General features: G+C 73.5%; 51 protein-coding genes and 1 rRNA gene (1 of these 52 cut by a window edge). 22 read left to right on the top strand and 30 right to left on the bottom strand.

Going from position 1 to position 55,981, the window contains the following annotated elements:
• A protein-coding gene (locus tag ACH34S_RS39625) for a 2-keto-4-pentenoate hydratase (protein ID WP_395958075.1) crosses the window boundary here: on the bottom strand, positions 1-455 show its 5' portion. The gene continues 331 nt to the left of window position 1, outside the view; only the first 455 of its 786 coding nucleotides appear in the window; its start codon is at positions 453-455; the stop codon falls past the left edge of the window.
• Between the two features lie 11 nt (positions 456-466).
• A complete protein-coding gene (locus ACH34S_RS39620) occupies positions 467-1,903 on the bottom strand; it encodes a 2-hydroxymuconic semialdehyde dehydrogenase (RefSeq protein ID WP_395958074.1) in 1,437 nt (478 codons plus the stop codon).
• A gap of 114 nt (positions 1,904-2,017) precedes the next feature.
• Between ACH34S_RS39620 and ACH34S_RS39615 the strand changes: the two genes are divergently transcribed.
• Entirely contained in the window at positions 2,018-2,953 is a 936-nt protein-coding gene (locus ACH34S_RS39615) for a LysR substrate-binding domain-containing protein (protein WP_395958073.1), read from the top strand.
• Here ACH34S_RS39615 and ACH34S_RS39610 read toward each other — a convergent pair whose 3' ends face one another.
• Both ACH34S_RS39610 and ACH34S_RS39605 read right to left on the bottom strand, forming a co-directional pair.
• Complete coding sequence (locus tag ACH34S_RS39610; RefSeq protein WP_395958072.1) at positions 2,954-3,817, bottom strand: alpha/beta hydrolase; 864 nt, start codon at positions 3,815-3,817, stop codon at positions 2,954-2,956.
• 83 nt (positions 3,818-3,900) lie between these two features.
• On the bottom strand, positions 3,901-5,496 hold the full coding sequence (locus tag ACH34S_RS39605) for an ABC-F family ATP-binding cassette domain-containing protein (protein ID WP_395958071.1): 1,596 nt from the start codon (positions 5,494-5,496) through the stop codon (positions 3,901-3,903).
• Between the two features lie 76 nt (positions 5,497-5,572).
• Here ACH34S_RS39605 and ACH34S_RS39600 point away from each other — a divergent pair, with 76 nt between their 5' ends.
• A complete protein-coding gene (locus tag ACH34S_RS39600; protein WP_395958070.1) occupies positions 5,573-6,232 on the top strand; it encodes a TetR/AcrR family transcriptional regulator in 660 nt (219 codons plus the stop codon).
• A 3-nt stretch (positions 6,233-6,235) separates the two neighbouring features.
• On the opposite strand, the gene ACH34S_RS39595 is transcribed toward ACH34S_RS39600, so the two are convergent.
• The 3 genes from ACH34S_RS39595 to ACH34S_RS39585 are packed head-to-tail and all read right to left on the bottom strand — an operon-like array spanning position 6,236 to position 8,579.
• Positions 6,236-6,721: an NUDIX domain-containing protein gene (locus ACH34S_RS39595; protein ID WP_395958069.1), complete on the bottom strand. Its 486-nt coding sequence runs from the start codon at positions 6,719-6,721 to the stop codon at positions 6,236-6,238.
• Positions 6,718-7,356, bottom strand: a complete 639-nt coding sequence (locus tag ACH34S_RS39590; protein ID WP_395958068.1) for a response regulator — start codon at positions 7,354-7,356, stop codon at positions 6,718-6,720. The genes ACH34S_RS39595 and ACH34S_RS39590 overlap by 4 nt, the downstream gene beginning before the upstream one ends.
• On the bottom strand, positions 7,344-8,579 hold the full coding sequence (locus ACH34S_RS39585) for a sensor histidine kinase (protein ID WP_395958067.1): 1,236 nt from the start codon (positions 8,577-8,579) through the stop codon (positions 7,344-7,346). Before ACH34S_RS39585 ends, ACH34S_RS39590 begins: the two co-directional genes overlap by 13 nt.
• A gap of 150 nt (positions 8,580-8,729) precedes the next feature.
• Here ACH34S_RS39585 and ACH34S_RS39580 point away from each other — a divergent pair, with 150 nt between their 5' ends.
• The 11 genes from ACH34S_RS39580 to ACH34S_RS39530 all read left to right on the top strand — a co-directional run bounded on the left by ACH34S_RS39580 (position 8,730) and on the right by ACH34S_RS39530 (position 20,549).
• On the top strand, positions 8,730-9,476 hold the full coding sequence (locus ACH34S_RS39580) for an ABC transporter ATP-binding protein (protein ID WP_395958066.1): 747 nt from the start codon (positions 8,730-8,732) through the stop codon (positions 9,474-9,476).
• Positions 9,473-11,902 (top strand): FtsX-like permease family protein, encoded by a 2,430-nt coding sequence (locus ACH34S_RS39575; RefSeq protein WP_395958065.1) that lies wholly within the window; start codon positions 9,473-9,475, stop codon positions 11,900-11,902. Before ACH34S_RS39580 ends, ACH34S_RS39575 begins: the two co-directional genes overlap by 4 nt.
• A 30-nt stretch (positions 11,903-11,932) precedes the next feature.
• Entirely contained in the window at positions 11,933-12,103 is a 171-nt protein-coding gene (locus tag ACH34S_RS39570; RefSeq protein ID WP_395958064.1) for a hypothetical protein, read from the top strand.
• A gap of 107 nt (positions 12,104-12,210) precedes the next feature.
• Complete coding sequence (locus tag ACH34S_RS39565; protein ID WP_395958063.1) at positions 12,211-13,047, top strand: DUF4253 domain-containing protein; 837 nt, start codon at positions 12,211-12,213, stop codon at positions 13,045-13,047.
• 186 nt (positions 13,048-13,233) lie between these two features.
• Positions 13,234-14,079 (top strand): STAS domain-containing protein, encoded by an 846-nt coding sequence (locus tag ACH34S_RS39560; RefSeq protein ID WP_395958062.1) that lies wholly within the window; start codon positions 13,234-13,236, stop codon positions 14,077-14,079.
• On the top strand, positions 14,079-14,456 hold the full coding sequence (locus ACH34S_RS39555; protein ID WP_395958061.1) for an STAS domain-containing protein: 378 nt from the start codon (positions 14,079-14,081) through the stop codon (positions 14,454-14,456). Before ACH34S_RS39560 ends, ACH34S_RS39555 begins: the two co-directional genes overlap by 1 nt.
• A complete protein-coding gene (locus tag ACH34S_RS39550) occupies positions 14,453-14,893 on the top strand; it encodes an anti-sigma regulatory factor (RefSeq protein WP_395958060.1) in 441 nt (146 codons plus the stop codon). The genes ACH34S_RS39555 and ACH34S_RS39550 overlap by 4 nt, the downstream gene beginning before the upstream one ends.
• Positions 14,881-15,945, top strand: a complete 1,065-nt coding sequence (locus tag ACH34S_RS39545) for an ATP-binding protein (protein WP_395958059.1) — start codon at positions 14,881-14,883, stop codon at positions 15,943-15,945. Before ACH34S_RS39550 ends, ACH34S_RS39545 begins: the two co-directional genes overlap by 13 nt.
• Complete coding sequence (locus ACH34S_RS39540; protein ID WP_395958058.1) at positions 15,942-17,705, top strand: ATP-binding protein; 1,764 nt, start codon at positions 15,942-15,944, stop codon at positions 17,703-17,705. Before ACH34S_RS39545 ends, ACH34S_RS39540 begins: the two co-directional genes overlap by 4 nt.
• A 5-nt stretch (positions 17,706-17,710) precedes the next feature.
• Positions 17,711-19,300 carry a SpoIIE family protein phosphatase gene (locus ACH34S_RS39535; RefSeq protein WP_395958057.1) on the top strand — a complete coding sequence of 530 codons (1,590 nt, stop codon included), beginning with the start codon at positions 17,711-17,713 and terminating at the stop codon, positions 19,298-19,300.
• Positions 19,301-19,340: 40 nt separating this feature from the next.
• On the top strand, positions 19,341-20,549 hold the full coding sequence (locus ACH34S_RS39530) for a hypothetical protein (protein WP_395958055.1): 1,209 nt from the start codon (positions 19,341-19,343) through the stop codon (positions 20,547-20,549).
• A gap of 37 nt (positions 20,550-20,586) precedes the next feature.
• Here the strand turns inward: ACH34S_RS39530 and ACH34S_RS39525 are convergent, their stop codons facing one another.
• From ACH34S_RS39525 to ACH34S_RS39490, 8 genes are all read right to left on the bottom strand, one after another.
• Entirely contained in the window at positions 20,587-22,605 is a 2,019-nt protein-coding gene (locus ACH34S_RS39525) for a SpoIIE family protein phosphatase (RefSeq protein ID WP_395958054.1), read from the bottom strand.
• A gap of 117 nt (positions 22,606-22,722) precedes the next feature.
• On the bottom strand, positions 22,723-23,496 hold the full coding sequence (locus ACH34S_RS39520) for an SDR family oxidoreductase (RefSeq protein WP_395958053.1): 774 nt from the start codon (positions 23,494-23,496) through the stop codon (positions 22,723-22,725).
• Between the two features lie 38 nt (positions 23,497-23,534).
• Positions 23,535-24,395, bottom strand: a complete 861-nt coding sequence (locus ACH34S_RS39515; RefSeq protein ID WP_395958052.1) for a spermidine synthase — start codon at positions 24,393-24,395, stop codon at positions 23,535-23,537.
• 42 nt (positions 24,396-24,437) lie between these two features.
• Positions 24,438-25,472 (bottom strand): ABC transporter ATP-binding protein, encoded by a 1,035-nt coding sequence (locus tag ACH34S_RS39510; RefSeq protein ID WP_395958051.1) that lies wholly within the window; start codon positions 25,470-25,472, stop codon positions 24,438-24,440.
• Positions 25,456-26,493: an ABC transporter ATP-binding protein gene (locus ACH34S_RS39505; protein ID WP_395958050.1), complete on the bottom strand. Its 1,038-nt coding sequence runs from the start codon at positions 26,491-26,493 to the stop codon at positions 25,456-25,458. The genes ACH34S_RS39510 and ACH34S_RS39505 overlap by 17 nt, the downstream gene beginning before the upstream one ends.
• Before the next feature lie 5 nt (positions 26,494-26,498).
• The gene (locus tag ACH34S_RS39500; protein WP_395958049.1) at positions 26,499-27,389 is read right to left on the bottom strand and encodes an ABC transporter permease; all 891 of its coding nucleotides are present in this window, start codon (positions 27,387-27,389) and stop codon (positions 26,499-26,501) included.
• Complete coding sequence (locus ACH34S_RS39495) at positions 27,382-28,308, bottom strand: ABC transporter permease (RefSeq protein WP_395958048.1); 927 nt, start codon at positions 28,306-28,308, stop codon at positions 27,382-27,384. The genes ACH34S_RS39500 and ACH34S_RS39495 overlap by 8 nt, the downstream gene beginning before the upstream one ends.
• Positions 28,309-28,314: 6 nt before the next feature.
• Positions 28,315-29,919, bottom strand: coding sequence for an ABC transporter substrate-binding protein (locus ACH34S_RS39490; RefSeq protein WP_395958047.1), 1,605 nt, complete (start codon positions 29,917-29,919; stop codon positions 28,315-28,317).
• Between the two features lie 195 nt (positions 29,920-30,114).
• On the opposite strand from ACH34S_RS39490, the gene ACH34S_RS39485 reads away from it, so the two are divergent.
• Complete coding sequence (locus ACH34S_RS39485; protein WP_395958046.1) at positions 30,115-31,479, top strand: M20/M25/M40 family metallo-hydrolase; 1,365 nt, start codon at positions 30,115-30,117, stop codon at positions 31,477-31,479.
• 13 nt (positions 31,480-31,492) lie between these two features.
• Here the strand turns inward: ACH34S_RS39485 and ACH34S_RS39480 are convergent, their stop codons facing one another.
• The 3 genes from ACH34S_RS39480 to ACH34S_RS39470 form a co-directional block, all read right to left on the bottom strand.
• A complete protein-coding gene (locus ACH34S_RS39480; protein WP_395958045.1) occupies positions 31,493-32,269 on the bottom strand; it encodes an ABC transporter permease in 777 nt (258 codons plus the stop codon).
• Positions 32,266-33,267, bottom strand: a complete 1,002-nt coding sequence (locus ACH34S_RS39475) for an ATP-binding cassette domain-containing protein (protein WP_395958044.1) — start codon at positions 33,265-33,267, stop codon at positions 32,266-32,268. Before ACH34S_RS39475 ends, ACH34S_RS39480 begins: the two co-directional genes overlap by 4 nt.
• A gap of 156 nt (positions 33,268-33,423) precedes the next feature.
• Entirely contained in the window at positions 33,424-34,068 is a 645-nt protein-coding gene (locus ACH34S_RS39470) for a PadR family transcriptional regulator (RefSeq protein WP_395958043.1), read from the bottom strand.
• Positions 34,069-34,139: 71 nt separating this feature from the next.
• Between ACH34S_RS39470 and ACH34S_RS39465 the strand changes: the two genes are divergently transcribed.
• Positions 34,140-35,048, top strand: coding sequence for a hypothetical protein (locus tag ACH34S_RS39465; protein WP_395958041.1), 909 nt, complete (start codon positions 34,140-34,142; stop codon positions 35,046-35,048).
• A 183-nt stretch (positions 35,049-35,231) separates the two neighbouring features.
• Here the strand turns inward: ACH34S_RS39465 and ACH34S_RS39460 are convergent, their stop codons facing one another.
• The gene (locus tag ACH34S_RS39460; RefSeq protein ID WP_395958040.1) at positions 35,232-36,821 is read right to left on the bottom strand and encodes a substrate-binding domain-containing protein; all 1,590 of its coding nucleotides are present in this window, start codon (positions 36,819-36,821) and stop codon (positions 35,232-35,234) included.
• A gap of 272 nt (positions 36,822-37,093) precedes the next feature.
• Here ACH34S_RS39460 and ACH34S_RS39455 point away from each other — a divergent pair, with 272 nt between their 5' ends.
• Positions 37,094-37,732, top strand: a complete 639-nt coding sequence (locus ACH34S_RS39455) for a pyridoxamine 5'-phosphate oxidase family protein (RefSeq protein ID WP_395958039.1) — start codon at positions 37,094-37,096, stop codon at positions 37,730-37,732.
• A 91-nt stretch (positions 37,733-37,823) separates the two neighbouring features.
• Here ACH34S_RS39455 and ACH34S_RS39450 read toward each other — a convergent pair whose 3' ends face one another.
• Positions 37,824-38,012: a DUF5302 domain-containing protein gene (locus ACH34S_RS39450; protein ID WP_395958038.1), complete on the bottom strand. Its 189-nt coding sequence runs from the start codon at positions 38,010-38,012 to the stop codon at positions 37,824-37,826.
• 142 nt (positions 38,013-38,154) lie between these two features.
• Here ACH34S_RS39450 and ACH34S_RS39445 point away from each other — a divergent pair, with 142 nt between their 5' ends.
• Both ACH34S_RS39445 and ACH34S_RS39440 read left to right on the top strand, forming a co-directional pair.
• Positions 38,155-39,549: a cytochrome P450 gene (locus ACH34S_RS39445; protein WP_395958037.1), complete on the top strand. Its 1,395-nt coding sequence runs from the start codon at positions 38,155-38,157 to the stop codon at positions 39,547-39,549.
• 71 nt (positions 39,550-39,620) lie between these two features.
• On the top strand, positions 39,621-40,028 hold the full coding sequence (locus ACH34S_RS39440) for a DUF2795 domain-containing protein (protein WP_395958036.1): 408 nt from the start codon (positions 39,621-39,623) through the stop codon (positions 40,026-40,028).
• A gap of 10 nt (positions 40,029-40,038) precedes the next feature.
• Here the strand turns inward: ACH34S_RS39440 and ACH34S_RS39435 are convergent, their stop codons facing one another.
• From ACH34S_RS39435 to ACH34S_RS39410, 6 genes are all read right to left on the bottom strand, one after another.
• Complete coding sequence (locus ACH34S_RS39435; RefSeq protein WP_395958035.1) at positions 40,039-42,036, bottom strand: aconitate hydratase; 1,998 nt, start codon at positions 42,034-42,036, stop codon at positions 40,039-40,041.
• A 2-nt stretch (positions 42,037-42,038) separates the two neighbouring features.
• Positions 42,039-43,604, bottom strand: a complete 1,566-nt coding sequence (locus ACH34S_RS39430; protein ID WP_395958034.1) for an FAD-dependent monooxygenase — start codon at positions 43,602-43,604, stop codon at positions 42,039-42,041.
• 70 nt (positions 43,605-43,674) lie between these two features.
• On the bottom strand, positions 43,675-45,273 hold the full coding sequence (locus ACH34S_RS39425) for a long-chain-fatty-acid--CoA ligase (protein WP_395958032.1): 1,599 nt from the start codon (positions 45,271-45,273) through the stop codon (positions 43,675-43,677).
• Between the two features lie 103 nt (positions 45,274-45,376).
• The gene (locus tag ACH34S_RS39420; protein ID WP_395958031.1) at positions 45,377-46,114 is read right to left on the bottom strand and encodes a GntR family transcriptional regulator; all 738 of its coding nucleotides are present in this window, start codon (positions 46,112-46,114) and stop codon (positions 45,377-45,379) included.
• Positions 46,115-46,181: 67 nt separating this feature from the next.
• Positions 46,182-47,045 (bottom strand): hypothetical protein, encoded by an 864-nt coding sequence (locus ACH34S_RS39415; RefSeq protein WP_395958030.1) that lies wholly within the window; start codon positions 47,043-47,045, stop codon positions 46,182-46,184.
• A gap of 49 nt (positions 47,046-47,094) precedes the next feature.
• The gene (locus ACH34S_RS39410; RefSeq protein WP_395958029.1) at positions 47,095-48,255 is read right to left on the bottom strand and encodes a cytochrome P450; all 1,161 of its coding nucleotides are present in this window, start codon (positions 48,253-48,255) and stop codon (positions 47,095-47,097) included.
• Positions 48,256-48,349: 94 nt separating this feature from the next.
• Between ACH34S_RS39410 and ACH34S_RS39405 the strand changes: the two genes are divergently transcribed.
• Positions 48,350-48,898: a hypothetical protein gene (locus tag ACH34S_RS39405; protein ID WP_395958028.1), complete on the top strand. Its 549-nt coding sequence runs from the start codon at positions 48,350-48,352 to the stop codon at positions 48,896-48,898.
• Here ACH34S_RS39405 and murA read toward each other — a convergent pair.
• Positions 48,895-50,196 (bottom strand): UDP-N-acetylglucosamine 1-carboxyvinyltransferase, encoded by a 1,302-nt coding sequence (gene murA / locus ACH34S_RS39400; RefSeq protein WP_395958027.1) that lies wholly within the window; start codon positions 50,194-50,196, stop codon positions 48,895-48,897. The two genes, ACH34S_RS39405 and murA, sit on opposite strands and share 4 nt — an antisense overlap.
• Positions 50,197-50,260: 64 nt before the next feature.
• Entirely contained in the window at positions 50,261-51,718 is a 1,458-nt protein-coding gene (locus tag ACH34S_RS39395) for a sulfatase (RefSeq protein ID WP_395958025.1), read from the bottom strand.
• A gap of 148 nt (positions 51,719-51,866) precedes the next feature.
• Between ACH34S_RS39395 and ACH34S_RS39390 the strand changes: the two genes are divergently transcribed.
• Positions 51,867-52,757 carry a phosphotransferase family protein gene (locus tag ACH34S_RS39390; protein WP_395958024.1) on the top strand — a complete coding sequence of 297 codons (891 nt, stop codon included), beginning with the start codon at positions 51,867-51,869 and terminating at the stop codon, positions 52,755-52,757.
• Positions 52,758-52,860: 103 nt separating this feature from the next.
• Here the strand turns inward: ACH34S_RS39390 and ACH34S_RS39385 are convergent, their stop codons facing one another.
• Complete coding sequence (locus tag ACH34S_RS39385; RefSeq protein ID WP_395958023.1) at positions 52,861-53,454, bottom strand: TetR/AcrR family transcriptional regulator; 594 nt, start codon at positions 53,452-53,454, stop codon at positions 52,861-52,863.
• A 63-nt stretch (positions 53,455-53,517) separates the two neighbouring features.
• Here ACH34S_RS39385 and ACH34S_RS39380 point away from each other — a divergent pair, with 63 nt between their 5' ends.
• Together ACH34S_RS39380 and ACH34S_RS39375 are read left to right on the top strand one after the other, a co-directional pair.
• Positions 53,518-54,741: an MFS transporter gene (locus tag ACH34S_RS39380; protein ID WP_395958022.1), complete on the top strand. Its 1,224-nt coding sequence runs from the start codon at positions 53,518-53,520 to the stop codon at positions 54,739-54,741.
• 603 nt (positions 54,742-55,344) lie between these two features.
• Positions 55,345-55,839: a tetratricopeptide repeat protein gene (locus ACH34S_RS39375; protein WP_395958021.1), complete on the top strand. Its 495-nt coding sequence runs from the start codon at positions 55,345-55,347 to the stop codon at positions 55,837-55,839.
• A 58-nt stretch (positions 55,840-55,897) separates the two neighbouring features.
• Here ACH34S_RS39375 and rrf read toward each other — a convergent pair.
• Positions 55,898-55,981 (bottom strand): 5S ribosomal RNA (gene rrf / locus ACH34S_RS39370); the annotation flags it as partial.

Genomic DNA, 55,981 nt, shown 5'->3' with positions numbered 1-55,981 from the left:
ACCGTGTCGGTGAGGGTGATGTCCCAGTCGCGGACGCGGCTGCCGACCACCTCGATGGCGGGCAGCGCGAACGCGGTCGCGCGGATCACGTCGGCGACGGTGTGCCGCTCGTGGGTCAGGTCGTGCTCCAGCACGAGCGCGACCTCCGCCTCCGCGCGCGGCTGCAGCACCGCGCCCGCGGGGATCTCCGCGCCGTCCGGGACGGCCATGTCGGCGAACAGCATCCCGAAGTCGGGGCTGTCCACGCCGAGCTGGTCCTGGACGGCCCGCGACGTCAGGCCGATCTTGCGGCCGGCGAGCCGGCGGCCCTCGCCGAGCCAGCGCTCGGTCAGCCGGTCCTGGACGGCGTAGGCGTCGTCGGCCGTCGTGATCAGGTCGCGGACGGGCTCGCAGGGCACGCCGGACGCGTGGGCGCCGAGGATGCGCTCGGCGGCGGTGTCGATGTCGGTTGTCACGGGGTTCGCCTTCAGATCTGGATGCACACGTTCACGGGCTCGGAGAAGAAGTCCAGGGAGTACTCTCCCCCTTCGCGCCCGATCCCGGACGCCTTGACCCCGCCGAACGGGGTGCGCAGGTCGCGGAGATTCCAGCAGTTCACCCAGACGATCCCGGTCTCGACGCGCGGCGCGACGCGGTGCGCCCGGGACAGGTCGCGGGTCCACAGCGTGGACGCGAGGCCGTAGGGGCTGTCGTTGGCGAGCGCGAGCGCCTCGTCCTCGGTGTCGAACGGCGCGACATGGCAGACCGGGCCGAAGATCTCCTCGCGGACGGCGCGGGCCGTCTCGGGCAGGCCGGTCAGGACGGTCGGCTCGACGTGGAAGCCGGTGTCGCGCTCGTCGCCGAAGGCCGGGACGCCGCCGCCCGCGACGACCGTCGCGCCCTCCTCACGGGCGATGCGGTAGTAGGACAGGACCTTGTCGCGGTGGGCGGCGGAGATCATCGGGCCGTAGCCGTCCAGGGCCGACGCCCGCTCGCCGAGCCGGACGACGAACTCGTCGAAGATCGGCCGCTCGACGTAGACGCGCTCGGTGCAGAGGCAGATCTGGCCGGAGTGGGTGAAGGAGGAGCGGACGGTGCCGTCCACGGCGGCGTCGAGGTCGGCGTCGGCGAACACGAGCGCCGGGTTCTTGCCGCCCAGCTCGAACGAGACCGGCGTGACGTGGTCGGCGGCGTTGCGCATGATCGCGGCGCCGGTGGCCGACTCGCCGGTGAACGCGATCGCGTCGACGCCGGGATGGCCGGTGAGGAACTCGCCCGCCGCGGCCGGGCCGTGCCCGTGGACCAGGTTGAACGCGCCGTCGGGAAGCCCGGCGCCGGCGATCACGCGGGCGAGCAGCGTCGCGGTGGACGGCGTCTCCTCCGACGGCTTCAGCACGACCGCGTTCCCGCACGCGAGCGCGGGCGCGATCTTCCACGTGGACAGCAGCAGCGGGAGGTTCCACGGGGAGATGATCGCCACGACGCCGAGCGGGCGGCGGACCGTGTAGTTGAGCGCCTGCCCGGCTCCCGCGCTCCAGCCGGGGACCTGCGTCGTGTAGGCGCGTTCGGGGCGCCCGTACAGCAGGTCGGCGTAGGCGCGGAAGTTGCCGATGGCGCGGGGGACGTCGACGGTCCGGGCGAACTCGCGGGGCCTGCCGGTGTCGGCGACCTCCGCGTCCACGAACTCGTCGAACCGCGCCTGGATCCCGTCGGCGACGGCCCGCAGCGCGGCGGCCCGCTCCTCGGTGCCCGACGTCCCCCAGGAGCCGCGGAGAGCCCGCTGAGCCGCGGTGACGGCGTCGTCCACGACCTCGCGCGTGGCCTCGGGGACGGTGCCCAGCTCCGAGCCGTCCGCGGGCGCGATGAGCGGGAAGGACGGCCCGTCCGATCGGAACACGCCACCGACGTAATGCTCAGCCTTCATCGCTCGCTCTCCTCCCGGGGCCCTTCGTCCGCCTTGATCCTCCGCCCGCGAAGCTATGCCTGGCAAATACCAATCGACCATGGAGATATGACGAGCTTGTGATAGTAAGTGGGCATGCGCGCGATCGACCTGCTGAACGGGCGGCTGAAGCTCCGCCACCTGGTCCTCGTCGTCGCCATCGCCGACCAGGGCAGCGTCCTGCGGGCCGCCGAGCATCTCCATCTCGCGCAGCCCGCCGTGACGCGCAGCCTCCGCGAGGTGGAGAACATCCTCGGCGTGGAGCTGTTCACCCGCGGCCCGCGCGGCGTGACGCCGACGCTGTTCGGGGACGCCTTCGTCGAGCACGCGCGGGCCGTCCTCGCCGAGCTGCGCCGCGCGGGCGAGCGCATCACCGGCCTGGCCGACGGCGAGGTCGGCACCGTCACGATCGGAACGCTCCTCGCCGGGTCCAACGTGCTCCTCCCCCGCGCGATCGCCGCGCTGAAGCGGGACCGTCCCGGGATCACGGTGATCGTCCAGGAGGCGACGTTCGACGCCCAGGTCCCGCGCCTGCTCGACGGGGAGATCGACCTGATCCTCGGCCGGCTCAACCCGATCGGCGACCTGCGCGGCATCCGCCAGATCACCCTCTACGGCGAGCCGGTCCGGCTCGTCGCCCGCCGCGACCACCCGGCCCGCGCAAACCCGGACCTGCGCCTCGCCGACCTGCTCGGCTACCCGTGGGTGCTGCCGCTGGAGCAGACCGCCCTGCGCACCGAGCTGGAGCAGGTGTTCCGCGCGGAGGGGCTCGTCCCGCCGGCGAACCTGGTCGAGTGCACGTCGGTGCTGACCGTGCGGACCCTCGTCCGCGACACCGACATGATCGCCGCGCTGCCCGAGCTGGTCGCCCGGACCGACGCCGACATCGCGCCGCTGCCGGTGCCGCTGGAGACCGTCCGGCGCCAGGTGGGCGTCACGCTCCCGGCGCACCGGCCCCCGACGCCGTCCGCGCGGCTGATGCTCGACCACCTCCGGCAGGAGGCCGCCGAGATCACCGGCGCGGTGACCTGATCACACGGAGCGGACGAGGTCGACGAGCGCCCTGCCGAGCGCCGACTCCGCGTCCGCCAGGTCGAGGACGACGTCGAAATGGTCGCGGTCCTTGACGACGATCAGGTCGCCCGCGTCCCACTGCGGGTGGAACCGCCGGGACTGGTCCAGGAAGCCGTCGCCGTCGTCCTCCGCCACGGCGAACACGGCGGGGCACCGCCGGTCCGCGGGGAGGAGCGCGGGGCTAAGCGCCGCCGCGCGCTCCTCGTCGAGGCGCAGGTACTCGTTGACGTAGATGCGGGTGATCGGGCGGATGTCGAACAGGCCGCTGATCGGCATCGCCGCCTTGACCACGTCCTCGGGGAGGCCGAGCGGCTCCTGCCAGCGGCCGGCCATCGTCATCCCGGCCAGATGCCCGCCCGCCGAGCTCCCGCCGACCACGATCCGGTCCGGGTCGAGCCCGTGCTCGCGCCCGTGCCGGTACACCCACGCGACCGCCGCCCGCGCCTGCCGGACGATCTCCTCCAGCGTCGCCTTCGGAGCGAGCGTGTAGTCGGGGACGACGGTCGCGATGCCCTGCTCGTGGAGCATCCGCGCCATGAAGGAGGACTCCTCCCGCGATAGCGCGAACCAGTATCCGCCGTGGAAGAAGATGAACGCCGGCCTGAGGCCGCTGGGGTCCGTGCCCCAGACGTCGAGGCGTTCGCCGCTCGCATCGTCGTAGACGACACCGGGATGCCCGGGAAGGCCCGCGACGGCCCGCTCGGATTCGGCCCGGTAGCGGGCCAGATGCCGGTCGAGCAGTTCCGGCCCGGCCTTCCGCCGCACGTTGTACGCGACGTCGAGTTCCTCGTCGCTCGATTCGCTGCCCGGCCAGTCGCCCATGTCGTCCGTCCCTCCGCCTCGCGGTCAGGCCCAGCCTCTCCCTCCGCGGCGGGACGAACAAATACCGTTCCGTGCGCCCGCTATCACAACCCGGCCATGTCGGCGCGCCAGACCGCCTTGTCCGACTCGCGGACTTCGCCGCCGGAGCCGAAGAGGAGGTAGCGGTCGAAGTCGGCGGCGAACCAGCGGTCATGGGTCACCGCCAGGACGGTGCCCGAATAGGACGCCAGGCCCTCCTGCAACGCCTCGGCGCTGGCAAGGTCGAGGTTGTCGGTCGGCTCGTCCAGCAGGAGCAGGGTCGCGCCCGACAATTCCAGCAGGAGGATCTGGAGCCGGGCCTGTTGGCCTCCTGAAAGTGTCTCGAACGGGCGGGAGCCCGCGGGAGCGAGTTCGTAGCGGGCGAGCGCCGCCATGGCGTCGTTGCGGGTCAGCGCGTTCTCCGCCATGAGGATCTGCGCGGGCGTGCGGCCCTGCAGATCGGGGCGCGCATGAGTCTGGACGAAGAAGCCCGGCACGACCCGCGCCCCCAGCCGGTGGACGCCTTGATGCGGAATGGCCTCACCGGCGAGGAGGCGCAGGAACGTCGACTTTCCAGAGCCGTTCGAACCGAGAACGGCGACGCGCTCGCCGTACCAGACCTCGACGTCGAAGGGACGCGTCAGCCCGGTCAGTTCGAGCGACTCGCAGATGAGGGCGCGCTTTCCGGTACGGCCGCCCCGCAGCCGCATCCGCACGTTCTGTTCCCTTGGTGCGCTCTGCGGCGGCCCCGCCTCCTCGAAGCGCTGCAACCGGGTGCGGGCCGCCTGATAGGACGAGGCGACCGCGTCATTGTTGGCGGCCCGCTGGCGGAGCGTGTGGACGAGCCGTTTGAGGCGCGCGTGCTCGTCGTCCCAGCGGCGCCGCAGTTCGTGAAGGCGTTCGGTACGGTCGCGGCGGGCCTGGGCGTAGCCCGCGAAGCCGCCGCCGTGCACCCAGACGTCGCGCGACTCGACCGTGACGATGCGGTCGGCCGCGTCCGCGAGCAGTTGCCGGTCGTGGGAGACGAGCAGGACGGTCTTGTTCGCGCCGCGGATCTTCTCCGCCAGCCATTCCTTGCCGGGCACGTCCAGGTAGTTGTCGGGCTCGTCCAGGAGGAGGACCTCGTCCGGGCCGCGCAGCAGAGCCTCCAGGACGAGGCGTTTCTGCTCACCGCCCGACAGCGTGGTCACCGGGCGTGCCTTCGCCTCGTCGAAGCGCAGGCCCAGCGCGGCGGTCGTGCAGGTGTCCCAGACGACCTCGATGTCGTACCCGCCTGCGTCCGTATAGGTGGTGATGGCCTGGGCGTAGGCGAGCTGGCTCTCCTCGCTCTCGCCCAGCGCGGACTCCGCCTCGGCCAGTTCGTCCGCGGCGGATCGCACGCGCTCGGGCGCGACCGACAGCAGCAGGTCGTGGACGGTGCGGTCGTCGCGGATGTCGCCGATGAACTGCCGCATGACGCCGAGGCCACCAGAACTGGTCACGACGCCGTCCGATGGTCGGATGTCGCCCGCGATCAGGCGCAGCAGCGTGGTCTTCCCGGCGCCGTTCGGGCCGACGAGCGCCGCCTTGGCGCCGGCTCCGACGCGGAACGAGACGTCGTCCAGCAGGACCTTGCCGCCGGGCGGCGCGTAGGTCAGGCGGCTCACCTCGATATGCCCCACAGCACTCCTACTCGTACGCTGTTCGAGATACTGGATCGTTGATCCGGTTCTCGTCCAATGTACTAGCCTGGCGGGCATGACCGAGAGCGTGTGGCTGCGGAAGGACCGTCCTCGCCGGGAGGCGCCGCCCCTGACCCGCGAGCGGATCGTCGCCGAGGCCGTCGCGCTGCTGGACGAGGAGGGCACGGCGCGGCTGACGATGCGGCGGCTCGCCGAGCGCCTGGACACCGGGTCCACGACCCTGTACTGGCACGTCGAGACGAAGGACGACGTGCTGGAACTGGCGCTCGACGCCATCTTCGGCGACGTCCCGCTCCCGGTCGCGGGGCCGGACTGGCGCGGCGACGTGGTCGCGCTCATGACCGGCTGGCGGCGCGCGATGCTCGACCATCCCTGGTCGGCGTCGATCCTCGGCGGGCGCCCGCTCCTCGGCCCCAACGTCCTGGCCCGCACCGACTTCCTGTACGCGGCGCTGGCCACCACGGGCCTGACCGGCCGGCACCTCGCCGCCGCGGCGTACGCCGTCGCCAACTACGTCATAGGTTCGGCCCTGATGGAGCTCGGCGGCCGGGACGGCGAAGAACCCGCCGCGCGGAAGACGGCGGAGCATCTCGCCCTCAACGGCGACCGGTATCCCGCGCTCGCCGCGCACGGCCACCTGCAAGGCGACGACTGGGACGCAGCCTTCGCGCAGGGCCTGGGCTACATCCTGGACGGTCTTGCCCGCCGTCCCTGACCGCTAGGGGACGAGCCCGGGCAGGTCGGCGGCGTGGTCGTTGAGGTAGGCGACGAGCTTCTCGGGGATGAGGTGGATGGACGCCAGGCCGGCGGGCGTGCAGGGGATGCGGTCGGGGTCGTAGCGGCCCTTGGCGGGGTTGTCGAACTCGGGGCCGTGCCTGCGGGACAGGTCCATCGTGACCAGGCGGCACACGTAGAAGGTGCTGTGGCGGTACAGGCCGGGTGCCTGCTCGCCGCACGCGAAGACCTGGCGGACGGGCCCGGCGGTCGCGCCGAGTTCCTCGTCCAGTTCGCGGCGCAGCGCCGCCTCGGGGGTCGCGTCCGTGGGCTCGATCTTGCCGCCGGGGGTCGTGTGGTAGACGGGGCGGTCCGGGCGCGTGCGGCGCAGCAGGACCAGCGCGTCGCCGTCCAGCAGCAGCGCCCGCACCGCCCGCCGGACCTGCGGCGCCCAGCCCGCGAGTTGAGGGCCCGCGAGTTCAGCGCTCACGAGTTCAGGTACGCGAGGACGGCCAGCACGCGGCGGTGACCGCTGTCGCTCGGCGGGAGGCCGAGCTTGGCGAACACGGCGCCGATGTGCTTGCTGACGGACCGCTCGGTGATGACCAGGGTGGTGGCGATGGTGGCGTTGTCGAGGCCCTGCGCCATCAGGCCGAGGACCTCGCGCTCGCGGGGCGTGAGGGCCTGGAGCGGGTCGTGCCGGGACGTCATCAGCTGCGAGACGACCTCGGGGTCGAGGGCGGTGCCCCCGGCGGCGACGCGGGCCAGCGCGTCGAGGAACTCGCCGACGCGGCTCACCCGGTCCTTGAGCAGGTAGCCGACGCCTTCGGCGCCGCCCGCGAGCAGCTCGGCGGCGTAGGTCTCCTCGACGTACTGGGACAGCACGAGGACGGGGAGCCCGGGCAGCCGCTTGCGGGCCTCGACGGCGGCGCGCAGGCCCTCGTCCCGGAACCCGGGCGGCAGCCGGACGTCGAGGACGGCGGCGTCCGGCCGGTGCGCCAGCAGCGCGGGCAGCACGTCCGGGCCGCTGTCCGCGACGGCGACGACCTCGTGGCCGTCCGAGGTGAGCAGCAGGACGAGGCCCTCGCGCAGCAGCACGTTGTCTTCGGCGATCACGATCCGCACGGCAGGTGCACCTCGAGCGTCGTCCCTCCCCCGTCGGGGCTGTCGATGCGGGTGGCGCCGTCGAGCGCCGCGACCCGGCGGCGGATGCCGGCGAGACCGCTGCCGCGGCCGGGGTCGGCGCCGCCCTTGCCATCATCCCGCACGATGATCGTGAGCCGGGCGGGTTCGCGGCGGACCGTGACCAGCCCGTGGCGGGCGCCGCTGTGCTTGGCGATGTTGGTGAGGGCCTCGGCGACGACGAAGTAGGCGGCGGCCTCGACGGCGGCGGGCGCGCGGTGGTCGATGTCGATGCCCAGGTCGATGGGGATCGGCGCGGCGGCGGCGAGCGCAGCGAGCGCGCCGGCGAGGCCCCGGTCGGACAGGATCGGCGGGTAGATGCCGCGGATCACCGTCCGCAGCTGGGCGAGGGCCTCCTCGACACCGTCCCTGGCCTGCAGGAACAGCGCGCGGGCCGCGTCCGGGTCGGCGTCGAAGCGGCGGTCGGCGAGCCCGAGGCGGAGCGCGGCGGCGACGAGCTGGGCCTGCGTCCCGTCGTGCAGGTCGCGCTCGATGCGGCGCAGCTCGGCGCCGTGCGCCTCCAGGGCCTCGGCGCGGGTCTCGGTGAGTTCCTCGACCCGTTCGGCGAGGCTCGTGCGGCGCGTGGGGCCGAGCAGCGCCTCGGCGAGGCGGGCCTGCCAGCGGGCGAGCCGCGGCACCAGCCACAGCAGGAGGGCCAGGTTGAAGGCGGTCTGGACGAACGGCATCGTCAGGGCCTTCGGCCAGCCGTCCAGTGTGATGAACGCCGACGTGGACCCTTCGGGCGCCGCCCACCACCACAGCGGCAGCGACAGCGTGTACGGGATCGCGGGCCAGATCAGCACCGCGAGCACCGCGGCCTGGAGGCCGGTGAGCCCGTGCGCGACCATCCAGGCGACGTCACGCCAGGTGTCCGGAGACCGGACGAGGCGGCGCGCCTCGCTCGCGCCCTCCCCGCGCATCGGCGCGTAGGGCTCGGGGATCTCGCGGCCGAGGATGCGACCGGCCCGGCGGCGTTCGGTGTTCGCGAGCGCCCGCAGTGGCTGCACGGCCGCCGGCAGCCACGGCAGCACGAGGACGATCAGCACGAGGAACGCCACCAGCGGGGCGAGCCCGAACAATGCGGGCACGGCGGTGCGCAGCCCGCCCGCCAGGTCTCTGGTCGCGTGCGCGCTGCGCCTGAACGCCCCGCCGATGTCTCCGGTCATGTCCCTCGCGGCCACGGTATGGGACGCCGCGTGCCCGCGCACCCGGGCGTGCACCCAGACCGGTGGTGTAGCCCGCTACACCACCGATTCGGGAGTCCGCGCCCATGTGCCCTGCCCCCTCCGAAACCTAGGTTCGACCAGGTGAGAACCATGACGACGATGTCGGCCGAGACCGCCACCGCCATCGGCTCCGAGGAGGCGGTGGCGCTGGAGTCGGTCACCAAGACCTACGGGCCGGTGCGGGCGCTGGACGGCGTCACCCGGACGTTCCGGCGCGGCACGTTCACGGCGGTGATGGGGCCGTCCGGATCGGGCAAGAGCACGTTCCTGCACTGCGCGTCGGGGCTGGACCGGCCGAGCGGCGGCGCCGTCCGGGTCGGCGGGGTCGACATCGGCCGGCTGAGCGAGGCGAGGCGGACGAGGCTGCGCCGCGAGCGGATCGGGTTCGTCTTCCAGGCGTTCAACCTGATCCCGTCCATGGACGTCGAGCAGAACATCACGCTGCCGCTCAGGCTCGGCGGCGCGGCGGCCGAGCCCGCGTGGCTCGACGACGTCGTCCGGCGCGTGGGGCTGGCCGACCGGCTGCGGCACCGCCCGTCGGAGCTGTCGGGCGGGCAGCAGCAGCGCGCGGCCCTCGCCCGTGCGCTGATCACCCGTCCGGAGGTCGTGTTCGCGGACGAGCCGACCGGCGCGCTCGACCCGCGCACGGCCCGCGACGTGCTGCGCATGCTGCGCGAGACGGCCGACCTGACCGGCCAGACGATCGTGCTCGTCACCCATGATCCGGTGGCCGCCGCGTGGGCCGACTCCGTCGTGTTCCTCAGCCGCGGCCGCATCGTCGACGAGCTGGAGGCCCCGACGGCCGCCGCCGTCCTGGACCGCTGGGAGACGCTGTGAGCAGGGGCCTGTTCGCCGGGATCTTCACGACACTGCTGTTCGCGGCCATGCTGGTCGGCGCGTGCGGGGTGCTGCTGGAGTCGGCGCTGCGGGCGCACGCGCCGGTCGAGCGGTTCGGCGGCGCGGCGGCGGTGGTGACGGGGCCGCAGAGCGTCGAGCGGCGGATGAAGCGGCTCGGGTCCGAGCCCGAGGCGGAGAGCCGCCCGCTGACCGAACGCGCCCGGGTCCCGGTCGCGGCGGCGGCGAGGCTGCGAGCCGTGCCGGGCGTGCGGGACGTCGTCGCGGACGTGTCGTTCCCGGTCGTGCTCCCCTCGGGGCGGGCGGTGACGGGCCACGGCTGGGAGTCGGCCGCGCTGCGCCCGTACCGGCTGAGCGCGGGCCGCGCCCCGCGGGCACCGGACGAGGTCGTGCTCGGCCGCGCCGCCGGAGCCCGGCCGGGCGAAACGCTCCGGTTGCAGACGAGCGGGGCGTCTCGCCCGTACCGGGTCGTGGGCGTCGCCGGGGACGGCCCGGACGCGGCGTTCTTCACCACGCCGACCGCGACCGCGCTCTACGGGCATCCCGGCCGGGCCGACGCGCTGGCGCTGATCGGCGGCGGTCTCGACGCGAGCGCGCTCCGCGCTGCCGCGCCGGGCCTGACCGTGGCGACCGGTGCCGCGCGCGGCGACGCCGAAGACCTCGCCGTCGCCTCCGCACGGCCCGGCATGGTGGAGATCTCCCTCTCGCTCGGCGGTGTCGCGATCATTGCGGCGCTGGTGGTGGCCGGTGGGCTGATCGTGCTGTCGGTACGGTCGCGGATGCGCGAGTTCGCGCTGCTCCGGACGGTCGGCGCGACGCCCGGGCAGGTCCGGGGGCGGCTCGTCCGCGAGACGGCGCGGATCGGCGCGCCGGCGGCGCTCGCCGGGGGCGTCCTGTCCCTGGGGCTCGGCGCGGTGATGCACGGGGCGATGGTGCGCGAGGGCGTCCTGCCGGACGGGTTCGGCCTGGCGCTCGGCCCGCTTCCGGTGCTGGCCGCGTTCGCCGGGACGCTGCTCGCCGCCGTCGCCACCGCGTTCCTCGCCTCGCTGCGGGTGTCGCGGATCCGTCCGGTGCGGGCGCTCGGCGAGGCGGCCGTCGAGCCCGCCCGGCTGCCCCGGTGGCGCGTCATCGCCGGTGTGGTCTTCCTGGTCATCGGGCTGAACGCGCTGGGGTTCTCGACCACGGCGACCGGGCCCGACGCCGCCGCGTCGGTGGGCGGCCTGGTCATGGCGCTGATCGTCGCGACGGCGCTGCTCGGCCCGCTGATCGCCCGGTTCGGCAACCGGGTGCTGGGCCGCGCCGCCCGCACGCTCTCACCGGTGGCCGGAGGGATGGCGCAGCACTCCGCAGGAGCCGCCGCGCTGCGCGCGGGGTCGCTGATCACGCCGGTGGCGCTGGCGGTGGCGTTCGCGAGCGTCCAGCTGTTCGCGCACTCGACGGTCGCGCACGCGACGCGCGGGCAGGCGGAGGCCGGGAACCGCGCCGACCGGATCATCGTGGCGGCCGGGCCGGGGCTGCCGCAGGGCGTCGCCGAGGCGGCGCGCCGCGCACCCGGGGTGACGGCCGCGACCCCGGTCAAGCGGACCACCGTGATCATGCCGGTCACGGCGCTGGGCGAGCAGACCCTCCAGTCGCTCAACGCCCGCGGCGTCGGCGCGGACGCCGCCGCGACCATGGACCCGAAGGTCACGTCCGGCGGCCTCGCCGGGCTGCGGGGCGACGCCGTCGCGCTCAGCCGCGACGTCGCGGGCGGACACGACGTCGGCGCCACGGTGTCGCTGACGCTCGGCGACGGGACCGCGATCAGGCCCAGGGTCGTCGCCGTCTACAACCGGGGCCTCGGGTTCGGCGACGTGCTCCTCCCCCGCGACCTGGTGGCCGCGCACTCCTCCTCGCCACTGGACGATCACGTCCTCGTCCGCGGGAAGGACGCCGACCTGCGGGCGGTCGCCGCCGCCCACCCCGGCGCCCGCGTGGTCTCGCCCGGCGCGTTCGGCGCGGATCTTTCGCGGGAGATCCGGCTCCAGGGCTTCGTCAACCAGGTCGTCGTCGCCGCGATCACGGGATTCATCCTCATCGGCCTCGTCACCACGCTGGCGCTGGCGACGGCGGCGCGGCGGCGCGAGTTCGCGCTGCTGCGGCTGGTCGGCGCGACCCGCGGGCAGGTGCTGCGGATGCTGCGGCTGGAGGCGGCGATCGTCCTCGGCACCGGTGTCGCGGCCGGGGCGCTCATCGCCGCGGTGACGCTGCCCGCGTTCGCCGCGGCGGTCACCGGCGTCCCGCTGCCGTGGGTTCCGCCGCTGCCGGCCGCGGCGATCGTCGCCTGCGTGGCCGGTTCCGGGGCCGCCGCGCTCCTCCTCCCGGCCCGGGCCGTCCTGCGCCGCCGCACCTCCCCCGCCCTCCCCTAGACACGCCCTTTTCCAGAAAGGCACGAGACCATGAGCAACTCCACCCGCTGGACGATCGCCGGCATCCTCATCGCCGTCAACGTCCTCTCGAACGTGGCCTTGCGAGACACCTGGCTCGAAATCGTCGTCAGCACGGCCACCGGGCTCGGCGTCGTCGCCCTGGTGATCGACTACCTGGTCCGGGGCCGCCGCGAACGCTGAGTCGGCGAACGAACCGCACGGGTCGGCCACCCGGGCGGGCCCGACGCCGTTACCATCGGTCATTGCCAAGATCCCGTTGGCGATGCTCTGTACCGGAACGGCGTGAAATGGATGATGTCGAGGTCCGGCGCCTGCCGGGCGACCTGCCGCAGCTGTTCGACCCGTCGCGGGACGGCGACGTGGAGCGGACGCTGTCGGTGCCGCTGCCAGAAGGCGACCTGGTCTGGCCCGACCCCGGCTACCCGCAGCGGCGCCCGCTCCTGCGCCCGGCGTTCTGGCTGAGCGACGAGCCCGTCCGCGGCGAGCTGTGGGGCAGGCTCCGCGCCGAGCACGCCCGGTCGGGGCTCTGGCCGCTGCTGATGGACGAGTCCGACCAGCCCTGGGCGTCCGGCCAGATCGCGCCCGAGCCGGTGGAGGAGATCGGGAACTACGTCCCGCAGGCCTTCATGTCCGAGGTCTGGTCCGACTGGGCGGAGCTGGCCGCCGACGAAGACCTCGACGACCTGGCCCCCTTCGGGCGGCACTGCCCTGGCCCGGCGCCGCCGGGCGTCCCGGTCGACGATCCGGACGCCATGGCCGACCGGTACGCCCGCGTCCTCGCCGGCCGCGGCCTCACGCTGGGGCTGGCCGCTGTCGACCGGGGCGCCGACACGCTCACCGCCGTCGGCTGGCAGGGCGCCCTCAACCACAACGAGTGGACGGCGCCGCTGTCCGCCGTCCTGCGCGGCTGGGAGGACCGATTCGGCGCCCGCGTCGTCGCGCTCGGGTTCAACACGCTGGAGCTCAGCGTCGCCGCGCCGCCGATGACGACGCGGCACGCCGTCCAGGTCGCGGCCGAGCACTGGACGTTCTGCCCCGACATCCTCTTCCAGGGCCCCGGCAGCCTCGCCGGGTACGCCGAGGAGATCCGCGCCAAGACGAACTGGTCTTTTTGGTGGGATTGACCCGGGCAAGGCAAAGCCAAAAAAGCGGTCATCCCGCGTAAACGTCCAGGTCATCCCCGGTGGGGCGCGCCCATCCGCCGGTTACGGTTGGGCGGGTGAGCACCGGGCGGCGCGACCGGGACGGACGCCTGAGCGACCCGCGCGGACGAATCCGCGCCGCCGTGCGGACGGATGGGAGCGCGGCACATGACCGACGTCTCGGGCGGCATGGGAATCACGCGGCTGCTGGACGCCTGGCGGGAGCCGGTGCTGAACCGGTGGATCGAGCTCGTCGGCGAGGGCGTCCGCGGCCGGCTCACCGAGCGTGAGCTCCGCGCCGAGCTGACCGAGCTCTACGAGCTGGTCGAACGCGCCCTCGGCGGCGACGAGACCGCCGCCGGCGAGCTGCGCGCGGCGCTCGCGGAGATCTCCCGGGGGCGGGCCCGGCAGGGGTTCAGCCCGACCGAGACCGCGATCGGCGTGTTCGCGCTGAAGCAGTCGCTGTACGAGGAGATCAGGAAGACCCGCGACCAGCGCGCCTACGGCGACCTCATCGACTTCTCGACCTATGTCGACGAGCTCGGGCTGGCGACGTTCGAGACCTACGCCTCGGCCCGCGAGCAGGTCATCGCCGACCAGGCCGAGCAGCTCCTCGAACTGTCGACACCCGTGGTGAAGATCTGGGACGGCGTCCTCGGCGTCCCGCTGGTCGGCACCCTGGACTCGGCCCGCACGCAGGTCGTCATGGAGACGCTGCTGCAGACGCTGGTGGAGACCCGCTCCCGGTTCGCGGTGATCGACATCACCGGCGTGGCCGCCGTGGACACCGAGGTCGCCCAGCATCTGATGAAGACGGTGATGGCGGCCCGGCTGATGGGCACGCACTGCGTGATCTCGGGGATCCGGCCGCAGATCGCGCAGACGATCGTGGCGCTCGGCATCGAGTTCGGCGACATCGTCACCAAGTCGAGCCTGGCGGACGCGCTCGCCTACGTCCTCGAACGCAGCGGTCTGTGCGTGGTCGCCCGGTCGGCGGCCCGGGTGGAGGCCTGATGGACCACGTGCCGATTCTCAAGATCGGGGACGTCCTGCTGGTGTCGATCCAGACCGATCTGCAGGACCAGACCGTCCTGGCGCTGCAGGAGGACCTCGCCGACCGGATCGTCACCAGCGGCGCGAACGGGGTGATCATCGACATCACGGCGGTGGACATCGTCGACTCCTTCATCGGCCGCATGTTCGCCACGATCGCCGCCATGTCGCGGCTGATGGACGCCGAGACGGTCGTCGTCGGGATGCGCCCGGCGGTGGCGATCACGCTGGTCGAGCTGGGGCTGTCGCTCGGCGGCGTGCGCACCGCCCTCGACCTGGAGGAGGGCATGCGGCTGCTCGGCGCCCGCCCGCCGGCCGCCGCGACGGACGTCTCATGACGTCCCCTCCCGGCGGCCGGGCGCCCGGGGAGGAGCCGCCCGGGGAGGAGGTGCCCATCGCCTCCAACGACGACGTGGTCCGCGTCCGGCAGCTCGTGCGGGCCGCCGCGGCGGCGGCCGGGCTGTCCCTGGTCGACCAGACCAAGATCGTCACCGCGGCCAGCGAGCTGGCGCGCAACACCTACGCGCACGGCGGGGGCGGCACGATGCGGGTGGAGCGGGCCACGGGCGCGCGGGGCGGCCGGGGCGTGCGCGTCGTGTTCACCGACGAGGGCCCGGGCATCGCGGACGTGGAGCAGGCGCTCGGCGAGGGCTGGACGAGCGGTTCCGGGCTCGGCCTCGGCCTGTCCGGGGCGCGCAGGCTCACCGACGAGTTCGACCTGCGGAGCGAGCCGGGAAAGGGCACCACGGTAACGGTGGCCAAATGGAGCCGCTGAGCGCCGGATGGACGACGAGCCCGCCCCCGGGCGAATCGCTGCGGGTGCGGGTGGAGGAGCAGAGCGCCCCGGCGGGCGTGCGGCGGCGGATCACCGCGCTCGCCGAGCGGCTCGGGTTCGGCGGGGACCGGCTCGGCCGGGTGCAGCTCGCCGCGACCGAGGCGGCCACGAACCTCGTCAAGCACGCGCGGCGGGGCGAGATGCTGCTGCGCATCGTCCGGGACGGCGGCGCCGCCGCGCTGGAGTTCGTCTGCCTCGACCACGGGCCCGGCATCGCCGACGTGCCCGTATCCCGCACCGACGGCTACTCCACCAGCGGCACGCTCGGGCTCGGGCTCGGCTCGATCGAGCGGCTGGCCGACCACAGCGGCCTGTATTCCCGTCCCCAGGTCGGCACCGTCCTGTATGCGCGGTTCCGGCCGCCCGGCGACACGACGCCCGGCGCCGGGACGATGCCGCCGCTCGCGGGGCTGACCGTGACGCTCGACGGCGAGGAGGAATGCGGCGACGCCTACACGGCCCGGCTGGTCGACGGCACCGTCTACGCGATGCTCTGCGACGGCCTCGGGCACGGCCCGCTGGCCGCACGGGCCGCCTGGGCGGCGGTGCGGGCGACGCACGAGGTCGCGTCGCCGTCGCGTCCCGCGGACGTGCTCCGGTGCGCGCACCGGCGGATGGCCGCCACCCGCGGCGGGGCCGTCGCGGTCGCGGCGATCGAGCCGGCGGCTGGGCGGGTGCGGTTCGCGGGGGTCGGGAACGTCGCCGCGTGGATCGTCGGGCCGGAGCGCCGGCACGGCATGGTCTCCGTCCCCGGGATCGTGGGGTCGCACGCCGAGCGGATCAGGGAGCACGCCTACCCGCTGCCGCCGGGCGCGGTGGTGGTGCTGCACTCGGACGGCCTCACCGGCCGCTGGCGGCTCGCCGACCAGCCGGGGCTGCTCGCCCGCGACCCGCTGCTGGTCGCGGCGGCCGTCCTGCGCGACGCGGGGTCGCGGCACGACGACCGCTCGGTGCTCGCCGTCACGACGTCCGGGTGGGGGGTGCCCGGGTGACGGCGGCCGGCGTGTCCGGCGAGCTGCTCCGGATCGAGATCACCGACGCGGAGGGCGTGTTCGCCGTCCGGCAGCTCGGCCGCCGCGTCGCCGCCGAGGTGGGCCTGCCGAACCAGGACCAGGTCCGCGTCGCCACCGCGCTCAGCGAGGCCGGGCGGGCGCTGTACGCGTGCTCGGACCGGGTGTCGGTCGCGTTCGCCCTCGACCGCGGGCGCCCGCCCGGGCTGGTGATCGAGCTGACCCTCGTGCCCCGGACCAGCATGGACGGGGCGGCCGAGTGCGAGGCCGCGATCTCGCGGCTGCTGAGCCGGGTCGATCACGAGACGACCGGGGACGGCGTCCGCGTCCGGCTCCGCAAGAACCTGCCCGCGGGCGCGGAGCCGCCCGGCCAGGCCGACCTGCGCGACCGGCTCGGCCGCCTCACGCCCGTCTCCGCGCTGGAGGGGCTCCGGACCCAGAACGCCGATCTGATGGCGGCGCTGGCGGACGTCCAGCGGCAGCGGGAGGAGCTGCGGTCCCTCAACACCGAGCTGGAGGCGACGAACGAGGGCGTCATGGCGCTCTACAACGAGATCTCCGAGGAGCTGGAGGAGACCAACCGCGGCGTCGTGGCGCTGTACGCGGAGCTGGAGGAGAAGTCCGACCAGCTGGAGAAGCTGGCCGAGGCCAAGAACCGGTTCTGGGCGACGGTCAGCCACGAGCTGCGCACCCCGATGAACAGCGTCATCGGGCTCGTCCGGCTGCTGCTGGACCCCGCCGCCGAACCGCTCACCGCCGAGCAGCGCCACCAGATCACCCTGATCGGCGACACCGGCGAGTCCATGCTGGCGCTGGTGAACGAGCTGCTGGACATCGCCAAGGCCGAGCGCGGCGGGCTGGAGCCGCGGCGCACGCCGGTGCGGGTCCCGGCGCTGCTGGAGGAGCTGTCCGAGCAGCTGCGCCCGATGGCCGAGCAGGCCGGGCTGACGCTCACCATGGACGCCGCCGCCGCGCCGCCGATCATCGTCACCGACGCGGAGATGCTCACCCGCATCCTGCGGAACCTGGTGAGCAACGGCCTGAAGTTCACCGCGGAGGGCGGCGTGCGGGTGGCGGCGCGGGCGGTGCCGGAGCACGCCGAGTTCGTCGTGTCCGACACCGGCCCGGGCATCGCGCCCGCCGACCAGGCGCGGCTGTTCGAGGAGTTCTTCCGGGTGGCCGGCAGCGACGCGGGCGGGACGGGCCTCGGCCTCCCCTACGCGCGCCGCCTCGCCCGGGCGCTCGGCGGCGACCTGTCGGTGGACAGCGCCGTCGGCGAGGGCACGGCGGTGACGCTGCGGCTGCCGCCCTACGAGAGCCTGGAGGAGCTCGGCCTCGGGCACGTGCTGATCGCGGACGACGACGTCCCGGCCCGCCGCGTCCTGCGGGCCCTGGTGGAGGGCGCCGCCGCCCGGGTCACCGAATGCACCGGCGGCCGCGCCGCGCTGGAGTCCGCCGCCGCCGACCCGCCCGACGTCGTCCTGCTGGACCTGCGGATGCCGGACGTGGACGGGTACGAGGTCCTCGCCCGGCTGCCGCGTGAGGTGCCGGTGGTGCTGGTCACGTCGACGGACGTGACCGTCCAGGGGCCCGGCGGGGGCGGTGATCCGCGGCTGGAGCGCGCGGGCGCGGTGCTGAGCAAGGACCGGCTGGGCCCCGAGACGCTCGCCGACGCGGTCCGCACGGCACGCCAGGCCGTACTCGCTGGGGACGGGTCTCGCGACACCGGGGACGGGGGGTGACGGCCGTGGCCACGACGCTGGTGGTCGACGACAACGACACCAAGCGGTACATCATCGGCAGCTGGCTGCGCCGCGCCGGCCACACCGTGGTGGAGGCCGCGTCGGCGGCGGAGACCTGGGACCGGCTCGTCGAGCATGCCGTCGACCTGGTGGTGCTGGACGTCCGGCTGCCGGACATGAGCGGCATCGAGGTGTGCGAGCAGATCAAGGCCGCGCCCGACACCAGGTCGCTGCCGGTCATCCACATCTCGGCGCAGGCCGTGGCGGCCGCCGACCGCACCGCGGGCCTGCGCCGCGGCGCCGACGCCTACATGACCGACCCGATCGACCCCGGCGAGTTCCTCGCCACGGTCGAGGCGATGCTGCGCTACTACCAGGCCCGCCGCCGCGCCGAGCGGATGGCCGCCCGGATGGCCGAGCTCACCCGCACGTCCCTGGAGATCAACTCGGCCGCGTCCTTCGACGACCTCGCGGCGGTCGCCGCCCGCGGCGCCTTCACGATCTTCGGGACACCGGCCACGGCGTTCGTGCTGCCGCCGGACGGCCGCGTCCGGCGGACCGTCGAGCTCGGCATCGGGCCGTGGCGCCGCGACTGCCCGCCGGACGCGCCCGCGCGGATGGCCGAGCTGGCGCGGCTCGGCGGCGACACCGGCACCGAGGTCACCCGGGTGCCGCTGGCGGAGTGGCTCGACCTGCTGCCCGACAGCGTCGCGGAGAGCGACGTCACGCTGGTGGTGTCGCGGTTCAGGCACGGCCGCCCGCCGATCGGCATCGCGCTCGCGGGCCGCGCCGTCCGGTCCGACGACGACATCAACCTGCTGCGGCAGCTCGGGCAGGCGGTGGCGCTCGCGATGGAGGCGCTGCGGTCCTACACCGAGGAGCACACGACCTCGCTCACCCTCCAGCGCAGCCTGCTGCCCGCCTCGCTGCCGCCCGTGCCGGGCTGGTCGCTGGCCGTGCGCTACGAGCCCGCCAGCGACCAGGCCGAGGTCGGCGGCGACTTCTACGAGGTCCTCGACCGCGGCGACCGGGTGCTGGTGGCCATCGGGGACGTGCAGGGCCACTCGCTGCACGCCGCGACCGTCATGGCGGAGATCCGGCACGCGCTGCGGGCGTTCGCGATCGAGGGGCACGACTCCGTCACGATCCTGCGGCTGCTGAACGACGTGCTGGAGCGCTACCACAACGACCAGACCGCCACCATGTGCCTGCTGACGCTCGATCCGCTGAGCGGCGCCGCGCACATCGCCAGCGCCGGGCACCTCCCGCCGCTGCACGTCTCCGGCGGGAGCGCCCGCTACGGCGCGGGCGGCGGCGTGCTCCTCGGCTTCCCGCGGGAGCCGCCCGGCACCAGCGGGGTCGCGGTCGAGAAGGCGCGGGTGCCGCCCGGCGGCACCGTCGTGCTCCTCACCGACGGGCTGATCGAGGACCGCGGCATCCCGCTGGCCGACAACCTGGAGCGGCTGCGGCTCCTCGCGGCCGGCGCGGACGGCGTCGACGACGAGGTCGAGCGGTTCGGCGACCGCGTCATCGCCGAGTTCGGCCACCGGGAGGACGACGTCGCCCTCGTCGTCCTCCGCCGCGACGCCCGCTGACGTCTCCCGTGCCGCGCCGGCACCGCCGCGACGCGGGCTGATGCCGGGACCCGCCGCGCTCGCCTACGATGCGGCGAGGACCACAGACGGGATCGAGGGCGGGATGCGACGGGGCGGCCGGGCGCTTGCCGTGGGCATCGCGGCGGGCATCGTGTGCACGCTCGCCGCCGACATCGTGCTGGTCGTGTCCGGCCGGCCGGGCGAGGAACCGGCCCGCGCCGACGACCTGGTGTCGGTGGAGCGCGGCGCCGCGCCGCAGGCCCCGGCGGTCGCGCCGCTGACCCGCCGGTACACGCCGCACCTGCTGGCCGCCGGGACGGCGTCGCTGCCGCCCGAGGCCGTCGAGCGCGCGAAGGGCCTCAGGGGCGTCGCCGGGATCACGGTCGTGGACGCGGCCCGCGCCAACGTCGGGGGCCGCCGGCTGGGGCTGCTCGGCGTGGATCCGTCGCGGTTCCGGGCGTTCGCGCCGGGGCCGACGGCCGAGTCCGACCAGCTGTGGGAGACGATCGCGTCCGGCGGCCTGGCCGTCTCGTTCGAGGAGGGCCGCGGCGGCGGGTTCCAGCTCGGCTCGGTCGTCGAGGCGGGCCGCAGCGGCAGCCCGGGCCGGGTGCGGGTCGGCGCGTACGCGTCGATGGGCCTCGGCGACATCGACGCGGTCGTGTCCCGCGACCAGGCGCGGGCGCTCGGCATGCCGGACGGCAACGCCCTGATCATCAGCGCGCCGAAGGCCGACACCGCCAAGCTCGCGGCGCGGCTGAAGAAGATCCTGCCGCGCGGCACGAGGGTCGCGACGCTGCCCGCCGGGCGGGCGCGCCCGAACGCGAAGGTGAAGGACGGCCCGCGGCTCACCGGCCGCCCGGACGGCGTGACCGGCTCCGCGTCCCCGATCACCGGCAACATGATGACGCCCACGATGCGGACGGCGCTGCTGGAGATCGCCGGGATGTTCGGCCCGTTCCCGACGATCGGCTGCCACCGCTCGACCGGCGACCCGCAGGACCACGCCGCCGGGCGGGCCTGCGACTTCATGGAGAGCACCGGCGGCCGGATGCCGAGCGCGGGCGCCCGGCGGCACGGCGACCAGGTCGCCGCGTACGCCGTCGCGCACGCGCGGCGGCTCGGGATCTCCTACGTGATCTGGCGGCAGCGGATCTGGAACGTGCGCGGCGGCGGGTGGCGCCCGATGGAGGACCGCGGCAGCATCACGCAGAACCACTACGACCACGTGCACATCTCGGTGCTGCGCTAGCCGTCCCCGGCGCCGCCGAGGCCGCCGCGGCCGCCGGTCAGGGGCGCGGCAGTTCCTGCTCGCACCAGACGACCTTGCCCTCGGCGGTGCGGCGCACGCCCCAGCGCTGCGCGAGCCGCCCGACGACGTGCAGGCCCCGGCCCGACTCGCTCATGTCGCCGTCGTCGTCGCGGTGCCGGACCCGGGGCCGCCCGTCGGAGGAGTCGAAGACCTCGCAGACCAGGCCGCCCTCCCGCACGAGCCGCAGCCCGATCCGCCCGCTCGCGTGCCGGATCGCGTTCGTGACCAGCTCGGACGCCAGCAGCATCGTGGTGTGGGCGAGCTCGTCCAGGTCCCAGCGGGCGAGCCGGTCGCGGATGAGGCCGCGGGCCCGGCGGACGGCGGCGGGCTCGGCGGGCAGCTCCCAGGTGGCGTGCCGGTCGGCCGGGATGCGCGCCAGCCGCGCGATGAGCATGGCGATGTCGTCGCGGTGCTGGTCGTCGTAGATGCCGTCGAGGGCCGCCTGGCACAGGTCTTCGAGCGGGCGCGCGGCGGCGCCGCCGGAGAACGTGCCGCGCAGGCGGGCGAGGCCGTCGTCGATGTCGCGGGCGCGGTTCTCCACGAGGCCGTCGGTGTAGAGGAACAGGAGCGTGCCGTCCTCGACGGCGAACTCGCGGCTGACGATCGGGCCGTCGCCGCCGACGCCGAGCGGCGGCGCGGGCGGCACCGGCAGGTATTCGGGTTCGGCGCCGGGCGGGACGAGCAGCGGCGGCAGGTGCCCGGCGCTGGCGATCTCGCAGCGCCCGCTGACCGCGTCGTAGACGACGTAGGCGCAGGTGGCGAAGTGCGGTTCGCGTTCGCCGAGCGTCCGCATCAGCGAGTCGAGGCGTTCCAGGGCCTCGGCGGGCGGCAGTTCGAGCCCGGCGAGGGTGTGGATGGCGGTGCGGAGCCGGCCCATCGTGACGGCGGCCTTCACACCGTGCCCGGCCACGTCCCCGACGACCAGCGCGACCCGCGCGCCGGGCAGCGCGATCGACTCGTACCAGTCGCCGCCGACCTCGATGAGGCGGCTGCCGGGCAGGTACCGGTGGTGGACCTCGACCGGCGACGGCGCCGAAAGCCCGGTCGGCAGCAGGCTGCGCTGCAGGGTGAGCGCGGTGGCGCGTTCCCGCGAGTACTGGCGGGCGCTCTCGATGAAGATGGACGCCCGGTTGGCGAACTCCATCCCGATCTCGACGTCGTAGGCGTCGAAGGGGCGGTGCGCGACCGTCCGGGTGCAGGAGAAGAACCCGAGCAGGCCCGCCGACGACGTGATCGGCAGCAGCAGCATCGACGCGCCCTTGAGCAGCTCCCCGACCGGCGGGCGGCGCCATGCCGCGGCGATCTCGGCCGCGCCCTCGCCGCCGAGGGAGCGCAGCACGGGCTCGCCCGTCGCGAGGCACTGCGCGTAGGGGGTGCCGGGCGGGTAGACGAGGGATTCGCCGGTGGGGAACGTCGCGTCCCAGGCGGGATCGTCGTCGTCGAAGCCGATCGCCATCCGGCGCATCTGCGGGCCGTCCGGGCCGTCGGAATGCTCGTCGGCGTCCAGGTGGCTCTCCAGCAGAAGCAGGCCGCCGGAATTGCAGAAATGCGGGACGAGCACGTCCATCAGGCCGCGCGCGAGCATTTCCAGGTCGAGCGTGGAGCCGATCCGCGGGAGCGCGTCGTCGAGCAGGGCACGGCGGATGACGGCCGGATCGACGAACCGGTCGGCGAGCGGCACCGGCACCTTGATCACGGCGAGCGCGGCGATGGCCGGCGCGGCGCCGCCGGCCGGATCGCCCTCGGGAGCGCCGCCGTTCATGGGGTGGACGGTCACGACGGCGTCGAGCGTCCCGCCGCCCGGGGTGTCCATGGCGAGCATGGCGGTGCGCTCGCGGCCGGCCTTCAGCGCCTCCCGCAGCGGCTTGCGCGCCCCGGCGATCACCTCGTCGAGATGCGCGCCGAGCAGGCATTTTCCGTCGGGAGCCGCCCCATTCGGCGACAGCACGGCCGCGGCATTGCGGTCGAACTGGAGTATTCGACCCGACGAATCCATGCCGAGAATAAGAATTCGGGTGGACGACTCCATCGCTCGATTATGGGACATGGCGGGGGCGCGTGCGGCCGATACGGGACGGTAGGCGTCTCCCGGAATTCCGGTGCCCGTGGTGTGTCAGGGGCGCGGGTGGCGTTCGTCCAGGTACTCCTGCCAGGTCCGGCGCCCGACGGCGTGGCCGGGGGCCAGGTGGTGGCCCTCCCGGAATCCGCGCCCGGCGCGTCCGGGCAGGGGCAGCGGCACGCGGACGGGCCGCCGCAGGCCGCGCGCCTTCAGGTAGGCCCGCGCCATCTCCTCCGCCGTGAGCACCTCCGGGCCGCCCATGTCGTCGACCCGCTGCGCGGCGCCGGAGGCGAGGGCCAGCTCGGCGAGCCGTTCGGCGACCTCGCCGACGTCGATCGGCTGGTCGCGCAGGCCCTTCGGCAGCGCGATGACGCCCGGGACCTTGGTGAGGACGTTCAGCGCCATCTCGGGCAGCGAGTGGAACTGCGTGGTCCGCAGGATCGTGTACGGGAGCCCGGACTTCTCGATCAGCTTCTCCACGGCGTACTTGGTCATGTAGTAGCCGTAGGGGATCTTGTCGACGCCGACGATCGAGATGTAGACCAGGTGCGGGGCGCCCTGCCGCCGGGCCGCCTCGACCAGCAGCCGCGCGGCGGGCAGGTCCCGCTTGGGGTGGAGCGGGTCGCTGGCGCAGTGCACGATCGTCGCGGCACCGGTCACGGCCGCGTCGATGCCCTCGCCGGTGCCGAGATCTCCCTGGTGCCAGGTCACGCCTTCCTCCGGCGGCCTGGCGCGGCGGCTGAGCGCGTGCACCTCCGCGCCCGCCTCGACGAGCCGTCTGGTCAGCGGGCGGCCGAGCGTGCCGCTCGCCCCGGTCACGAGGATCATGGCCCGCTCCCTTCCCGGCCTGGGCCGTCCCTCACCTGTCAGGACTTCCCGAAGACCTGCGGCGGCGGGACGGGCGCGACGATCTCCTCGCCGTCGTGCAGCGGCGCGGAACCCGCGCAGAACGCGGCGAGGTCGCCGCCGTCCAGCAGCCGGGCCCGGGCGGCGCCGCCCGCCGCGCGGCGGGTCAGCTCCGCCACCGGGAGCGACCGGCGCGACCCGGCCACGATGAGGTTGCCGAAGCGGCGGCCGCGCAGCACGCCCGGGTCGCCCATCAGCAGGGTGTGCCGGAACACCGACCGGACGGTGGCGGCGACGCGGCGGGCGAACGGCAGCCGGAAGCCGTCCGCGACGTTGGCCATGTAGACGCCGCCGGGCCGCAGGACGCGCGCCGCGTCCAGGACGAACTCGCGGGTCGCGAGCTCGGGCGGCATCGACGCCTCCGCGAACGCGTCCATGACGACGAGGTCGTCGGCCTCGTCGGCGAGCGCGGCGACACCGGTGCGGCCGTCGGTGATCCGGATCCGCAGGCCGGGCACGCCCTTGACGGGCAGCTGCTCCCGGACGAGCGCGACCAGCCCCGCGTCCGGCTCCAGCACGACCTGCCGGGACCCGGGACGCGTCGCGGCGATGTAGCGCGGCAGCGTGCATCCGGCGCCGCCGATGTGGACGGCGTCGAACGCCTCCCCGTCCACGCCCAGGCAGTCGACGACGTCGGCCATGAGCCGCATGTACTCGAAGTCCAGGTAGGTGGGGTCGGACAGGTCCACATACGACTGGGGGACGCCGCCGACGAGCAGCATCCAGCCGCCGTCGCGGTCGGCGTCGCGCAGCAGTTCGGCCTCGCCGCCGTCGATCGCGTAGATGTTCGCGCGCGGACCGTGCCTGGCCTTGCGTCCCATGGCCCCACCCTACGGAAGCCCTTTCCGGAGTCCGGCGGAACGTCAGGTTTGCTCCGTCAGGGCCGCTTCGGCCGGGAAGTGGCAGGCGCTGGGATGGGCGGAGCCCTCCCTCGCTTCCAGGGCGGGCTCCTGTTCCGCGCAGATGTCGCGGGCCCTCCGGCAGCGGGTCCGGAACCGGCAGCCGGACGGCGGGTCGAGCGGCGACGGCGGCTCACCGTCGAGCTGGATCCGGTACGTCGAGCCGGGGGCGTCGGGGTCGGGGGCGGGGACGGCCGACAGCAGCGCCTGCGTGTACGGGTGGGTCGGGTGCTCGTAGATCCGGGTCTCGTCGCCGGTCTCGACGATCTTGCCGAGGTACATGACGGCGACGCGGTCGGAGACGTGCCGGACGGCGGCCAGGTCGTGCGCGATGAACACGTACGCGAGGCCCAGCTCCCGCTGCAGCTCGGCGAGCAGGTTCATCACCTGCGCCTGCACGGACACGTCCAGCGCGGACACCGGCTCGTCGCACACGACGACGTCGGGCCGCAGCGCGAGGGCGCGGGCGATCCCGACGCGCTGCCGCTGGCCGCCGGAGAACTGGTGCGGGTAGCGGCCGGCGTCCCCGGGGTCGAGGCCGACGAGCTCCAGCAGCTCCCGGACGCGCCCGCGCCGTTCCCCCTTCGGCGCGACCTCCGGATGGACGGCGAACGGCTCCCCGACGATGTCGCCGACGGTCATGCGCGGGTTGAGCGACGAGTAGGGATCCTGCATCACCATCTGGACGCGGCGGCGCAGGGCCCGCAGCTCGGCTCTCGGCATCGCGAAGATGTCGCGGCCGTCGAAGCGGACCGTCCCGGCGGTGGGGCGTTCGGCGGCGAGCAGCAGCCTGGCGAGCGTCGACTTCCCGCAGCCGGACTCGCCGACGACGCCGAGCGTCTCGCTGCGGCGCAGCTCCAGGTCGACGCCGTCCACGGCCCTGACCCGGCCCACCGTCCGCCTGATCACGGCGCCGCGGGTCACCGGGTAGTGCTTGACGAGGCCGTCCACCTGGAGGATCGGGGCCTCCGGGCCGGGCCTGTCAGTCCTGTCCGGCACCGTGGACCTCCTCGGCGAAGTGGCAGGCGGCGTCGTGGCCGGGCGCGACGTTGACGAGCGGTGGCCGCTCCGCCGCGCAGACGGGTTCGGCGCGCGGGCAGCGCGGGCGGAACGGGCAGCCCGGCGGCAGCGCGGCGGGGTCCGGTGGCGCGCCCGGGATCGGGACGAGCGGCCCGCCGCGACGGTCGAGGCGCGGCACCGACGCCAGCAGCCCGCGCGTGTACGGGTGCGCGGGCCGGGCGTACAGGTCGCGGGCGGGCGCCTGCTCGGCGACCGATCCCGCGTACATCACGACAATCCGGTCCGCGACGCCCGCGACGACGCCGAGATCGTGGGTGATCAGCACCATGCCCATGGCCATCTCGTCCTGGAGCCCGGCGAGCAGCCGCATGATCTGCGCCTGGACGGTCACGTCGAGCGCGGTGGTCGGCTCGTCGGCGATCAGCACGTCGGGCGCCAGCGCCAGCGCCATCGCGATCATGATGCGCTGGCGCATGCCGCCCGAGAACTGGTGCGGGTAGTCGCCGAGCCGACGCGCGGCGGACGGGATCCGCACCCGCTCCATCAGCTCGACGGCCCTGTCCCGCGCCGCGCGGCGGCCGAGGCCGCGGTGCACCCGGAACATCTCGCGGAGCTGGTCGCCGACGGTGAACACCGGGTTCAGCGCGGTCAGCGCGTCCTGGAAGATCATCGAGATGCGGTCGGCGCGGTATGCGCGGCGGCGCCGCTCCGGCAGGCCGAGCAGCTCCTCTCCGCGCAGCTTCACCGACCCGCGCTCGATCCGCGCGGGCGGCACGTCGAGGATGCCCATCACGGCCTGCGCCGCGACGCTCTTGCCCGACCCCGACTCGCCGAGGATCGCGACGGTCTCCCCCTCCGCGAGCGTGTACGACAGCCCGTTCACGGCGTGGACGTCCTGGCCGCGCACGCGGAAGGTGACGTGGAGGTCGTCGACCTGGAGGAGCGGCGCGTCGTCCGGGCGCGGCGCGGGAACAAGGTCGTCCTTCAACTCGGCGGTCATGGGCGTCACCGCAGCTTCGGGTCGAGGGCGTCGCGGACGGCGTCGCCGAGCAACAGGAAGCTCAGCACCGTCGCCGACAGGAACGCCGCCGGGAAGATCAGCAGGTGCGGCTGGTCGAGGAAGGAGTCCTTCGCCTGGCCGAGCTGCAGCCCCCACGACACCTGCGGGTACTGCAGGCCCACGCCGAGGAAGTCCAGCGTCGCCTCCCCGACGATCACGTTCCCGACGTTGAGGGTGGCGACGACGATCACCGGGGCGATCGCGTTCGGCAGGACGTGCCGCGCCATGATCCGCCGGCCGGGCGCGCCGAGCAGCCGGGCCGCCTGCACGTAGTCGGCGTCGCGGACGGCGATGACCTGCCCGCGCATGATGCGGATCATCGTCGTCCAGCCGAGCAGGACCAGCACCAGCGTCATCGCCCACACGCCGTGCCCGGGGAACGCGACGAGGATGACCGTGGCGCCGAGCACGAACGGCAGCCCGAAGAACACGTCGGTGAGCCGCGCGATGAACGCGTCCGCGAGGCCGCCGTAGTAGCCGGCGAGCATCCCGAGCAGCACCGCGATCAGCAGCGCGAACAGCGTGACGGCGACGCCGATCAGCAGCGTCGGGCGGGCGCCGTGCACGACGTGCGCGTAGTAGTCGCAGCCCGCGAGGTCGGTGCCGAACCAGTGGTCGCCGGACGGGCCGAGCCTGGACAGGTTCGGGTCGCAGCCCTCGTTGGCGGCCGTCCCGGTGAACAGCCACGGCAGCGCGGCCATCGTCGCGACCACGGCGAGGACGGCCGCCGGGCCCCAGAAGATCCAGCGCCGCCGCAGGTCGTGCCACGCGTCGTCCCACAGCGAGGCCCGGCCGATCTCGCCGCCCGCCGCTGCCACCGCCGTGCCCTCACTCATACCGGATCCTCGGGTCGAGGATCCCGTAGAGCAGGTCCACGACCAGGTTGGCCAGCAGGAAGATCAGCACCAGCACGGTGACCGCGCCGACCACGACGGGCCCCTCCTTCAGCTGGATCGACTGGAACACCTGCTGGCCGATGCCGGGCAGGTTGAAGATGCCCTCGGTCACGATCGCGCCGCCCATCAGGTTCCCGAGGTCGACGCCGAGGTAGGTCACCACGGGGATCAGCGAGTTGCGCAGCGCGTGCCGCCCGACGACCCGCGCCCGCGACAGTCCCTTGGCGCGGGCGGTGCGGACGTAGTCGGCGCGCAGGTTCTCGGCCAGGCTCGTCCGGGTCAGCCGCGCCACGTAGGACAGGCCGAGCGACCCGAGGACGATGCCGGGCAGCAGGTAGCTCAGCGGCCAGCCGTCGTCGGTCCCGGCGGTCGGGAAGATCTGCCAGTGCAGGCCGAACAGGATCTGCGCGATGTAGCCGAGGACGAACACCGGGACCGCGATCACCAGCGTCGTCCCGCCGAGGACGAGCGTGTCGGCGAGCCTCCCGCGCCGCAGGCCCGCCCACACGCCGAGCGCGATCCCGATGAGCAGCTCGAAGATCCAGGCGGTGAGCGCGAGCCGCGCGGTGACCGCCCAGCGCCCGCTCAGCATCTCCGACACGGACTGCCCGGTGTAGTTCTCACCAAGGTCGCCCTGGAGGAGGCCCCACATGTACTTCGCGTACTGCACGAGGAGCGGGTCGTTCAGGTTGTACTTGTCCCGGAGCGTCTGCAGGACGTTCTCCGGGACGGGCTTGTCCCCCGCGAGCGCCTGGATCGGGTCCCCGGGCAGCGCGAACACCATCGCGTAGATCAGCAGAGTGGTGCCGACGAAGACCGGGACCGCCTGCAGGAGCCGCCGGACGGTGTAGTGCCACATCGCGGGCTACTTCACCGTCACGTCGGTCGCGATCAGGCCCGTCGAGTACGGGGTGATCGTGACGTCGGCGACGTTCTCCGAGCGGCCGCCCTGGCCCGCCCACGTCCACAGCGGGATCAGCGGCATCTCCCGGATGGCGATGTCCTCCGCCTGGTTGTAGAAGGCGATGGCCTGCCGCTGGTCGGCCGTCCGGTTGGCCTTGGCGATCAGGGCGTCGAAGGCCTGGTTCGTCCAGCCCATCCGGTTGACGGCCGAGGTCCACATGTTCTCCAGGTAGTTCTGGGCGCTCGGGTAGTCGGCCTCCCAGTTCTGCCGGTACGGGCCCTTCTCCCCGCGCTCGCGCAGCATGGAGAAGTAGTCGGACGCGGGCACCTGCCGGAACCGGACGTCCTTGATGCCGAGATCGTCGCGCAGGGAGTTCGCGACGATCCGCATCCACTGGGCGTAGGTCGGCTGGGCGTTGGAGAAGTACAGCTCAAGCGTCCCGCTGAACCCGCCGGCCTTGGCGAACAGCTGCCGGGCTTTGGCCGGGTTGTAGGTGCACAGCTCGCCGCACGCGTTCGGCCGGTGGCCCTCGATGATGGCGGGGAGCAGCGAGTCGGCGGGAACGTAGTCGCCGTTGTAGACGGCCCTGTTGATGCCCTGCCGGTCGATGGCCATCGAGATCGCCCGGCGCAGGTCGGCGCTGGCGAACCGCTTGTCCCACAGCGGGAACCCGAGGTAGTCGATCGTGCCCATCCTGCGGGTCAGGAACCGGTCGCCGAGCAGCCGCCGCGCCTCGGGGACCTTGGCGGACGGGATCGTCTGCAGCACGTCGATCCGCCCCGCCCGCAGGTCGGTGTAGGCGGTGTCGGCGCTGGCGTAGCTCTTCCAGGTCACGCCCTTGTTCTTCGGCTTGCGCGGCCCGGTGTAGCCGGAGAACGCGACGAGCTTGATCTGCTTGTTGCGCTCCCGGTTCCCGTCCATCCGGTACGGGCCGTTGCCGATCGGGTGGTCGTCGAACGCCTTGAGGTCCTTCAAACCGGCCTTCGGCATGGGCGCGTACGCCGGGTAGGTGAGCAGCATCGGAAACTGGCTGAACGGCTCGCTCAGCGTGACCTTCAACGTGTACTGGCCGGGTACCTCGACCCCCGACAGGGTCTTGGCCTCCGGTTCGGCGTTCTCGTCCTCGGGGTTCAGTTCCTCGTGCCCCTCGATGTACGAGAAGTACTCGTTGGCGGCCATGGCGCTCGGCCCGTAGGCGGCGTTGTTCCACGCGTCCGCGAAGCTCTGCGCAGTCACCGGCTCGCCGTTGTGGAACCGCTGCCCGGGCCGCACCTTGATCGTCCAGACCCGCTGGTCGTGGGAGGTGACCGACTCGGCGGCCAGCGGGACGGCCCGGCCGCCCGCGTCGAGGGTCATCAGATTGTCGAACAGTTCACTGATCACGTCGAAGGAGTAGCTGCTGGTGGTGTCGGCGGGCACCAGATGGTCGGGCTCGGTGTGGCCCACCGTGAACGTGCCGTCGCGCGCCCCGGCGCCGCCGCCGCAGCCCGGCAGGCCGAGCGACGCGGCGAGCACGACCGCGGCGAGTCCCGCGATCTTCGGCCGGACACCCTTCTGCCTGGTCATGCTCCTCCTCGACCCGTCGCGCGACCGCCGCACCCGGCCGCCCCCACCGCACCTAGATTGGTACCGGCGCCGTACGCACGGTGACCGTCCGGACACGCCGCTGGCCGAGTCGCAACCGGATCGAGACGTTCTTGATCATCCATTGACGCAGGTCAGCGGCTGAGGAGAATGAAGCCTTCGCTGAGAAAGGAAGCCATGGACGTAGGGGTGCGTGACGACCGGCCCGGCGCGGCGGCGGCCCGGGCGGCCGCCGCCGAGCGGGCGGCGGCCGAGGCGGCGGCGATCTGCGCCGATCTCATCCGCTTCGACACCACGAACCGGGGCGAGGGGGTGGCGCACCCGGAACGGCCCGCCGCCGAACACGTCGCCGAGCTGCTGGACGACGCCGGCGCCGCCCCGGTGATCGTCGAGTCGGAGCCGGGCCGCGCGAGCGTGCTGGCCCGCGTCCCCGGCGCGGACCCGTCCGCCCCGGCGTTCCTGATCCACGGGCATCTGGACGTGGTGCCCGCCGACCCGTCCGAGTGGACGGTGCCGCCGTTCTCGGGCGAGGTCCGCGACGGCTGCGTGTGGGGGCGCGGCGCGGTCGACATGAAGGGCACCCTCGCGATGACGCTGGCGACCGTCCGGCGGCGGCTGCGGGAGGGCAGGCGCACCCGCGGCGACCTGGTGCTGGCGTTCCTGGCCGACGAGGAGTGCACCGGCGACCTCGGCTCCCGGTACGTGGCGCGCGAGCACCGCGGATACTTCGAGGGCTGCACGGAGGCGATCAGCGAGTCCGGCGGCTTCAGCGTCACCGCGCCGGGCTCCGCCGGGACGCGGATCTACCCCATCGCGACGGGCGAGCGCGGCACCGCGTGGATGCGGCTGACGGCCCGCGGCGCCGCGGGCCACGGCTCCAAGCCCGCCCCCGACAACGCGGTGGCCGAGATCGCGCACGCCGTCTCCCGGATCGCGTCGCACGAGTGGCCCGTCCGGCTGACCCCGGGCGTCCGGGCCCTGCTGGACGGCCTGGCGGACGCGCTCGGCACGACCATCGACCATGACCGCCTCGACGCGGAGGCCGCGCGGCTCGGCGGCGCCGGCCGCCTGTTCGCCGGGACGATCCGCAACTCGGCCAACCCGACCCGGCTCGACGCGGGCTACAAGGTCAACGTCGTGCCGGGCACGGCGTCCGCGGAGGTGGACGGACGGTACCTGCCGGGCACGGGCGAGGAGTTCCTGGCCACCATCGACCGGCTCCTCGGCCCGAAGGTGACCCGCGAGTTCATCAACTTCGAGCAGGCCCCCGCCGCGGACCCGGCGGGCGCCACCTTCGCGGCGCTCGCCGGTGCGCTCCGCGCCGAGGACCCGCTCGCCCGTCCCGTCCCGTACGTGATGTCGGGCGGCACCGACGCCAAGTCGTTCGACGGCATCGGCGTCAAGAGCTTCGGCTTCGCTCCTCTCCTCCTCGAACCGGACCTCGACTACTTCGGGATGTTCCACGGCGTCGACGAGCGCGTCCCGCTGGACGCCCTGGCCTTCGGCACCCGCGTCCTGGACCGCTTCCTCGACACCCGCTGACCCGCCCGGCCGATCACCGGGATCTCTGGTAGCTCCGGAACGAGAACACGGCCAGCGCCACGGTCGCGGTGGTCAGGGCGAGGAGCGCGGCGCCGTGGACGGCGGCCGTCCCCCAGCCGGGATCCTCGGCGAGGGCGGCGCGGCCCGCGGCCAGCGCCCAGCTCACCGGGTTCCCTGCGGCCACATGCCGGATCCAGGACGGCATGAGGCCCTCGGCCATGAACGCCGACGACAGGAACGTCAGCGGCAGCAGCAGCATCACGTTCAGGCCGATGATCGTGTTGCGGTCGCGGACGAGGAGCGCGAGCGTGGTCGACAGCGCGGCGAGGACGACGCCGATCAGCACGGACGCGGCGACGAGCACGGCCACGCCGACCGGCCCGCCCGGGTAGTGCGCGCCGGCGGCCCAGCCCAGCAGGACGATCACGACGGACTGGAAGGCGGTGCTCAGCGCCTGCTCGATGACGCCCGCGTTCGCGATCGCGCTGCGCCGCACGGGCGTGACGAGGAAGCGGTCGAGCGTGCCGCGCTCGATCTCGTCCATGGTCGCCATCCCGGCGAACGAGTTCAGCGACACCGCGTTCATGACCACGACGCCGGGCACGATGTAGTCCAGGTAGGACGCCGTCCCGAACCCGGGCAGCTCGACGACCTTCTTGAACAGCTCCCCGAAGAGGAACAGCCAGACCATCGGCTGGACCAGCGTCATCACGAGCACGGCGGGATTGCGCAACAGCGCCGACAGCCGCCGATGCGTCATCCACCAGGTCCCGCTCACCAGCGCGGTCATCGGGCGGCCTCCTCGGCCAGGGCGGGGGCGCCGGGCTGGGTGAAGCGGCGGCCGGCGTAGCGGAGGTAGACGTCGTCGAGGGACGGGCGGGCGACGGTCGCCGCGGCGGCGGGGACGCCCGCGTGGTCGAGGGCGGCCAGCACGGCGGGGACGGCGGAGGCGCCGTCGTCGGCGCGGGCGCTCAGGCGCCGGCCGTCGAGGACGATCTCCCGGATGCCGGGCAGGCGGCCGAGCGCCTCCCGCACCGGCGGCTCGGGCGGCGGATCGGCCCAGTCCACATGGACGGCGTCGCCGCGCAGCTCGCCCTTGAGCGCGTCGGGCGTCCCGGCGGCGACGACGCGGCCCCGGTCGACGATCGCCAGCCGCCGGGCGAGCCGGTCGGCCTCGTCCAGGTAGTGGGTGGTGAGCAGGATGGCGAGCGCGTCGTCGCCGGCGAGGCGGGCGATCTCCGCCCACATCGACGTGCGGGCCTCCGGGTCGAGGCCGGTGGTGGGCTCGTCCAGGAAGAGCACCCGGGGGCGGTGGACGAGGCCGAGCGCGACGTCGAGCCGCCGCCGCATCCCGCCGGAGTAGGTCTTCACCGGCCTGGACGCCGCGTCGTCCAGGCCGAACCGGGCGAGCAGCTCGGCCGCGCGGTGCCGCGCCTGCGGCCCGGCGAGGCCGTAGAGGCGGCCTTGCAGGACGAGGTTGTCGCGGCCGTTCGCCTCGGGGTCGGCGCCCGACTTCTGCGACACGACGCCGATGACCCGCCGCACCCGGTCGGGGTGGCGCAGGACGTCGTGCCCGGCCACGGACGCGGCGCCCGCGTCCGGCCGGATCAGCGTGGTGAGGATCTTGACGGTGGTGGACTTGCCGGCCCCGTTCGGGCCGAGCAGGCCGAGGATCTCGCCCCGGCCGACGGTGATGGACAGCCCGTCCAGGGCCCGGACGTCGCCGGGATAAGTCTTCACGAGGCCCTCTGCCTCGATGGCCTGCGCCGAATCGGCGGCATGCGCCATGGGTCTCCTCCGTAACGCGTGCATGCTTCGCGGAGGGTCCCTGGATAGGCTGGTGTCGCGTGCTCGCCGCCAGGGCCCGCTCCGCGCGGGTTTCTCGGTGGTGGGTTCTCCGGCCCGGCGGCGGTGTTGCAGCACCCCCGCCGGGCCTCTCGCTCGCTACTCCCGCGCGGCTCCCCTCTCCGCCAGCTCGGCGAGCTCCGGCGGGACGGTGCCGGTCGCGTGGAACGCCCGCCACAGGTCGAGGCCCGGCAGCGAGCCGTCCTCGATCTCGGCGAGGAATCCGCGCACCCAGTGGGCCTCCGCGCTCCGGATCGCGAGGTCGTACTCGGATTCGATGAGGAAGATGCGCGGGACCTCGGTCTCCGCGGCGAGCGCGGCGCGGCCGTCGGCGATCTCGCGTTCCAGGGTGGCGAGCCGCTCGGTCAGGAGGCGTGCCGTCTCGTCGGGGCTCAGCGCGCCGAGGACGGAGAGACCGGCCTCGAATCTCGGCCGCTCCCGCTCGGGCACCGCGATCAGTTCCCGGACCCAGTCGGCGAGTTCCTCCCGGCCCGCGTCGGTGATGCGGTACACGGTCCGTTCCGGACGCGCCCCCTCGCGGACGCTGCCCTCGACGGCGAGGTAACCGTGCTTCTCCAGGTTGGCCACGACGGTGTAGAGCGAGCCCCACTTGATGTCCATGTCGTGGTCCTTGCCGCGGGCGCGCATCAGCGACGCCATCTCGTACGGATGCATCGGCCTCGCGGAGACCGTCGACAGCACGGCGAGCCCGAGCAGGTTGCTCACCTTGCGCCGCTTGGCCATCCCACGTCCTCGCCCACGAATACTCGTACGCGAGTATAGCTCTCTCGTGTCCGGGCGGGTAGAGATCTGTCGTGGACTTCTCCAGTGCGGCCGATGAGCTCTACGGCGTCCGGCCCGCCGACTTCGTGGCGACGCGCAAGCGGCTGGCCCAGGAGGCGAAGGACGCGGGCGACGGGCCGCTCGCCAAGCGGATCGGGGCGCTGCGGCGCCCGACGCTGTCGGCGTGGGCGGTGAACCTCCTGTCCCGCTCGGCCGCCGACGATCTGGACCGGCTGCTGGACGTCGGCGCCGAGATGCGCGAGGCGTGGGGCTCGGGCGGCGGGCTCGGCGATCTGGAGCAGCGCCGGGCCCGGCTGGTGGGGTCGCTGGTGCGCACGGCGGGCGAGTTCGCGTCGGACGCGGGCAACCCGCTCCGCGAGCAGGCCGGACGGGAGGTGGAGGACACGCTCCAGGCCGCCACCGTCGACCCCGGCATCGCCGCCGAGGTGCGCGAGGGGCGGCTGACACAGCCGCGCAGCCACACCGGCTTCGTCCCGGCGGGCTTCCCCATGGCTCCGGAGAAGGAATCGGAGGAGGAAGAAGAGGAGCGGGCGAAGCCCGAACCCAAGAAGCCCGAGAAGGCCGAAAAGCCCGAGAGGAAGGCGAAGCCCGCCCCGGCGAAATCGAACGTCACGCGGACGAGCGCGGCGCGGGCCCGGCGGGCGGAGACGCTGCGCAAGCGGGCCGAGGAGACCGGCCGGAAGCTGGCCGAGCGGGAGGAGCGGGCCGAGGCCGCGCGGCGGGAGGTCGAGGAGGCGTCCGCGGCGGTGGGACGGCTCCGCCACGAGCTGGAGCGGGCCGTCGCCGAGCGGGAAGCGGCGTCGCGCCGGGCCGAGCGCGCCGAGCAGAACCGCGCCCGCGCGGAGGAGGCGGCGCGGGAGGCCCGCGAGGCCGCCCGGGACGCGCGCCGGGCCGCCGACCGTGACGCCCGTCACGCCTGATCGGTGCGCCGGCGGCGATGATTTTTCGCCGCCCCGCGAGTCTGCACACCCGTACCGCCGCGTTCTTCCCCAGGGTCTCCGCCTCGGCGGGAGGCCCGGCGCGGCGGCCCGGTGATCGTGTCGTGGCCTTGACGGGGGGACGCCACGGCACGGTCACCGGCGCCCTTCCGGCGGCCCGGGGCGTCAGCAGCCCGGCGTGCAGACGCGCCTGGACATGGCCTCCAGCAGCAGCCGCTTGCTCTCCGCCGGGGTCCGCGCGACCTGGACGATCCCGTGCGTGGCCTCGGCGAGCCGCGTCAGCTCCGTCACGTTCGCGTCGTCGCCGAATCCTTGCAGGATGACCTGGACGGGCTGCGCCGCGTCGTACTCGGCGCGGAGGTCGGCGAGGGTCCGGTCGAAGCTCGGCCCGCCCGGATGGTCGTTGCGGCCGTCGGTGAACACCAGGACGGTGTTGACCATCTCCGGCTTGTAGGTGAGCTTCACCTCCCGGAACGCCGCGAGCAGCGACTCGAACAGCGCGGTGTCGCCGCTCTCCTTCACCTTCAGGCGGCCGAGGTCGTCCAGGATCCGCTGCCGCTGCGTGCCGGATCCGACGCGGGCGCCGAGTGTCTCGATCGGCACGCGTTCCGCCCAGTCCTGGGAGCCGCGGAGGTCGGTGGAGAACTCCCAGATGCCGATCTCGCTGTCGTCGGCGAGCAGGTGCAGCCCGATCCGGCCGACCTGCGCGGTGGCCTGGAGCCGGTCGAGCCCCGGCGAGACCTCCTCCCCCATGGAGCCGGAGATGTCGAACAGGACGAGCAGCCGGGTCGGCAGCGACAGCCGGGCGTAGGCCTGCGCGATGCGCTGCACGTCGTCGGCCTTGGGCGTCCAGGACGGCTCGGCGGGCCCGACGCCGAACCCGTGCCCGCTGAGGTCGGCGCGGGTCCGCTCGCCGCGCAGCTCGCGTTCGAGCTTCTCCGCGGCGCTCACCCGGTCGCCGTCGCGGGCGACGATCAGGAACGGGTAGTCGAGGGAGAGCGTGCCCTCCCTCGGGACCGCGCCGTAGGCGCGCACGCCGGGCCGTGTCCGGTTGTGCCGGAAGACCGACTGCTCGGACGCGACGACGACGGCCCCGTCCCGCGCGGCGCCGGAGGTGCCGAACGCCTGCTCCACGGTCGGCGCGCTGGTCTCCCTGATCGCGCGGACGAGGCCGGTGAAGACCGCCCTGCCGTCGGGGACGTCCGCGACGAGGCGGTCGGCCATCAGCAGCGCGGCCAGCCCGGCGGCGCTGCGCGAGGGGTCGGGGACCTGGGCGCGCGGGCCGCGCGCCGCAGGTTCTGGCCGTCCCTCGGCGGTGGCGGCGGCCGGTCCGAGCAGCAGGTTCCAGGTGGGCTCGGCCGGGGCCGCGGTCGCCAGCACGACCGGCGTGTTGGCGATCGAGGGCCGCACGTCGCCGGGCCTGGCGAAGGCCGTCCAGAGGGTCGAGTCGGGGATCCACACGTCCGGGCGGTCGCCGCCGCCGCGTCCCGACAGCAGCGTGCTCACCGCGGCCGGGTCGGCGGGGCGCAGGCGGGCCCGCGCGCACGTGCCGGTGTGGCCGTCGAAGCGCCGGACGGCGGCGGTCAGCGCGGGCACGAGCTCCGGCGCCGCGGCGACGTCCAGGGTGATGCGGTCCTCGGCCGCGCACCCGGCGATCTGCGCGAACGCGTATCCGCCGATCCCGGTCAGTACCAGGACGCCCGCGACCGCGGCGGCGAAGGTGACCATCGGACGGCCCCGGGTGCGTCCGCTCATCGATGCCCTCGTTCCGCCGGGTCGCCGGGCTGGCAGGGACCGCCCCCGAAAGGGCCCGCGGGAGCCGCGGCCGGCGCTGCCGCGACGCGGGCCTCTGCATTAGATGAAAGGGGCGAGAAAGCTGTCAAGATTCATCGATCCATTGCTCCATATCGCTTGAATAACCGCCGATCGGACGGCAGCCCCCATACCGCTACAACAGGGGCGACAGCGGACGGCCGGCGCGGAAAAGTTAGGCTGATCGTCCGATTTCCCCGCTGGAAGGAGCGGCGATGACGGTCGCCTCCGAGTTCACCGCGATCACGTCCCCGGAGGAGCTGCGCGAGCTGCTCGGCGCGCCGATGAAGCGGGCGGTCGAGAAGGAGCGCGTCGCGCTGCACGCGCGGGACCGCGACTGGCTCGCCGAGTCCCCGTTCTGCCTCATCGCGACCAGCGACGCCGGCGGCAACTGCGACGTCTCGCCCAAGGGCGACCCGCCGGGATTCGTGCACGTGATCGACGACACGACGATCGCGATCCCGGACCGGCCGGGCAACCGCCGCGCGGACGGTTTCCTGAACATTCTCGCCAACCCGCACGTCGGGCTGATCTTCCTCGTCCCGGGCCGCGGCGAGACGCTGCGGATCAACGGCCGGGCCGTGCTCGTCCGGGACGCCCCGTTCTTCGACGAGATGATCGTCAAGGGGCACCGCCCGGCGCTCGCCCTGGTCGTGGAGATCGACCAGATCTTCTTCCACTGCGCGAAGGCGCTGATGCGCTCGAAGCTGTGGAAGCCGGAGACCTGGGAGCCGGACGCGCTGCCGTCCTTCGCCGGCATCGTCAAGGACGTCCAGCGCACCGACGAGACCGTCGAGCAGCTTGAGCAGTACTACTCCGAGGCGAACTACACGAAGAAGCTGTACAACACCTGACCCGGCCCCGCGCGGGGCCCGGAGACGGGTCGACCCCCGCGCTTACCGTGCGCGGGGGCCAGGGTCGGGCGGCCTTCCGGTTGTCGCCCGGTCAGCCGCTCTTGCGGCGGAACTGCCGCTGGTGGTCGGCACGGTCGTGCTTGCCGCGCACCTTCGAGCCGCCCCTCCCGGCACCGCCGGCGTTCTTGCCCGCCGCTCCGCGCTTGCGTTCCAGGGCCTCCCGGAACCTGCGCTTCACGTCGTCCTCTCCGTCTGCGGGTTCTCCTGACGAGTCGGTCATGCGGACCTCCAGCTCTATAGGGGCACTCCCAGCCTCACATACCCAGCGGAACGTGGCCATCCGTACACGCCGAGGAGATCATCTCGGCTGATTCCACCATAAACCGACCAGCCGGGAACGATCTCTCCTAGGGTTCGTACCCGTGGATTCGCAGAGATCGCCGGCCGAGCCGGGCCATCCGCCGCTGGCGGCGCTCGCCGTCCAGCCGCTGCTGAACCGTGACTACGAGTCCCGTCCCGCGGTCTTCTACGAGCGGCTCCGCGCGGAGTACGGGCCGGTCGCGCCGGTGGACGTGCTCGGCGTGCCGGCGTGGCTCGTCATCGGCTACTCCCAGACGCTCGACATCCTGCGCGACACGCGCGGGATCTGGAGCAGGCGGGTCGACGCGTGGCGCGCGTACCGGGAGGGTGCGGTCCCGGCGGACTGGCCGATGCGGCCCGTCGTCGAGGCCGGCAACTCGGGGTTCCGCGACGGCGCCAACTCCACCCGGCTCCGCGGCGCCTGGAGCGAGGGCCTGCGGCCCTTCCAGGACCGCTCCATGCCGGAGGCGAAGGCCCTGGAACTGGCCGCCCGGCGGTACGCCGACGAGCTGATCACCGAGCTGGCGGAGAGCGGCGGCCGCACCGGCTGGGCCGACCTGTCGGCGCAGTACGCCCGGCCGCTGCCGCTGATGGTCATCGGGCGGCTGCTCGGCGACGGCGCGGACGGCGACGACGAGCTGATCATCGACCTGTGGCGGGTGATGGACGCGGGCCCGGACGCGCAGGAGGCCTCCGACCGGCTGACCGCCCGCGTCGCGGGCGTCTGCGAGGCGCGGACCGGGAACCCGGGCGCCGACCTCCCCTCCTACATGCTCGCCGCCGTGCCCGACCTGACCGCCGAGGAACTGACCCGCGAGATGGCGATGATGACGGGCCTGGTCGGCGACGTGACCGGGACGCTGATCTGCAACACCATCACCGAGGTCCTGATCGGCGAGACCGGCACCCGCGACAGCCTGTCCGCCGGGATGATCCAGGAGGCGATCAACCGGGCCGCGGCCGCCAACCCGCCGATGGCCAACCTGGCGTTCCGGTGGGCGAAGGCGGACGTGCGCGTCGGCCGGTTCCAGATCGCGGCCGGGGACCCGGTCCTGGTGTCGCCCGCCGCCGCCCACCTGGACCCGGCGTTCACCCGGACGTCCTCGCCCGACTCGATCTACAGCTCCCGCGCGCACCTGGCCTGGGGCGCGGGCCCGCACGCCTGCCTCGGCCGCGACCTCGCCACCACCGTCACCACGATCGCGGTGGAGCGGCTGTTCGAGCGGTTCTCGGCGCTGCGGCTCGCGCTGCCCGCCGACCAGCTGCCGTGGCGCTCGTCCCCGCTCATGCGGGGCCTGCGGTCGCTGCCGGTCACCTACGAGCTGGCCGACGGCCCGCCCGAACCGCCCGCGGACCCCGCCGCGGCGGGAGACGAGGAGCCGGAGCCGCCGTCGCGGGACGGGCCGAGCCCGCTGGCGCGGCGCGTCCTGCGGATGATGCGCCGCGCGCAGCCCTGACGGCCGCCCGGACGCTCTCGCATGTTTGGGCACGCCCGCCCGGGAACGTTCCCGCGATGGGAGGACGAAGGATGCCTGACAAGAGCGACAAGCACGGTCCGAAGCTGGACGAGGAGATCGGCCGCGAGACGCAGGGCATGGTCAGCGGCGGTCACGCCACGCATGCCGAGGAGTTCAAGGAGACCGAGCCGTTCTCCGACGACCACCCCGCCGACCCGACCACACCGTCCGGCAGCGAACGCGAGGGCTCCCCGCCCGGGATGAGCGCCCGGGACGTGGAGGGCCGCAGCGCGCTCGCCCGCATGCTCAGCGGCGTGCGGTACCCGGCGCGCCCGAACGAGCTGGTCCGGCACGCGGCCGAGGGCGGCGCGACCGACGCGGCGGTCGAGGAGCTGCGGACCCTGCCCAAGCGCGAGTACGAGAACGTCGCCGACGTGGCCGAGGAGCTCGGCTACGGCAGGGAGGAGCGCCGCTACTAGCCGCGGCGTACTAGCCGCGGCGTTCGCGCAGAAGCGGGATCTGGCCGCCGGCGGCGACGAGGTCCCGCTGGCGCGGTGACAGGCGGTGGCGGGCCCGGTAGGTCTCGTCCCTGGTCGTGTTGCGGACGTCGATCGCGGTCCCGGCCTTCAGCGCGTCACGGACGTTCTCGACCCGCAGCACGTCCCCCTGCGCGACGCGGTCGTAGTCGGCGTCGTCGGCGAACTCGAGCGGCAGGATCCCGAAGTTGACGAGGTTCTGCCAGTGGATGCGCGCGTACCCGCGGGCGAGGACGACGCGGAGCCCGAGATGCCGGGGCGCGATCGCGGCGTGCTCGCGCGATGAGCCCTGGCCGTAGTTGCGTCCGCCGACGACGGCATGCGTCCCGGCCTCCCGCGCCCGCTGCGGGTAGCCCTCGTCGAGCCGGGTGAACGCGAAGTCGGCCAGCCGGGCGATGTCGCTGCGGAACGGCAGGGCCCGCGCGCCCGCCTGGAGGATCTCGTCGGTCGACACGTCGTCGCCGACCTTGATGACGACGGGGATCTCCAGCTCGTCGGGGAGCGGGTCCAGCTCGGGCAGGGCGCCGATGCTGGGCGCCTTCTCCAGCGGGAGGCCGCGCGCCTCGTCCTCGGGCGGCGGGGCTTCGAGCATCTGCCGGTTGACACTTGACCGGCGCGGCAGCCGGACGGCGGGCGGCTCCAGGCCCAGGTCGCGCGGGTCGGTGATGCGGCCGGTCAGCGCTGAGGCGGCGGCGGTCTCCGGGGAGCAGAGCCAGACGAGGTCGTCGGTGGTGCCGGAGCGCCCGGGGAAGTTGCGCGGGAACGTCCGCAGGCTGTTGCGGCCGACGGCCGGGGCCTGCCCCATGCCGATGCAGCCGAGGCATCCGGCCTGGTGGATGCGGGCACCCGCCTGGAGCAGGTCGGCCGCCGCGCCCATCCGGGTCAGGTCGAGGAGGATCTGCCGGGACGTCGGGTTCACGTCCAGCGACACCGCCGGGTGCACCTGGCGGCCCTTGACGATCGCCGCGACGGACGCGAAGTCCCGCAGCCCCGGGTTCGCCGACGACCCGACGACCACCTGATGGACGTCCTCGCCCGCCACGTCCCGCACCCGGACGACGTCGCCCGGCGACCCGGGACGCGCGATCAGCGGCTCCAGCGCCGACAGGTCGATCTCCTCGGTGAGGTCGTAGGAGGCGTCCGGGTCGGCGACGATCTCGGTGAAGTCGTCCTCGCGGCCCTCGCCGCGCAGGAACTCCAGCACCCGCTCGTCGGACGGGAACACCGTCGTCGTCGCGCCGAGCTCGGCGCCCATGTTCGCGATGACGTGCCGGTCCATCGCGGTCAGCGACGCGAGGCCGGGCCCGTGGTACTCGATGATCCGGTTGACGCCGCCGCGCACGCCGTGCCGCCGCAGCATCTCCAGGATCACGTCCTTGGCGCTCAGCCACGGCGGCAGCTCCCCCGCCAGCCGGACGCCCCAGATCTCCGGCATCGTCACATGCAGCGGCTCCCCGGCCATCGCCATCGCGGTCTCCAGCCCGCCGACGCCGACCGCGAGCATGCCGAGCGACCCGGCCGCGCAGGTGTGGGAGTCGGACCCGGCCAGGCTCGCGCCGGGCACGCCGAACCGCTGCATGTGCGTCGGATGCGACACGCCGTTGCCCGGCCTGGAGTACCACAGCCCGTACCGGCGGCACGCGGACCGCAGGAAGATGTGGTCGGCCATGTTGCGCTCGTCGGCCTGCAGCAGGTTGTGGTCGACGTACTGGACGGACACGTCGGTCCGGACGCGGTCGAGGTCGAGCGCCTCCATCTCCAGCATGACCATCGTGCCGGTCGCGTCCTGGGTGAGGGTCTGGTCGACGCGGATCCCGATCTCGGCGCCGGGCGTCATCTCCCCGCTGACCAGATGCGAGGCGATCAGCTTCCGCGCGACACCGCGGCCTCCATGACCGCCGCGACCGCCGCGACCTCCGCGGCCCTCACCCGGCGCTGCCCCGGCGCTCATCGCTACGTTCCCTCGTCGCCGGGGACGCTCTCGACCGGATGCGGTTCCGAGGCGTCCCGTGTCGAAGGCCGGCCGCACCACTGGCTCAGGGCGTCGCGGATCACGGCGGCGCGGCGGTCGGGTGCGGTCTCGTCCGTCGCCCACGCGATGTAGCCGTCCGGGCGGATCAGCGCCGTCGTCCGGGTCGCCCGGCCCGCCAGCGCGCAGTGCACGCGTCCGGCCCACCGCTTGGCCGCCAGGTAGGTGACCGCCGGGTCGTTCGCCGCGACGACCAGCACGAACAGCCCGTCGCCGAGCATCTCGTACAGCCGGCCGGGGCCGCCGGGGCCGCCGGAGCCGTCCGCCAGCGGGACGTCGGGCGCGCGCCGTCCGGTGAGGCGGTGGGAGCCGCGCGGCGCCGGGTAGGCGATGTCTATGCCGGAGACGGCGCCCGCGAGCCGCCGCACGACCGGCCGGGTGTGGGTCGCCGCCCACAGCCCGGCGGTCCGCGCCGTGCGCTGCCACCACGGCTCGGCGAGGACGCCCCGCAGGATCGCGCCGCTGCCGCGCAGCACGAGCCGCCCGACCGGATACCGCTCCTCGTGGTAGCTGTCGAGCAGCCAGGACGGCGCCCAGCCGTGCAGTTCGGCGGCGAGTTTCCAGCCGAGGTTCGCGGCGTCCTGGAGCCCGGTGTTCATGCCCTGCCCGCCCGCCGGGGAGTGGACGTGCGCGGCGTCGCCCGCGAGGAACACGCGGCCGGCCCGGTACTCCGGCACCTGCCGCTCGTCGCTGTGGAACCGCGACGTCCAGCGCGGGTCGTGCATGCCGAAGTCGGTGCCGTGGACGCGGCGCGTGACCATGCGCAGCTCGTCCATGTCGACGGGCTCGGAGTCGGGCGCCTGGTGGCGGCGGTTCCAGGCGATGACCCGGTACCAGCCGTCCCCGAACGGCGCGAGGAACGCGAACGCGTCGCCGGTCGAGTCGACGGTCAGCACGTCGGGGGGCGCGTCCTGGAGCCGGACGTCGGCGAGCATCACCGACCGGACCGCCGAGTGCCCCGGGAACGGCAGCCCGAGCGCGCGCCGGACGGTGCTGCGGACCCCGTCGGTCCCGACGACGTAGGACGCGCGGCGCGTCCCCGTCGCGCCGTCGGAGGTCCGCACGTCGACGTCGACGCCTGCCGCGTCCTGGCGCAACGCGACGGCCTCCGCCCCGAACACGATCTCCGCGCCCGCCTCGAGCGCCCGTTCCCGCAGCACGCGTTCCGTCTCGTACTGCGGCGTGACCAGCAGGAACGGGAACCGTCCAGGCAGCCGCGCCAGATCGAGGCTCGTCTTCCCCAGCAGCCGCACCGCGCCGACGCGCTGACCGGTGGCGACGAGGTCGTCCGCCAGGCCCCGCGCGTCCAGCATCTCCAGCGTCCGCGCGTGCACGGCGAACGCGCGCGTCAGGTTGCTCGTCTCCGCGTCGCGCCGTTCCAGCACGGTGCAGCGGATCCCGGCGGCCGCGAGGTCGCCGGCCAGCAGGAGCCCGGTCGGGCCCGCCCCCACGATCAGCACGTTCCCTGTCTGCTCGCCGGTGGGCGGCATCCCGCTCCCCTCTCGGCTCGACGGCGGGCGCGATCCCTCGCCCGGGACACTTCCCAGGAACCGCCGCTCCTCACCGGATCCGGCGTTCGCGTCCCGCCCATTCCCGCTCGCGGAGCTGGAACTTCTGGATCTTACCGGTGGACGTCTTCGGAAGCTCGGTCATGAACTCCACCGCGTCGGGCGCCTTGAACCGCGCGAGACCGGTCCTGACGTGCTCGATCAGCTCGGCCCCGGTCGCGGTGTGCCCGTCGCGGAGCACCACGAACGCCTTCGGGCGCTCGCCCCACTTCTCGTCCGGGACCGCGACGACCGCGACCTCCAGCACCGCCGGGTGCGAGTCGATCGCGCGCTCGACCTCCACCGTGGAGATGTTCTCGCCGCCGGAGATGATGATGTCCTTGGACCGGTCGCGCAGCTCGACGTACCCGTCCGGGTGGCGGACGCCGAGGTCGCCGGAGTGGAACCAGCCGCCGCGGAACGCGTTCGCGGTGGCCTCCGCGTCCTCGTGGTAGCCCTTCATGACGTTGTTGCCGCGCATGACGATCTCGCCGAGCGTCTCGCCGTCGGCCGGGACGTCGTTCATGTCGTCGTCGACGACGCGGAGCCCGTCGGTCTGGACCATGCCGACGCCCTGCCGGGCCAGCAGCCGGGCCCGGTCGGACACGGCCAGCCCCGCCCAGCCGGGCTGCGGCTCGCACACCGAGTACGGCCCGTAGGTCTCGGTCAGCCCGTACACGTGCACGATGTCCGCGCCGAGCCCCTCCATCTGCGCGATGATGGTCGGGCTGGGCGGGGCGCCCGCCGTCGTCACGGTCAGCGGCCGGTCCAGCGGGTGCGCCTCCGGCGCGTTCGCGATCGTCACCAGGACGGTCGGCGCGCCGTTGAGGTGCGTGACGCCCTCGCCGTCGATGAGCCGCCACACCTCCGCGGCGACGACGGCGCGCAGGCACACCTGCGTCCCGCCGATGGCGGCGAGCGCCCACGGCGTGCACCAGCCGTTGCAGTGGAACATCGGCAGCGTCCACAGGTAGACGCTGCCGGGCGTGTGCCGCGAATGGACGATCTCGCCGAGCGCGTTCAGGTACGCGCCGCGATGCGTGTAGACGACGCCCTTGGGACGTCCCGTGGTCCCGGACGTGTAGTTGATCGAGATGGCGGCGTTCTCGTCGCCGACGTCCCAGGGCAGCGGGGCGTCCGAGCCGCGCGCCAGCAGCTCCGCGTAGCCGATGCCGCCGACCGCCGGGTCGGGATCCGCGCCCGCCGCCGGGATCGTGACGACCTCCGGCAGCCCGCCCGCGAGCGGCGCGACGGACGGATGCAGCCCCGCGTCCACGACCAGCGCCTTCGCTCCCGAATGGCCGAGGATGTAGCGGATCTCCTCCGGCGCCAGCCGCGTGTTGATCGCGACGAGGACCGCCCCGGCGAGCGGCACCGCGAAATGCGCGACCAGCAGCTCCGGGATGTTCGGCGCCAGGTACGCGACGCGGTCGCCCGGCCCGATCCCCGAGGCGCGCAGCGCGTTCGCGAGCCGGGTCGTCTCGGCGGCGAACTCCGCGTACGCGACGCGGCGGTCGCCGTAGGTGTAGGCGGTCTTGCCGGGAAACACCTCGGCAGACCGGTTGAGGAACGCGAGCGGCGTGAGCGCCGTGTGGCCCGGACCGTTGTCCAAGGGGAGCCTCCGCTACCTTCGTCCGAGGACGATGCACCGGCGCCCTCGGCATGGAGTGACCTGCGTCTCAAGGATCGCACGCGGGCCTCCCGGCGGCCGCCGTCTAGGGCGCGGCGTGGCGCGGGGTCTCCAGGCCGAGATGGATGCGGTACCGGTCGGCCCGGTACGTGGCGAACGCGACCTCGGCGCAGACGCCGCGGCTGTAGGTCCGCTGCCGCAGGCGGAACACGGTCCCGCCCTGCCGGATGCCCAGCAGCCCGGCCTGGCGGGCGTCCGCCGGGCCCGCCTCGATCGTCTGCTCCCCCGCGTCCATGAAGATCCCGAACTCGCGCTCCAGCACGGCGAACAGCGACGACTCCGGCGTGCGGCGCTCGAACAGATCGGGCGCGAGGGACGCGGGGATGTGCGAGCGCTCCACCGCCATCGGCTCGCCGTCCGCCAGCCGCAGCCGCTCCAGGACGTGCACGGCGATCCCCGGGGAGGCGCCGAAGTACCCGGCGAGGCGCGCGTCCGCCGGGACCGTCCGGGCGTCGAGGTCGCGGCACCCGGGCTCCATGCCGCGGGCGCGCATGTCCGCGGTGAAGGACACCAGCTCCCTCGGCATCTGCACCTTGGGACGCGCCACGAACATGCCCTTGCCGGGGATGCGGCGCAGCCGGTCCTCGGCGACGAGCAGGTCCACGGCCTGCCGGACGGTCATCCGCGACACCCCGAACCGCCGGCACAGCTCGCGCTCGGACGGCACGGGCGCGTCGACCGCCAGCCGCTCCTGTTCGATCATGTCCAGCAGGATGGCGCGGAGCTGCATGTACTTGGGCAGGGGTGCGGAGGGATCGATCACCCCTCATGCATATCCGATAGCCCCACGAAACCGCCCGGATTCAAGGGGCATATCAGCGCCTCGCGGGTCAGATCGGGGCCTCGCGGGTCAGGATCGCCACGGCGGCGACGGTCGCGTAGCCGCGCCATTCCAGCTCGGCGGCGGGCGAGTAGCTGGCGAAGTCGACCCGCCAGCCGCCGTCGTCCTCCTGCCGCTCGTCGAGCCGCCGCAGCTCGGCGGCCACGACCTCCGGGGCGAACAGCGCGCGGGCGGGCCGGTCCGGCTGCGGCGCGAAGTCGAGCGGCCGCATCATCTCGTCCTCCAGCCCGCCCTGAACGTGCACGAGCCCGCTCGGCGGAATGTGTTTCCCCAGCAGATCAACGATCTCGGTGTCGCGGACGGCGTCGGCCAGCCACAGCGCGAATGCGAGCTCCAGCGCGTGCAACTCCTCCCCCGCCCGGACGGTGCCGAGGCAGTAACGAGTCGCGCGGTCGAGCCACGGATGCGCGGCGACCGCCTTGTCGTGGCCGCCGACCCGCTGCGCCATCGCCGCGACGACGGCCGTGATCTGCAGCGAGGACGTCTCCGGGTCGGCGCCCGCCCAGAACGGCGCGCAGCCCGCCGGGTCGGGGACGTGCAGCCCGAACGGCAGGCCGCCGTCCGGCAGCGTCACCGACTCCAGCCAGTCGCAGAGCGCGACCGCCTCCGGGGCGGTGCCGGGGGCGAGTTCCGCGAAGACCTCGAACGCGTGCAGCGCGGGGCCGGGCTGGCTCGTCCGGGACCGCAGGTCGGGTTCGAGGCCGTGCCCGTACCCGCCGTCCGGGTTCCGGTAGGCGTTCAGCGCGGCGAGCAGCGCGTCACGGTCGCCCTCGCCAGTGAGCAGCTCGAACCGGCGGCGGTCGAGCATGCGCGCGTGCGTCGCCATGAAGTCGGATGCCTTGTCCAAGTCCATGACTCCAGCGTGGCCGCCGCTTCCCCGTCCGTCTTGTAGCTTTCGGCCATCACCAGGTAAGGAACAGCTCCCGGGGCGAGCGGTGGATCAGGCTCGGCACCATCTCCACGGGCCCGTCCAGCCTGAGCCCGGGCAGCTCCCCCGTCAGCGTCTCCAGCGTGATCCGGACCTGCTCGCGGGCGAGGTGCGCGCCGGGGCAGGCGTGGACGCCGTGCCCGAACGACAGGTGCCGGGCGGGCTCCCGGGTGATGTCGAACGTGCCGGGACGGTCATGGGCGTCCGGGTCACGCCCGGCCGCGCCGAAGGCGACGAAGACCGCGGCTCCCTCGGGCAGCTCGGTCCCCGCCACCGCGACGGGACGGGTCGTGACCCGCCGGAAACCCTGGATCGGCGGTTCGTACCGGGCCGCCTCCTCCACCGCGGCCGGTATCAGCTCGGGCCGCGCGCACAGCAGCTCCCACTGGTCCCGATCGCGCAGCAGGTGCAGGACGGCCGTGCCGATGAGGGCCGTGGTCGTGAAGTGCCCGGCGAGCACCAGGTTCTGCAGGTTCGAGATGAGCGTGCCGTGCGGCTCGATCGCGCGGATCATCTCCCCGCACAGATCGTCCCCGGCGTGCTCCCCGCGGGCCCGCACGTGGGCGTCCAGGACCCGTTTCATGCCCGCGACGTCATGGGCCGCCGCGACCTGCTCCTCCGCGCTCATCGGCCGGAACACCAGGTCATCGGCCCGGTAGCTGCCCTCGACCAGGCCCGGCACATCGGCGGGGTCGAGGCCGAGCAGATGGCCGAGCACCTCGCCGGGCAGGACGCGCGCGTACCGTCCCATCAGCTCGACCCGGTGATCAGCGGCGAACGAGGCGACGAGCTCCCGGGCCCGTCCGGCGATGAACGGGACGGCCGCCGCGACGTGCTTGGGGGACAGCCCGCGCGTCAGCGGCTCCCGCACCCGCCGGTGCTCGTCGCCGTCGGCCGTGATCACGACGGGCGCGCCGCCGGGCACCGACTGGAGCACCGCCACCGCCTCCGGGGCGGGCACCACGCCCGGACGCAGTGCGTTCGCGGACGAGAACGTCTCCGGGTCACGCAGCACGGCCCGCGCGTCGGCGTCCCGGACGATGAGCCAGGCGTCCAGCTCGGGGACGAACGTCAGCCCGTCCGCGTCCCTGGCCCGGCGGTAGGTCGGATAGGGGTCGCGCCGGTCGAACTCCACGATCGATCGTCCCTCCTGCCGATGATCAACCACCGTAGCCGCCGGGCCGGAAAACGGAATGCGTCCAGGGCGCCGGGCGGCCTAGCCTGTCGGCATGGAGGTCGCCTTCGAACGCACAGGTCAGCGCCGGTACGCGACGGTCATCACGCTGCCCGGACGGCAGCCTCGCCGGATGGATCCCGCGCCCGGTTACGACGAGAACATCCCGCACGACCTCGTCCACTATCTGGCCGAGTCCGAGCTCGGGCTGTCGTCCGGCGTGTTCGGGCGCGCCGCGGCGGGCGGTGGGGGCGGCTTCGTCGAGACGGCCGAGACCCCGGGTGACTCGCGCCGCCGGGCCCGCGCGCAGCGCAGGATGAACAAGCGCGAGGCGTCGCTCGGCAAGGCCGACCGTGGCGACATGGCCAGGTCCGAGTACGTCGCGGGCCTGTGCGACATCGCCTGGCGGCGCCGCTCCGGCGCCACCACGCCCGCATGGGCCGAACCCGTGACGATCCCGCCCGAGGACGCCCCCACCGTGGACCGGATCCTGAACCGCCTGGACGAGGCGGCAGCCCTCTGGCGCGACCTCCCGGTCGGCGGCTCGCTCACCTTCACCTGGCCGGACGCAACAGCGAGAGTCCGGCTCCCGTCCGGCGCCTAGCCAGTGCGCAGCGCGAGGCCGAGGGCCCGGAACTGCTCCACCGGCCGGTGGTAGCCGCGCTCGATGTGGTGCACGCCCCGCAGCGTCGACGGGCCCTCCGCGACCGCCGCCGCGAGGACCGCCGAGAACCCGGCCCGGATGTCGGGCATGGTCACGTCCCCGCCGCGGAGCTTGGAGACCCCGCGCACGACCGCCGAATGCAGCGCCGCCGTGTCGTGGTACCGGCACGCGGGACCGCCCAGGCACGTGTCGTAGACCTCGATCTCGGCGCCCATGCCCTGCAGCGCGGGAACGTACGCCAGCCGGTTCTCGTAGACGGTCTCATGCAGCACCGACATGCCGTCCGCCTGGGTGAACAGCACCATCAGGGGCGTCTGCCAGTCCGTCGCGAACCCGGGGTGGGTGTCGGTCTGCACGGCGGCGGGGCGCAGCCCGTCCGGCGCGGACGCCATGATCCACTCATCCGTGATCTCGAACTCGGCGCCCATCCTGGTCAGCGTCGTGATCGCCGTGACGAGCCGGTCCTGCGGGCAGCCGTGCACCCGCACCTCGCCCCGGGTCACCAGGCCCGCCACCAGGTAGGAGAACGCCTCGATCCGGTCGCCCGCGAGCCGCGTCTGCGCCCCGGTCAGCCGCTCGACGCCCTCGACCACGATCCGCCGGTCGGGCGCGAACGAGATCCGCGCCCCCATCCGCTGCAGGAACAGCGCCAGCTCGATGATCTCCGGCTCGGTCGCCGCGTTCCGGATGACGGTCTTCCCCTGGGCCCGGACGGCCGCCAGCAGCACCGTCTCCGTCGCGCCGACGCTCGGGTACGGCAGCTCGATCCGCGTCCCGACCAGCCGGGACGCCGCCGCGTGGATCCCGTCGGACTCGATCCTCACCTCGGCGCCGAACGCCCGCAGCGCGTCCACGTGGAAGTCGACCGGCCGCCGCCCGATCGGGTCGCCCCCGACCAGCGGCACGAACGCCTCGCCCGCCCGGTGCAGCAGCGGCCCCAGCATCAGGATCGGGATCCGGTTCAGCCCGGTGAACGCCTTTCCCACGCTCGGGTCCGTCACCGGCCCCGGCACGACGGCGACATCACCGCCGGACCGCTCCACTGCCATCCCGACGTGCTCCAGCATCCCCGCCGTGATCCCGACCTCGCCGACGTCCGGCGCGTTGCCGATCGTGCTCGGCCCGTCCCCCAGCATCGCCGCGACCATGTGCTTGCTGACCGCGTTCTTGGCGCCGCGCACGGTGACGTCCCCGCGCAGCGGTCCCGACGGCTCGATCCGCCACAACTTCTCAGCCATCCGTGCAGCCTACGACGTCATGGGCGGCCACCCGGCAAACCCGGAACGAACCCGAACGAAAGCGTCACGCCCGACACTCGCTACCTTGGCAGTTCCGGAGCCGCCGCAGCAGATCACGCAACCGCTCGCGCCGCTCCGGGGAAAGCCGCACTGCGGCATTGTCAAGCTGATGGGGATCCCGTTCAAGGTCGTAGAACTCTCCCTCCCCGCCAAGGTATTCGACGTACAGTTCGCTCTCCGTGCGAATGGCCTCATAACTGGGCGGATTCCCGCCGACCCGGTTCTGCCGGTCCGGATCGCCCGGCGCATTGTTCGGCCCGCGATGCTCGATGAGCACCGCCTCACGCGGCGCCATGGCCGTTTCGCCCTTGAGGAGGGGGACGAGTGACCGGCCGTCCACCTCCGCGGGCACGGCGGCTCCGCCGAGTTCCTCGAAGGTCGGGCAAAGATCGGTGTTCTGCGCCAAGCCGTGCTCGACCTTCCCGGCGGGGACGCCCGGCCCGGTCACCACGAGCGGCACCTCGATGTCGGTGTCGAACGCCGTCTGCTTTCCATGCGCGAGACGGTGCTCCCCCATGTGGAACCCGTTATCGGACGTGAACACGAGATAGGTGTTGCGGTCGGCCCCCGCGGCCTTCAAGGCCGCGCGCAGCCGCCTGATCATCGCATCGACCGCCTGGACGGACTGCGCCCGCTTACGGAACGCCAGGTCGATCCGGCGAATCTGCTCCGGCCCGAGCCGCGGGTGGCCCGTCAGCCAGGCCGCCTTATCCGACATGTCGTCCTCGTTGAAGGACGGCCCGCGCGGGGCCTTGAGCCCAGGGAACGCATCGGCGTCGCGCGGCGCGGGCGTGTACGGCCCGTGCGGAGCGAACGTGGAGATCTCCAGCATGAACGGCCGATCGCCCGCCGCCGCCCGGGTGATGAAGTCGCCGCCCTTACGCGCGAGCACATCGGTCATATAGTCGACCGGCCGGGCCCCATATCGAACAGGACGACCGTTCTCATCCAGCGTGTAGTTGAACCCCTGATACCCGTTCCCGGCGACATACCATTCGTCCCACCCGGGCGGCACCGGGTCACCAGCCCGATAACCGTTCAGGTACTTCCCCATCATCGCCGTCCGATACCCGGCCTCCCGCAGCGCGGCGGCAAAGGTGCTGCGCTGATTTCCCCGCGCATTGAACGCCCGGTACCCGCCGTCCGCGCCCTGGTTCGTCATGACACCCGTGTTGTGCGGATAACGCCCGGTGAAGATCGTGGCGCGTGACGGACAGCACAGCGAGTTCGCGACGAAGTAGTTGCCGAACGTGAGCCCCTGACGCTGCATCTCCTTGACGTGCGGCATGTACTCCACGAGATTCGCCGACAGATCGTCGGTGAGCACGAAGACGATGTTCGGCCGGGCCTTCGCACCACGTCCTTCCCGCTCCGCCCGCAAGGACGCCTCCGCACACGAGGCAAGGCCCAACGACGCGACAACCGCCAACCCGATCAGCCGAACCATCAGGCGGGCTTCCATGCCGGGCCCCTTCCACCGAGAACGAAGACCGGCAACCACCGTCCCGAACCACGCTGAGAAGGCCCCGAGCCGACACTGGGAGCCCCCTGAGAGCTCCCTGAATCAGGCGATTCGCGGCGCAACGCCCGCCGCGCGCATCATGGGATTGATGATCGAGCCGTTCCCGCCCGTCGAAGCGCTCACATGGGCCGCGCAGGCGGCAGGCGAGCCCGTGCGGGTCGTCCGCCGTCTCCCGGGCGGGACGCATGCCGCCACGCACCTGCTCGCGGCCACCGAATCCCGGCGGGAGCTGGTCCTGCGCCGCTACCCGCCCGGCGACACGGCCGCGGCGAACGAGGCACGCGTGCTGACCGTCCTCGACGGGCTGGGCGGCCAGGCCCCGCGGCTGCTCGGCGCCGACCCGGACGGCCGCCGAAGCCGAACCGGCGAGCCCACCGTCCTGATCACCAGGCTTCCCGGCCGCGCCGACATCACGTCCGTCGCCCCCGACACCGCGGCCGTCCACCTCGGGCAGGTCCTCGCCCGCCTGCACGGCACGCCACCGACTCTGCTCTCCGGCCTCCGCGACGGGATGGCCGCCGCGCTCGCTTCACCCACACGCGCGGACGCCGCCGCACCCAGCGCCCGGATGCTGCCGGCCCACGTCCACCGGCTCGCCGAGGCCGAGGAGGTCCTCACCCACTACGACTTCTGGTCCGGCAACGTCCTGTGGGACGACGGCGCCCTGACCGGCGTCATCGACTGGTCTGGCGCTTCCCGCGCACCACGCGGCTTCGACGTCGCCTGGTGCCGCCTCGACCTGGTCCTGCTCCACGGCCCGCACACGGCCGAGACGTTCACGAACGCCTACCAGGACGCAGCGGGTCGGCCCATCGCCGACCTCCCGCTCTGGGACGTGTTCGCCCTCACCAACTCCCACCACGCCGTCGAGACCTGGCTGCCCAACTACCACGACGTAGGCCGGACGGACCTCACCGCCGAAGACCTCCGCGAACGCCACACCGCCTGGACCGACCAGCGCCTCCCCCTCTGCCCCTAGCCGGACCGGCGAAGCATCCGGGCAACTCAAGCCCGAGGAGGAACCCGGCAGGGGCAGCCCAACGAGACGCACGCACACAGCAGGCCGCACACCACGGACGCTTCTAGCCCGTCCGGGCGACGTCCTCCGTCCAGGAGTCGGCAAGGAGGCACAGTTCGTCGAGCGCGGCTTCGACACGCTCCCGGTCGCCCGTGGTGAGGAAGTCGGTCTGCAGCCCGGAGTAGGCGCTGTTGAGGTAGGTGGCCTTGACGCGAGCCTGCGCGGGGTCGAGCCCTCGCGCGACCAGCGCGCGAGCGACGAACTCGGCCCGATCCGTCAGGAACTTCGGGACCCGGTCACCGAGCCGCCCCGCCGCCGCCAGCCCCTCGATCTCGCGGACGAGCCTGGTATGCGCGACGTTCTCGGGCGCGAGATGGCGGCGCCAGGAGTCGCGGACGATGGCGCCGATCCCCCGCCCCGTGTCGTCCCAGCCCTCGGTGGCGCGAAGCTGCTCGTGCTGGACGTCGTCCAGGCGTTGCAGCAGCGCGGCGAGGAGGTCGTCCTTGTCGGCGAAGTGGTGCGTGAGGACCCGCGTGCTCTGCCCGAGCGCCTGCGCGATGGGACGCATCGACAGCCCGGACATCCCATGCTCGGCGAGGTGGTCGAGGACCGCGTCGAGGATCTCGGTACGGCGATGCGGGTCGCGCGGCCTGGCCACGGCTGGATCTCCTTCGTCTGGGGCCGTCCATCCTATAGGGAAACAAGTGTTACCTTAATGGGCATGCCCCTCTTCCGACGCCACCAGCGCGGCGGACTCAGGCTCGCCGCGCTCGCCCTGACCGCCTTCACCCTCCAGACCGACGACTTCGTGATCGTCGGCGTCCTCCCCGCCATCGCCGACGGGCTCGCGGTCACCGAGGCCGCCGCCGGACAGCTCGTCACCGTCTTCTCCGTCATCTGCGCCGTGATCGCGCCCGTCGCGGCGGTCGCCACCGCGTCCTGGCCGCGGCGCCATCTGCTCGCCGGCGGGATGCTGCTCTTCTGCGCGGCGAACCTCGCCGTCCCGCTCGCCACGTCGTATCCGGCGCTGATGGCGCTGCGCGTGCTGGCCGCGCTCGCCGCCGCCGTCGTCCTCCCGACGGTGTTCGCGGTCACCGCCGCGCTCGCACCGCCCGGACGCCAGGGCCGCGACCTGGCCACCGTCATGGCGGGGCTGACCGGCGCGGTCGTCGCCGGGGTACCGGCCGGGACGTGGATCGGCGCCGCGTTCGGCTGGCAGGCGACCTTCGTCGCGAACGGCCTCCTCGGCGTCGCCGCCCTGGCCTTCCTGCTCACCGCGCTCCCGGACGTCGCTCCCCCACCCGCCGCCGGAATCGCGGAACGGCTCCGCCCCCTCGCACGCCCCGCCCTGGTGTTCGTGCTGCTGGCCGCCGTCGTCGCCGTCCTGGGCAACCTGCTGTTCCAGACCTACCTGGGCCCGTTCCTCTCGGACGTGGCGGGCGTGGACTCGTCCGGCCTCGGCTGGCTCCTGCTGCTGGCGGGCGCCGCCGGCATCGCGGGAGCGCGTCTCAGCGGCACACTGATCGACCGCATCGGCTCCACGCGGACGTTCGCGCTCGCCGCCGCCCTCTTCACCGCGGCAATGGCGGGCCTGACCCTCTCATGGACGCTGCGTCCGGCACATCTGGCGCTGGTCGTGGTGCCCCTGATCGTGTGGTCGGCAGCGGCCTGGGCGGTCCCGCCTCCGGTGCAGGCACGGGCCTTGGCCTTCGCCGGAGCGCAGGCGGGACCCCAGGCCCTGGCACTCGTCAGCAGCGCCGTATACCTCGGCGCGTCCCTGGGCGCCGGCCTCGGCGGCTGGCTGCTGGACGCACTCGGCTCCGGGACACTCCCCGTCGCGGCCGGAACCTGCGCCATCGTCGCCCTGGCACTGTTCACCCTGGCCGGACGCACCACACCAGCAACCGACGCCGCCTCCAAACAGACGGAGCGCGCAACGATCTGAACGTTCCAAAAGAACCGCAGCCGCGCCGGTGCAGATGTGTGGGTTGGCACCGGCGCGGCCGTGGGCTCGACAAGAGTCGAACGGTCCAATTCTCCCCCATCACACGTCGCACAGGCGTCTCACCCCCCACCAAACGACGATCTTGCAGGTCGGCGCCATCCCCACGATCACCCAACCCCACGACGGTCACCCGCCGTGCCACCCAGGGCCCATACGCCATACCTCGACCCGAATCAGCCGGCACCGCCCGACACCCGAGAACCTCACGACCGACCTCTCAACACGAGCGCCTCGATGCACCAGACCCCGACCGTGACGCCAACAACAAGGCCGCCGCCGTCACCCCCGGGACAGCGGCGTCGGGCCAAGCGTGCAAGCAGGCGCCCCACATCCCGACCATCACACTGAAGAACTTGACGCCTCACCTGCCCGCCTCGATTTCCAACGAGGCATAACGCTCACTCACCCTTCGGCACCGGCCCAAGGTGTACTTCGAACGCCGCTGTCATCCGCCGGCCATCCGAACCACCGCTCGCTCTCCGACCTGCTGACATGTGCTCGGTCGACGGCTGACCCTCGTCACATCCGCCCTATCCTGGTCCAATGATCAACACCGGGCCGGATTGGGAGCGGCGAATCGCCGATCTGTGGGCCACCTTCGATGACCACGAGCCCGAGGACTTCCTCGCAAAGGTCAAAGAATTGACCGCAGAACGTCCACCCGGCGACGCCATCGCCCACTACGAACTGGCATCGGCACACGACTCGATCGGCAACGAGGCCGAAGCAGCGACGCACTACCGAGAGGCGTTCGCCGCCGGTCTCACGGGTTCGCGACGGCGTCAGGCGACGATCCAGTTCGCCAGCACCCTCCGCAACCTCGGCCAGGCCGAAGAAAGCGTCGCGCTTCTCACCGCGGAACGCGACGCCCCCTCCGACGAGCTCGACGACGCAGTCACCGCGTTCCTGGCCCTCGCCCTCACCGACCTGGGACGAGACCGAGAGGCGGTTTCACTGGCCCTCGGGGCGCTGTCACGCCACCTTCCGCAATACAACCGTTCGCTCTCCAACTACGCAAAGGCACTGATGGAAAGCTGACAACCGCAGAAATAAGAAAGGCCCCGCCGTTGTCGGCGGGGCCTTCCCCATAGGAAATGTCCGGCGGTGTCCTACTCTCCCACACAGTCTCCCATGCAGTACCATCGGCGCTGAAGGGCTTAACTTCCGGGTTCGGGATGGG

The sequence above is a fragment of the Actinomadura sp. 3N508 genome (assembly GCF_044326375.1).
Lineage (GTDB): Bacteria > Actinomycetota > Actinomycetes > Streptosporangiales > Streptosporangiaceae > Spirillospora.
This window is presented reverse-complemented; position numbering and strand designations above follow the sequence as displayed.

Bases quoted from the DNA above. Each gene is read 5' to 3' on its own strand.
- ACH34S_RS39620 (WP_395958074.1), bottom strand. From the start codon at position 1,903: ATGAAGGCTGAGCATTACGTCGGTGGCGTGTTCCGATCGGACGGGCCG.
- ACH34S_RS39615 (WP_395958073.1), top strand. From the start codon at position 2,018: ATGCGCGCGATCGACCTGCTGAACGGGCGGCTGAAGCTCCGCCACCTG.
- ACH34S_RS39610 (WP_395958072.1), bottom strand. From the start codon at position 3,817: ATGGGCGACTGGCCGGGCAGCGAATCGAGCGACGAGGAACTCGACGTC.
- ACH34S_RS39600 (WP_395958070.1), top strand. From the start codon at position 5,573: ATGACCGAGAGCGTGTGGCTGCGGAAGGACCGTCCTCGCCGGGAGGCG.
- ACH34S_RS39585 (WP_395958067.1), bottom strand. From the start codon at position 8,579: ATGACCGGAGACATCGGCGGGGCGTTCAGGCGCAGCGCGCACGCGACC.
- ACH34S_RS39580 (WP_395958066.1), top strand. From the start codon at position 8,730: ATGACGACGATGTCGGCCGAGACCGCCACCGCCATCGGCTCCGAGGAG.
- ACH34S_RS39570 (WP_395958064.1), top strand. From the start codon at position 11,933: ATGAGCAACTCCACCCGCTGGACGATCGCCGGCATCCTCATCGCCGTC.
- ACH34S_RS39565 (WP_395958063.1), top strand. From the start codon at position 12,211: ATGGATGATGTCGAGGTCCGGCGCCTGCCGGGCGACCTGCCGCAGCTG.
- ACH34S_RS39560 (WP_395958062.1), top strand. From the start codon at position 13,234: ATGACCGACGTCTCGGGCGGCATGGGAATCACGCGGCTGCTGGACGCC.
- ACH34S_RS39555 (WP_395958061.1), top strand. From the start codon at position 14,079: ATGGACCACGTGCCGATTCTCAAGATCGGGGACGTCCTGCTGGTGTCG.
- ACH34S_RS39550 (WP_395958060.1), top strand. From the start codon at position 14,453: ATGACGTCCCCTCCCGGCGGCCGGGCGCCCGGGGAGGAGCCGCCCGGG.
- ACH34S_RS39545 (WP_395958059.1), top strand. From the start codon at position 14,881: ATGGAGCCGCTGAGCGCCGGATGGACGACGAGCCCGCCCCCGGGCGAA.
- ACH34S_RS39530 (WP_395958055.1), top strand. From the start codon at position 19,341: ATGCCGGGACCCGCCGCGCTCGCCTACGATGCGGCGAGGACCACAGAC.
- ACH34S_RS39525 (WP_395958054.1), bottom strand. From the start codon at position 22,605: ATGGATTCGTCGGGTCGAATACTCCAGTTCGACCGCAATGCCGCGGCC.
- ACH34S_RS39520 (WP_395958053.1), bottom strand. From the start codon at position 23,496: ATGATCCTCGTGACCGGGGCGAGCGGCACGCTCGGCCGCCCGCTGACC.
- ACH34S_RS39515 (WP_395958052.1), bottom strand. From the start codon at position 24,395: ATGGGACGCAAGGCCAGGCACGGTCCGCGCGCGAACATCTACGCGATC.
- ACH34S_RS39505 (WP_395958050.1), bottom strand. From the start codon at position 26,493: ATGACCGCCGAGTTGAAGGACGACCTTGTTCCCGCGCCGCGCCCGGAC.
- ACH34S_RS39500 (WP_395958049.1), bottom strand. From the start codon at position 27,389: ATGAGTGAGGGCACGGCGGTGGCAGCGGCGGGCGGCGAGATCGGCCGG.
- ACH34S_RS39495 (WP_395958048.1), bottom strand. From the start codon at position 28,308: ATGTGGCACTACACCGTCCGGCGGCTCCTGCAGGCGGTCCCGGTCTTC.
- ACH34S_RS39490 (WP_395958047.1), bottom strand. From the start codon at position 29,919: ATGACCAGGCAGAAGGGTGTCCGGCCGAAGATCGCGGGACTCGCCGCG.
- ACH34S_RS39485 (WP_395958046.1), top strand. From the start codon at position 30,115: ATGGACGTAGGGGTGCGTGACGACCGGCCCGGCGCGGCGGCGGCCCGG.
- ACH34S_RS39480 (WP_395958045.1), bottom strand. From the start codon at position 32,269: ATGACCGCGCTGGTGAGCGGGACCTGGTGGATGACGCATCGGCGGCTG.
- ACH34S_RS39475 (WP_395958044.1), bottom strand. From the start codon at position 33,267: ATGGCGCATGCCGCCGATTCGGCGCAGGCCATCGAGGCAGAGGGCCTC.
- ACH34S_RS39470 (WP_395958043.1), bottom strand. From the start codon at position 34,068: ATGGCCAAGCGGCGCAAGGTGAGCAACCTGCTCGGGCTCGCCGTGCTG.
- ACH34S_RS39460 (WP_395958040.1), bottom strand. From the start codon at position 36,821: ATGAGCGGACGCACCCGGGGCCGTCCGATGGTCACCTTCGCCGCCGCG.
- ACH34S_RS39455 (WP_395958039.1), top strand. From the start codon at position 37,094: ATGACGGTCGCCTCCGAGTTCACCGCGATCACGTCCCCGGAGGAGCTG.
- ACH34S_RS39450 (WP_395958038.1), bottom strand. From the start codon at position 38,012: ATGACCGACTCGTCAGGAGAACCCGCAGACGGAGAGGACGACGTGAAG.
- ACH34S_RS39440 (WP_395958036.1), top strand. From the start codon at position 39,621: ATGCCTGACAAGAGCGACAAGCACGGTCCGAAGCTGGACGAGGAGATC.
- ACH34S_RS39435 (WP_395958035.1), bottom strand. From the start codon at position 42,036: ATGAGCGCCGGGGCAGCGCCGGGTGAGGGCCGCGGAGGTCGCGGCGGT.
- ACH34S_RS39430 (WP_395958034.1), bottom strand. From the start codon at position 43,604: ATGCCGCCCACCGGCGAGCAGACAGGGAACGTGCTGATCGTGGGGGCG.
- ACH34S_RS39415 (WP_395958030.1), bottom strand. From the start codon at position 47,045: ATGGACTTGGACAAGGCATCCGACTTCATGGCGACGCACGCGCGCATG.
- ACH34S_RS39405 (WP_395958028.1), top strand. From the start codon at position 48,350: ATGGAGGTCGCCTTCGAACGCACAGGTCAGCGCCGGTACGCGACGGTC.
- murA (WP_395958027.1), bottom strand. From the start codon at position 50,196: ATGGCTGAGAAGTTGTGGCGGATCGAGCCGTCGGGACCGCTGCGCGGG.
- ACH34S_RS39395 (WP_395958025.1), bottom strand. From the start codon at position 51,718: ATGGAAGCCCGCCTGATGGTTCGGCTGATCGGGTTGGCGGTTGTCGCG.
- ACH34S_RS39390 (WP_395958024.1), top strand. From the start codon at position 51,867: ATGATCGAGCCGTTCCCGCCCGTCGAAGCGCTCACATGGGCCGCGCAG.
- ACH34S_RS39380 (WP_395958022.1), top strand. From the start codon at position 53,518: ATGCCCCTCTTCCGACGCCACCAGCGCGGCGGACTCAGGCTCGCCGCG.
- ACH34S_RS39375 (WP_395958021.1), top strand. From the start codon at position 55,345: ATGATCAACACCGGGCCGGATTGGGAGCGGCGAATCGCCGATCTGTGG.